Annotated in this window: 51 protein-coding genes (1 of these 51 running past the window's edge); 23 read left to right on the top strand and 28 right to left on the bottom strand. The window is 65.0% G+C overall.

What is annotated here, in order from left to right; translation table 11 throughout:
- Nucleotides 1–41 precede the first annotated feature (41 nt).
- Together CH266_RS16275 and CH266_RS16270 are read left to right on the top strand one after the other, a co-directional pair.
- Nucleotides 42–1,484, top strand: a complete 1,443-nt coding sequence (locus CH266_RS16275; protein WP_032369189.1) for an aldehyde dehydrogenase family protein — start codon at nt 42–44, stop codon at nt 1,482–1,484.
- 1 nt (nt 1,485) lies between these two features.
- On the top strand, nt 1,486–1,959 hold the full coding sequence (locus CH266_RS16270) for a nuclear transport factor 2 family protein (RefSeq protein WP_032381486.1): 474 nt from the start codon (nt 1,486–1,488) through the stop codon (nt 1,957–1,959).
- A gap of 21 nt (nt 1,960–1,980) precedes the next feature.
- Here CH266_RS16270 and CH266_RS16265 read toward each other — a convergent pair whose 3' ends face one another.
- Entirely contained in the window at nt 1,981–2,469 is a 489-nt protein-coding gene (locus CH266_RS16265; RefSeq protein WP_032381487.1) for a VOC family protein, read from the bottom strand.
- A gap of 227 nt (nt 2,470–2,696) precedes the next feature.
- On the opposite strand from CH266_RS16265, the gene CH266_RS16255 reads away from it, so the two are divergent.
- The 5 genes from CH266_RS16255 to CH266_RS16235 are packed head-to-tail and all read left to right on the top strand — an operon-like array spanning nt 2,697 to nt 8,358.
- Entirely contained in the window at nt 2,697–4,241 is a 1,545-nt protein-coding gene (locus CH266_RS16255) for a sugar ABC transporter ATP-binding protein (protein WP_094715714.1), read from the top strand.
- Between the two features lie 10 nt (nt 4,242–4,251).
- Nucleotides 4,252–5,280 (top strand): ABC transporter permease, encoded by a 1,029-nt coding sequence (locus tag CH266_RS16250; RefSeq protein WP_052053442.1) that lies wholly within the window; start codon nt 4,252–4,254, stop codon nt 5,278–5,280.
- Between the two features lie 19 nt (nt 5,281–5,299).
- A complete protein-coding gene (locus tag CH266_RS16245) occupies nt 5,300–6,424 on the top strand; it encodes a sugar ABC transporter substrate-binding protein (protein ID WP_032369185.1) in 1,125 nt (374 codons plus the stop codon).
- A gap of 6 nt (nt 6,425–6,430) precedes the next feature.
- Nucleotides 6,431–7,273 carry a sugar phosphate isomerase/epimerase family protein gene (locus CH266_RS16240; RefSeq protein WP_032381490.1) on the top strand — a complete coding sequence of 281 codons (843 nt, stop codon included), beginning with the start codon at nt 6,431–6,433 and terminating at the stop codon, nt 7,271–7,273.
- Complete coding sequence (locus tag CH266_RS16235; RefSeq protein WP_230591691.1) at nt 7,270–8,358, top strand: zinc-dependent alcohol dehydrogenase; 1,089 nt, start codon at nt 7,270–7,272, stop codon at nt 8,356–8,358. Before CH266_RS16240 ends, CH266_RS16235 begins: the two co-directional genes overlap by 4 nt.
- Here CH266_RS16235 and CH266_RS16230 read toward each other — a convergent pair.
- The 3 genes from CH266_RS16230 to CH266_RS16220 form a co-directional block, all read right to left on the bottom strand.
- Nucleotides 8,355–9,122 carry an SDR family NAD(P)-dependent oxidoreductase gene (locus CH266_RS16230; protein WP_094715792.1) on the bottom strand — a complete coding sequence of 256 codons (768 nt, stop codon included), beginning with the start codon at nt 9,120–9,122 and terminating at the stop codon, nt 8,355–8,357. The two genes, CH266_RS16235 and CH266_RS16230, sit on opposite strands and share 4 nt — an antisense overlap.
- Before the next feature lie 79 nt (nt 9,123–9,201).
- Entirely contained in the window at nt 9,202–10,146 is a 945-nt protein-coding gene (locus CH266_RS16225; RefSeq protein ID WP_032381491.1) for a TIGR03619 family F420-dependent LLM class oxidoreductase, read from the bottom strand.
- Nucleotides 10,143–11,882: a PEP-utilizing enzyme gene (locus CH266_RS16220; RefSeq protein WP_032381492.1), complete on the bottom strand. Its 1,740-nt coding sequence runs from the start codon at nt 11,880–11,882 to the stop codon at nt 10,143–10,145. The genes CH266_RS16225 and CH266_RS16220 overlap by 4 nt, the downstream gene beginning before the upstream one ends.
- Nucleotides 11,883–12,113: 231 nt before the next feature.
- Between CH266_RS16220 and CH266_RS16215 the strand changes: the two genes are divergently transcribed.
- Nucleotides 12,114–15,497, top strand: a complete 3,384-nt coding sequence (locus CH266_RS16215) for a pyruvate carboxylase (protein WP_094715713.1) — start codon at nt 12,114–12,116, stop codon at nt 15,495–15,497.
- Between the two features lie 17 nt (nt 15,498–15,514).
- Here the strand turns inward: CH266_RS16215 and CH266_RS16210 are convergent, their stop codons facing one another.
- Genes CH266_RS16210 through CH266_RS16195 form a run of 4 tightly spaced genes read right to left on the bottom strand, consistent with a single transcriptional unit; the run spans nt 15,515 to nt 20,201 of the window.
- On the bottom strand, nt 15,515–16,567 hold the full coding sequence (locus CH266_RS16210; RefSeq protein ID WP_032381494.1) for an acyl-CoA dehydrogenase family protein: 1,053 nt from the start codon (nt 16,565–16,567) through the stop codon (nt 15,515–15,517).
- A gap of 9 nt (nt 16,568–16,576) precedes the next feature.
- Entirely contained in the window at nt 16,577–17,767 is a 1,191-nt protein-coding gene (locus tag CH266_RS16205) for an acyl-CoA dehydrogenase family protein (protein WP_094715712.1), read from the bottom strand.
- Entirely contained in the window at nt 17,764–18,561 is a 798-nt protein-coding gene (locus CH266_RS16200; RefSeq protein ID WP_052054627.1) for an enoyl-CoA hydratase-related protein, read from the bottom strand. The genes CH266_RS16205 and CH266_RS16200 overlap by 4 nt, the downstream gene beginning before the upstream one ends.
- A gap of 8 nt (nt 18,562–18,569) precedes the next feature.
- Nucleotides 18,570–20,201 carry an AMP-binding protein gene (locus CH266_RS16195; protein ID WP_094715711.1) on the bottom strand — a complete coding sequence of 544 codons (1,632 nt, stop codon included), beginning with the start codon at nt 20,199–20,201 and terminating at the stop codon, nt 18,570–18,572.
- A gap of 115 nt (nt 20,202–20,316) precedes the next feature.
- Between CH266_RS16195 and CH266_RS16190 the strand changes: the two genes are divergently transcribed.
- Nucleotides 20,317–21,066 (top strand): FadR/GntR family transcriptional regulator, encoded by a 750-nt coding sequence (locus CH266_RS16190; protein ID WP_032369176.1) that lies wholly within the window; start codon nt 20,317–20,319, stop codon nt 21,064–21,066.
- Nucleotides 21,067–21,589: 523 nt separating this feature from the next.
- On the opposite strand, the gene CH266_RS16185 is transcribed toward CH266_RS16190, so the two are convergent.
- Nucleotides 21,590–22,000 carry a nuclear transport factor 2 family protein gene (locus tag CH266_RS16185; protein WP_080730141.1) on the bottom strand — a complete coding sequence of 137 codons (411 nt, stop codon included), beginning with the start codon at nt 21,998–22,000 and terminating at the stop codon, nt 21,590–21,592.
- Nucleotides 22,001–22,093: 93 nt separating this feature from the next.
- The gene (locus CH266_RS16180; protein WP_032407248.1) at nt 22,094–22,654 is read right to left on the bottom strand and encodes a PadR family transcriptional regulator; all 561 of its coding nucleotides are present in this window, start codon (nt 22,652–22,654) and stop codon (nt 22,094–22,096) included.
- A 93-nt stretch (nt 22,655–22,747) separates the two neighbouring features.
- Between CH266_RS16180 and CH266_RS16175 the strand changes: the two genes are divergently transcribed.
- Entirely contained in the window at nt 22,748–23,524 is a 777-nt protein-coding gene (locus CH266_RS16175) for an SGNH/GDSL hydrolase family protein (RefSeq protein ID WP_094715791.1), read from the top strand.
- A 34-nt stretch (nt 23,525–23,558) separates the two neighbouring features.
- On the opposite strand, the gene CH266_RS16170 is transcribed toward CH266_RS16175, so the two are convergent.
- The 3 genes from CH266_RS16170 to CH266_RS16160 are packed head-to-tail and all read right to left on the bottom strand — an operon-like array spanning nt 23,559 to nt 26,719.
- Nucleotides 23,559–24,875: an esterase/lipase family protein gene (locus CH266_RS16170; protein ID WP_141214542.1), complete on the bottom strand. Its 1,317-nt coding sequence runs from the start codon at nt 24,873–24,875 to the stop codon at nt 23,559–23,561.
- A 54-nt stretch (nt 24,876–24,929) separates the two neighbouring features.
- Nucleotides 24,930–25,916 (bottom strand): phytanoyl-CoA dioxygenase family protein, encoded by a 987-nt coding sequence (locus tag CH266_RS16165; RefSeq protein WP_052061261.1) that lies wholly within the window; start codon nt 25,914–25,916, stop codon nt 24,930–24,932.
- Nucleotides 25,907–26,719 (bottom strand): class I SAM-dependent methyltransferase, encoded by an 813-nt coding sequence (locus tag CH266_RS16160; RefSeq protein ID WP_057473594.1) that lies wholly within the window; start codon nt 26,717–26,719, stop codon nt 25,907–25,909. Before CH266_RS16160 ends, CH266_RS16165 begins: the two co-directional genes overlap by 10 nt.
- Before the next feature lie 63 nt (nt 26,720–26,782).
- On the opposite strand from CH266_RS16160, the gene CH266_RS16155 reads away from it, so the two are divergent.
- Complete coding sequence (locus tag CH266_RS16155) at nt 26,783–27,643, top strand: class I SAM-dependent methyltransferase (RefSeq protein WP_094715709.1); 861 nt, start codon at nt 26,783–26,785, stop codon at nt 27,641–27,643.
- 85 nt (nt 27,644–27,728) lie between these two features.
- Here the strand turns inward: CH266_RS16155 and CH266_RS16150 are convergent, their stop codons facing one another.
- The 5 genes from CH266_RS16150 to CH266_RS16130 are packed head-to-tail and all read right to left on the bottom strand — an operon-like array spanning nt 27,729 to nt 36,521.
- Nucleotides 27,729–28,658 carry an aldo/keto reductase gene (locus CH266_RS16150; protein WP_094715708.1) on the bottom strand — a complete coding sequence of 310 codons (930 nt, stop codon included), beginning with the start codon at nt 28,656–28,658 and terminating at the stop codon, nt 27,729–27,731.
- Between the two features lie 58 nt (nt 28,659–28,716).
- Nucleotides 28,717–31,602 carry an aminotransferase gene (locus tag CH266_RS16145; RefSeq protein ID WP_094715707.1) on the bottom strand — a complete coding sequence of 962 codons (2,886 nt, stop codon included), beginning with the start codon at nt 31,600–31,602 and terminating at the stop codon, nt 28,717–28,719.
- Nucleotides 31,595–33,256, bottom strand: coding sequence for an amidohydrolase (locus CH266_RS16140; protein WP_094715706.1), 1,662 nt, complete (start codon nt 33,254–33,256; stop codon nt 31,595–31,597). Before CH266_RS16140 ends, CH266_RS16145 begins: the two co-directional genes overlap by 8 nt.
- Nucleotides 33,253–34,494, bottom strand: coding sequence for an MFS transporter (locus CH266_RS16135; RefSeq protein WP_094715705.1), 1,242 nt, complete (start codon nt 34,492–34,494; stop codon nt 33,253–33,255). The genes CH266_RS16140 and CH266_RS16135 overlap by 4 nt, the downstream gene beginning before the upstream one ends.
- A 2-nt stretch (nt 34,495–34,496) precedes the next feature.
- Complete coding sequence (locus CH266_RS16130) at nt 34,497–36,521, bottom strand: amidase (protein WP_094715704.1); 2,025 nt, start codon at nt 36,519–36,521, stop codon at nt 34,497–34,499.
- Between the two features lie 105 nt (nt 36,522–36,626).
- Between CH266_RS16130 and CH266_RS16125 the strand changes: the two genes are divergently transcribed.
- Nucleotides 36,627–37,250, top strand: coding sequence for a TetR/AcrR family transcriptional regulator (locus CH266_RS16125; RefSeq protein ID WP_032367318.1), 624 nt, complete (start codon nt 36,627–36,629; stop codon nt 37,248–37,250).
- 24 nt (nt 37,251–37,274) lie between these two features.
- On the opposite strand, the gene CH266_RS16120 is transcribed toward CH266_RS16125, so the two are convergent.
- The 3 genes from CH266_RS16120 to wrbA form a co-directional block, all read right to left on the bottom strand.
- Nucleotides 37,275–38,813 (bottom strand): putative bifunctional diguanylate cyclase/phosphodiesterase, encoded by a 1,539-nt coding sequence (locus CH266_RS16120; RefSeq protein WP_255175944.1) that lies wholly within the window; start codon nt 38,811–38,813, stop codon nt 37,275–37,277.
- An 18-nt stretch (nt 38,814–38,831) separates the two neighbouring features.
- A complete protein-coding gene (locus CH266_RS25890) occupies nt 38,832–39,485 on the bottom strand; it encodes a PAS domain-containing protein (protein ID WP_255175937.1) in 654 nt (217 codons plus the stop codon).
- Nucleotides 39,486–39,712: 227 nt separating this feature from the next.
- Nucleotides 39,713–40,312, bottom strand: coding sequence for an NAD(P)H:quinone oxidoreductase (wrbA, locus tag CH266_RS16115; RefSeq protein ID WP_027495694.1), 600 nt, complete (start codon nt 40,310–40,312; stop codon nt 39,713–39,715).
- Nucleotides 40,313–40,449: 137 nt separating this feature from the next.
- Here wrbA and CH266_RS16110 point away from each other — a divergent pair, with 137 nt between their 5' ends.
- Nucleotides 40,450–41,628, top strand: a complete 1,179-nt coding sequence (locus CH266_RS16110; RefSeq protein ID WP_027495695.1) for an acyl-CoA dehydrogenase family protein — start codon at nt 40,450–40,452, stop codon at nt 41,626–41,628.
- Between the two features lie 29 nt (nt 41,629–41,657).
- Here the strand turns inward: CH266_RS16110 and CH266_RS16105 are convergent, their stop codons facing one another.
- Nucleotides 41,658–42,263 (bottom strand): NAD(P)H-dependent oxidoreductase, encoded by a 606-nt coding sequence (locus tag CH266_RS16105; protein ID WP_094715703.1) that lies wholly within the window; start codon nt 42,261–42,263, stop codon nt 41,658–41,660.
- A 79-nt stretch (nt 42,264–42,342) separates the two neighbouring features.
- On the opposite strand from CH266_RS16105, the gene CH266_RS16100 reads away from it, so the two are divergent.
- Nucleotides 42,343–42,918 (top strand): TetR/AcrR family transcriptional regulator, encoded by a 576-nt coding sequence (locus tag CH266_RS16100; RefSeq protein WP_094715702.1) that lies wholly within the window; start codon nt 42,343–42,345, stop codon nt 42,916–42,918.
- A 19-nt stretch (nt 42,919–42,937) separates the two neighbouring features.
- On the opposite strand, the gene CH266_RS16095 is transcribed toward CH266_RS16100, so the two are convergent.
- Nucleotides 42,938–44,362, bottom strand: coding sequence for an amidase (locus tag CH266_RS16095; RefSeq protein ID WP_094715701.1), 1,425 nt, complete (start codon nt 44,360–44,362; stop codon nt 42,938–42,940).
- Between the two features lie 251 nt (nt 44,363–44,613).
- Here CH266_RS16095 and CH266_RS16090 point away from each other — a divergent pair, with 251 nt between their 5' ends.
- The gene (locus CH266_RS16090; RefSeq protein ID WP_080729091.1) at nt 44,614–46,188 is read left to right on the top strand and encodes an AbgT family transporter; all 1,575 of its coding nucleotides are present in this window, start codon (nt 44,614–44,616) and stop codon (nt 46,186–46,188) included.
- 27 nt (nt 46,189–46,215) lie between these two features.
- Here CH266_RS16090 and CH266_RS16085 read toward each other — a convergent pair whose 3' ends face one another.
- Both CH266_RS16085 and CH266_RS16080 read right to left on the bottom strand, forming a co-directional pair.
- Nucleotides 46,216–47,205: an Lrp/AsnC family transcriptional regulator gene (locus tag CH266_RS16085; RefSeq protein WP_094715700.1), complete on the bottom strand. Its 990-nt coding sequence runs from the start codon at nt 47,203–47,205 to the stop codon at nt 46,216–46,218.
- Between the two features lie 108 nt (nt 47,206–47,313).
- Entirely contained in the window at nt 47,314–48,318 is a 1,005-nt protein-coding gene (locus CH266_RS16080) for a 1-aminocyclopropane-1-carboxylate deaminase (protein ID WP_094715699.1), read from the bottom strand.
- A 99-nt stretch (nt 48,319–48,417) separates the two neighbouring features.
- Between CH266_RS16080 and CH266_RS16075 the strand changes: the two genes are divergently transcribed.
- Both CH266_RS16075 and CH266_RS16070 read left to right on the top strand, forming a co-directional pair.
- On the top strand, nt 48,418–49,092 hold the full coding sequence (locus CH266_RS16075; protein WP_094715698.1) for a GntR family transcriptional regulator: 675 nt from the start codon (nt 48,418–48,420) through the stop codon (nt 49,090–49,092).
- A gap of 60 nt (nt 49,093–49,152) precedes the next feature.
- Nucleotides 49,153–49,578: a nitroreductase/quinone reductase family protein gene (locus tag CH266_RS16070; protein ID WP_094715697.1), complete on the top strand. Its 426-nt coding sequence runs from the start codon at nt 49,153–49,155 to the stop codon at nt 49,576–49,578.
- A 1-nt stretch (nt 49,579) separates the two neighbouring features.
- Here the strand turns inward: CH266_RS16070 and CH266_RS25415 are convergent, their stop codons facing one another.
- Nucleotides 49,580–49,729, bottom strand: a complete 150-nt coding sequence (locus tag CH266_RS25415; RefSeq protein WP_176457110.1) for a hypothetical protein — start codon at nt 49,727–49,729, stop codon at nt 49,580–49,582.
- 105 nt (nt 49,730–49,834) lie between these two features.
- Here CH266_RS25415 and CH266_RS16065 point away from each other — a divergent pair, with 105 nt between their 5' ends.
- A complete protein-coding gene (locus CH266_RS16065) occupies nt 49,835–50,554 on the top strand; it encodes a GAF and ANTAR domain-containing protein (RefSeq protein ID WP_032381510.1) in 720 nt (239 codons plus the stop codon).
- A 13-nt stretch (nt 50,555–50,567) separates the two neighbouring features.
- Here the strand turns inward: CH266_RS16065 and CH266_RS16060 are convergent, their stop codons facing one another.
- On the bottom strand, nt 50,568–51,803 hold the full coding sequence (locus CH266_RS16060; RefSeq protein ID WP_176457109.1) for a glycosyltransferase: 1,236 nt from the start codon (nt 51,801–51,803) through the stop codon (nt 50,568–50,570).
- A gap of 549 nt (nt 51,804–52,352) precedes the next feature.
- Here CH266_RS16060 and CH266_RS16055 point away from each other — a divergent pair.
- The 4 genes from CH266_RS16055 (at nt 52,353) to katG (ending at nt 56,856) form a co-directional block, all read left to right on the top strand.
- Complete coding sequence (locus CH266_RS16055; protein WP_052054631.1) at nt 52,353–52,832, top strand: STAS domain-containing protein; 480 nt, start codon at nt 52,353–52,355, stop codon at nt 52,830–52,832.
- 82 nt (nt 52,833–52,914) lie between these two features.
- Nucleotides 52,915–54,054 carry a carboxylate-amine ligase gene (locus tag CH266_RS16050; RefSeq protein ID WP_052054632.1) on the top strand — a complete coding sequence of 380 codons (1,140 nt, stop codon included), beginning with the start codon at nt 52,915–52,917 and terminating at the stop codon, nt 54,052–54,054.
- Nucleotides 54,055–54,160: 106 nt separating this feature from the next.
- Entirely contained in the window at nt 54,161–54,634 is a 474-nt protein-coding gene (locus CH266_RS16045) for a Fur family transcriptional regulator (protein ID WP_051365337.1), read from the top strand.
- Entirely contained in the window at nt 54,631–56,856 is a 2,226-nt protein-coding gene (gene katG, locus CH266_RS16040) for a catalase/peroxidase HPI (RefSeq protein WP_094715695.1), read from the top strand. Before CH266_RS16045 ends, katG begins: the two co-directional genes overlap by 4 nt.
- A gap of 11 nt (nt 56,857–56,867) precedes the next feature.
- On the opposite strand, the gene CH266_RS16035 is transcribed toward katG, so the two are convergent.
- Nucleotides 56,868–57,152, bottom strand: coding sequence for a DUF3263 domain-containing protein (locus CH266_RS16035; RefSeq protein ID WP_094715694.1), 285 nt, complete (start codon nt 57,150–57,152; stop codon nt 56,868–56,870).
- A gap of 287 nt (nt 57,153–57,439) precedes the next feature.
- Between CH266_RS16035 and CH266_RS16030 the strand changes: the two genes are divergently transcribed.
- On the top strand, nt 57,440–57,472 hold the beginning of the coding sequence (locus CH266_RS16030; protein WP_032407235.1) for a CinA family protein. The gene runs 477 nt beyond the window's last position; only the first 33 of its 510 coding nucleotides appear in the window; its start codon is at nt 57,440–57,442; its stop codon lies off the right edge, out of view.

The following is a 57,472-nucleotide window of genomic DNA, read 5'->3' as shown; positions in this document are numbered from 1 at the left end:
GGCCGCCACTCGGCCGTACAGCAGACGAAGTGAGGCTTCGAATGAACGACCGGCACGAGCTCTACATCGGCGGTAAATGGGTTCCGTCGTCAGGCGGTGGAACGATCGACGTGCTGGAAGCGGCAACGGGACAGCTGCTGGCTCGGGTACCGGCCGGCACCGAATCCGATGTCGACGACGCCGTCGCCGCAGCGCGTTCCGCCTTCGGCGAATGGTCCCAGTCGACGATCGCCGAACGCGTGAGAGTGCTGCGGCAGATCGCCGACGGGCTCGTCGAGCGTGAGACCGAGCTCGCCGAGATGATGGCGCGCGAAGTCGGTACGCCCATTGCGCGGTCGCGGACCGTGCAGGTCGGACTGGGCGTCACGATCTTCCGATCGATGGCCGACACCCTCGAGGGCATCTCGCTCGAGGAGCGCCGAGGTACGTCGCTGATCATCAAGGTGGGTATCGGCGTCGTCGGAGCGATCACCCCGTGGAACTACCCGCTCTATCAGCTGGCAGCCAAGGTGGCACCTGCGATCGCGGCTGGTTGCACCACCGTGGTCAAACCCAGCAGCGTCGCGCCGCTGGCGGCGTTCGTCGTCGCCGAGATCGCCCACTCGGCCGGGCTGCCGCCGGGCGTGCTGAACATCGTGACCGGTGCGGGCGGCCGGGTCGGGGAGCGATTGGCCGGCCATCCGGACGTCGACCTGGTGAGCCTCACCGGTTCGACTTCGGCCGGTGCCCGCGTCGGACAGGTAGCTGCAGCCGGAATCAAGAAAGTGACCCTGGAGCTCGGCGGCAAGTCCGCATTCATCGTCGCTCCCGACGCCGACCTGGACGCCGCGATCACCGCAGCAGTTCGGGGCTGCTACGTCAACAACGGTCAGACATGCACTGCCACCACACGATTGCTGGTTCCCGCCGAGCGCATCGACGAGGTGGAGAAGAAGCTGGTGGAACTCGTGGGGTCGCAGACGGTCGGCGACCCTCTCGACGAGTCGGTGGACATCGGACCGATGGCGTCGCAGGAACAGCAGCAGTCCGTGCTGAAACATCTGGCAGAGGTGCCGCAGGGCGCGGTCTTCCTGGTCGGTGGACCCGGCGACGTCCAGGGACTCGACGCGGATCTGCGATCGGGATTCTTCGTGCGCCCGACTGTGGTCTCCCGCGTGGACAACACGTCCGCGATCGCGCGCGAAGAGGTGTTCGGTCCCGTCCTCACCGTGATCACCTACGACGGCATCGACGACGCGGTCGAGATCGCGAACGACTCCGACTACGGACTCTCGGGAGCGGTGTTCGCCGGCGACGACGACGCCGCGATCGCCATCGCTCGCCGGTTGCGCACGGGCCAGGTCTCCGTCAACGGTGGCCGGTTCAACGCGGCCGCACCGTTCGGTGGCTTCAAGAAATCGGGAATCGGCCGTGAGCTCGGGCCGGACGGCCTCGACGAGTACTTCGAGACGGTTTCGCTGCAGCTGCCCGCGAAGGCGACGTGACATGAGTGCCGACGATCATCGGGAGATCACGAAGCTCATGGCCCGCTTCGCGCGCGGAATCGATCTGCGGGACTGGGCTATGTACCGGTCGGTGTTCACCGACGACATCGAGATCGACTACACGAGCTACCGCGCGGGCAACGGTGGTCCGTTCACGGCGGACGACTGGGTGCAGCGAGGGCGGATGCTCTTTCCGGGACTCGCAGCGTCGCAGCACTTTCTGTCCAATCTCGACATCACCGTCGACGGCGACAGCGGAACGGTCATCTCGTACGTGCGCGCGGAGCACGTGCTCCCCAACACGGGCGGGGACGCGATGTTCACCATCGGCGGCTACTACACCGATTCGCTTCGGCGGGTCGACGGTGAGTGGAAGATCTGCAAGAAGCAACTGACGGTGCTGTGGAACTCGGGGAACCCGCAGATTCTGGCCATGGCCCGAGAACGTGCGGCCGCCTTGCTCGCAGACGTCTGACCGGTTCGGCACCGACCGCCGTCACAGGTCACGAACCGGGTCGGTGCCGTCCCAGTTCGTGGCGGCGTCGGCGACGCGACGGTACAACGCCAGAATGCTCGGCCGCGGTTCGTAGATCTCGACGAGATGTCCCAGTTCGCCGCGGGCATCGTGGAACGCAAAGCTGTTTCCGTTCGGCGTGGTCGAAGAAAACAGTGCGGGCCAGCCGCTTTCGGTGAAGATGCGTTGCTGCTCGGCGAACGAGTTCACCATGATCGCGACGTGGTGAACGCAGTGTCGTGCCGTCGTGGTCTCCGCGAACTCCGGTGGAGTTGCCGCATGGGTCTGCACCAATTCGATCTGGGTGCGCCCCCACTGGCCGTAGGCCGAGGTGTGATCGAACGCTCCGGGGTTGTGCCGGACGAAGAACGGCCCTGCTCCGGTGCGGGACGAGAAGTCCGCGGCCGCCTCCCGTGCGTCATCGACCATGTAGGCGATCTGTACGACGCTGCCCAGCTGATACTCGCTCATGGGCTTCTCCTTCGGAGACCTCGGCCAACTTGGCATCGACTATAAATACTCCGCCGGCGCGGAAGGCCGGTTTCCGTGCCAACGCCACTCGAATGCGTTCTGTTTTGGCACGTCAGTGCACAAAACGAACTTCCTCGGAATGCTGGACTTATTCATGTACATAGTTGAGTATGACGTAGATAACAACAGCAGCATTCAAGTTACTCACCTCACGTAGGTAGGATTCCATGACAGATGCGCTGAGCATCAGCGGTCTCTCCAAGACCTTCGGCGGTCATCGGGCACTCGACGACGTCGAACTTCTCCTCGCACCCGGCGAGATCCGCGGACTGGTCGGACAGAACGGGTGCGGCAAGTCCACTCTCATCAAAGTGCTTGCCGGCTATCACGATCCAGACGACGGCGCATCGATTGCGGTCTGCGGTGACGAGCTGCATCTCGGCATTCCGGGCAGCGGCGAGGCGGCCGGTCTTCGCTTCGTTCACCAGGAACTCGGACTGGTCGAGAGCCTCGACGTGGTCGACAACCTCGCGCTCGGACACGGATACAAGACCACCGCCATCGGCACCATCGACTTCAAGGCGGAGCGTGCTCGGGCCAAGGCGGCTCTGGCCGAGCTGGGTGTCGACCTCGCCCTCGACAAGCTCGCCGGGGCGTTGACCATGAGCGAACGCACCATGCTGGCCATCGCCCGTGCGGTCCAGGATCGCTCGGGTGAGGCCCGTGTGCTGGTACTCGACGAACCCACCGCCAATCTCCCTGCTGCAGAGGCGGTCCGGTTGTTCGATCTGGTCCGTCGAATCCGCGACCGCGGGGTGGCCGTGCTGTTCGTCTCGCATCACCTGAACGAGATCTTCTCGCTCTGCGACAGTGTGACGGTCATGCGAGACGGCAAGATCGTGACCACGAGGGCCCTCGACGGTCTCGACGAATCCGGTCTCGTCGAACTGATGATCGGCCGCCGCGTCGAGGAGTTCCTCGCCGAGCCGGAGGAGACCACCGACTCCCTCGGTGTCCCCGTTCTGCAGATCGTCGACTTGTCCTGTGGCGCAATGGAAGAATTCAGTTTCTCGATTCGTTCCGGTGAAGTACTCGGCATCGCCGGCATCACCGGCTCCGGTCGAGAGCAGATAGTGCCCGCGCTCTTCGGTGCGGAGACCCGCGGCGGCACGATTACCGTGGACGGGAAGACCGTCGAACAAGGTCGCCCGGACCTGGCGATGTCGGCGGGTATCGGCTGTGTGCCGGCCGAACGCCTGTCCAACGCAGCGTTCGCAACAGCGTCGTTGCGAGAGAACGTGTCGGTTGCCGATCCGTGGGGTTTCGCCAAGGGCGGTCTGGTGCGCGTCAAGCGTGAGAAATCCGATGTGGCGCACTGGCTCGAACGTCTCGGAGTGCGGCCCACGGGTGATACCGAACGACATCTGAGCACCCTCAGCGGCGGCAACCAACAGAAGGTCGTGCTCGCGCGGTGGCTGCGTCGCAATCCCCGAGTGCTTCTCCTCGACGAGCCCACACAGGGCGTCGACATCGGCGCGAAGGCCGACATTCACGCTCTTGTGGACGCCGCCGCTCAGGCCGGCGCAGCGGTACTGGTGGTGTCCACGGACCACGGCGAGCTCACCCGACTCTGCGACCGGGTGATCGTGCTGTCCGTCGGCCGTGTTGTCGACGAATTCTCGCGGCCCCGGATCGACCCCGATCGGCTGACCGCCTCCACGTTGAAGAAACCTGCTCCCGCCGCGTCCCTCGCCGGCACTCGGACTCGGTGAAAGGATCACCATGACAACACAATCCCACGAAGAAGCGGCGGCCGCGCCCGCGAGCCCACCATCGGGCGGAAGCGACGGCGCGGGTGCCCGAACCAAGGGGCGCACGTTCTCACTCGGACTCGATCGCTTCAGCGGTCTGTACGTGTGGGTCGCCATCATCGTGCTGTTCGCGATCTGGATTCCCGACACCTTCATGACCCAGGGCAACTTTCGCATCGTCGCCGGTGATCAAGCGATCACCGCCATCTTGGCCATCGGCCTCATCGTGCCGTTGGCCGCGGGTGTGTTCGACCTGTCCATCGCCGGCGTCATGGGGTTCTCGGTCGCGATGGTGTCCTACCAACTCTCTCAGGGCATCAGTACGCCTGTCGCCATCGTCACCACCCTGCTGTGCGGCGCGCTGATCGGTGCCGTCAACGGCTTCGTCGTGGTCAAACTGCACGTCGACTCGTTCATCGCGACCCTCGGTATGTCGAGCATCCTGCTGGCCGGAACGTACTGGGTGACCGACGGAAAGCAGATCACCGAGGGCTTCACCGACGGCTTCCTCGACATGGGCAGCAAGCCCTTCCTCGGCCTGCCGCTGCCGTTCTTCTACATGATCGCCGTCGCTGCGGTGATGTACGTCCTGCTCGAGAAGACACCGTTGGGCCGCTACCTGTACGCCACCGGCGGCAATCGTCAGGCAGCACGACTCGCCGGATTGCGTGTCGAACGAATCATGTTCGGTGCCTTGATGACTTCGGCAACGATCGCTGCGCTCACCGGGGTGGTGCTGGCTGCCAAGCTGGGCACCGCCGCGCCCGATATCGGGCCGTCGTACCTGCTTCCCGCCTTCTCCGCCGTATTCCTCGGCTCCACCCAGATCCGCGCCGGCCGCGTCAACGTACTCGGCACGCTGATCGCCATCTACCTTCTCGCCACCGGCGTGAAGGGCCTGCAACTGGCCGGCGCACCCAGCTTCGTCAACGACCTCTTCAACGGACTCGCCCTCATCGTCGCCGTCGCGCTCGCCGCGCGGACCGCTCGCCGCAATTAGTTCTTCGAAAGGAACTCACGTGAAAACCACTACTTGGACGAAGGCGTTGGCCGGCATTGCCGCCGCGAGCCTGGTCCTGACCGGCTGCAGCAGCTCGGAGGACACGACCACCGGCGAGGCGGCAGACGTCGCCGGTGCGCAGGCGGTCGCCGACCAGTACGAGGCCGCACCTACCGATCTCGTGCTGACCACGCCGTTGAGCAAGGCACCGGAGGAGGGCAAGTACGTCATCAGTATCGAGACGCCCCAGCCCATCTCCAGCGCCAAGAACGACGCCATTCAACAGGCCGCCGACGTACTCGGGTGGCGATACCAGCGTGTTCTGATGGGTACCGACGCCGAAGCGGCACCGAAGGCCATGGATCAGGCCATTGCCCTGAAGCCGGACGCCATCCACATCTCCGGCACACCGTTGACGATGCTGTCGAAGCAGATCGCCTCGGCCGAGGCCGCCGGCATTCCGGTGGTTGCGGACAGCATTGCGGGAGAGCCGGTTCCGGGTGTCATCTCCACCGCTCTCGACGGCGATGCGCAGGTGCAGGAGTGGGGCAGGATGGTGGCCAGTCAGGTGGTAGCGGACAGCAACGGTGAGGCCAATGTCGCGATCTTCTCGATCACCGACTACTCGATCCTCAACGTCTTCACCGATGCCTTCACCGCGCAGCTGGAAAGTCAGTGCCCGGACTGCAAGGTTCAGCTCGTCAACCAGCAGGTCACCGATCTCGGAACCAAGACCCCGCAGAGCGTCGTCAGCACGCTCCAGCGTGACCCGACCATCAACTACGCGGTCTTCTCCTTCGGGGACCTCGTCCTCGGTGTCGATGCGGCACTGCGCGGAGCGAGCCTGCAGGATCAGGTCACGTTCGCCGGTCAGACGCCGACGCCGGACAACCTGCAGTCGCTGAAGGACGGCGACAACAGTGTGTGGGTAGGTTTCCCGGTCCAGATTCTCGGCTGGCGTGTGCTCGACACGTTGGCCCGCCAGTTCAACGGTGACGATGTCGCCGAAGCGGACGCGGCGTTCATGCCGACTCAGTTGCTGAACAAAGACAACATCGAGGCGGCGGTGCTCGACGAGGAGACCGGTTACTACGTGGGTGTCGCCGACTACCAGGATCAGTTCAAGACGCTCTGGAAGAAGTAGATTCGCATGATCCACGCGGCAGCCGAGCGCATCGTGTCGTTGTCGTCCCTGTCCGCGATCGAGGTACCGCCTCCACAGTTCGTCGAATTCGCCGCCGCGGGCGGGTTCGACGCGGTGGGTGTCCGAGCGGCGCAGACCGGGCGGGACAGGGGATTTCAGCTCCCTGCCGGGTCCGCGCTGCTCCGAGATACCAAGTCCGCTCTGGCGGACAACGGGATGCGCGTGCTCGACGTCGAAGTGGTGAAACTGCATCCAGGGAGCTCACGCGGTGATTGGTCGGCGGTGCTCGATGCCGGCGCGGAACTCGGCGCTGACCATCTTCTCGTCACAGTGCTCGACGACGATCGGGTTCGCGCCGAGAGCAACTTCGCGGAACTCGCAGAACTGTCCGGCGACTACGGACTTCGCACCTGCCTGGAACCGATGATCTTCTCGTCGGTGCGGGACGTGACGGCGGCCGCAGCATTCGTCGAGGGTGTGGCCGGCCGGGCGGGCGTGCTCGTCGATGCGTTGCACTGGGCGCGTGCGGGTTCCGAGGTCGCCGACATCAGCGCCGTCGCGGAGGATCTGCTGCCGTACTGCCAGCTGTGCGACGCGGTGTCGGCAGCCCCGTCGACGGATCCGAACGCGGCCATCACCGAGGCCCGAACCCACCGTCTGGCACCGGGCACGGGTGCCCTTCCGCTCGTCGAATTTCTGCGCGCACTCCCGGCGTCGGCTGCCGTGAGCGTGGAAGCACCCTCGGCCCGGAGCGTCACCGATCCGGGCGGGTGGATCGTCGAACTCGGCCGGGCGACGCGGACGGTGCTCGACAGGCTTGCGGACACGAATGAGAAACTGTACTCATGAGCAACAAAGTTGATGCCGACCGGAAAGCGAACGCTGACATGACATCTGCCGTCGAGAACAAGTTCGTCCACGTCGTCGCACCCAAGGAAGCGGAGACCGTGGTCGAGGATACGGTGACACCGGCCCCGGACGGGGTGGTCGTCGACATTCGCTACTGCGGCATCTGCGCGACCGACACGCACGGATACGCGTCGGCAGCGTTGCCGCCTGCGGTGTTCGGACATGAATGGACGGGGACGATCAGCGCGGTCGGTGCCGAGGTGACGACGGTGCGTGTCGGGCAGCGTGTGGTTGCGGGCGTCGGGCCGGCGTGCGGGGTGTGCGCTCAGTGTCGCGCCGGGCACGCGGCCAACTGCGATCTCGCGTTTGCGGAGGCCAACGGAATCACCGACGATGCACCGGCCCACGGTGGCTTTGCCACCAGGTTGAAAGTGTCCGCACGGCGAGCGATTCCGGTGCTGGACGCGCTGACCGACGAAGAGGCCGCGTTGATGGAGCCGGCTACCGTGACGTTCCATGCCGTCAAGCGCGCGGCCATCACGCTCGGGTCGATCGTCGTGGTCCAGGGCGCAGGACCGATCGGCTTGTTGACCGCGCAGCACGCGCGCACCGCCGGCGCCGGTCGAGTGCTGGTGAGCGAACCGTCGCCCGCGCGTCGTTCGGCGGCAACCGATCTGGGCTTCACCGACGTGGTGGAGCCCGGGGACCTCGCTACTCTGATCGATGACGTCACCGACGGTCTCGGTGCCGACGTGCTGTTCGAATGCACCGGCGTGGCCGCGCTGTTCCAGCCCTCGGCGGAGTTGGTCAGGCGAGGTGGAACGCTGGCGCTGCTCGGCTACCCCGGAACGGACTCGTCGGTGAGCTACGGGGATTGGCAGTCCCGAGAACTGACGGTCATCGGTTCGCTGGCGTACTCGCACGAAGACTTCAAGGGCGCGATGACGCTGATCGCCGAGGGCCGAATCGACGTGAAGTCGTTGCATACCGGGACGATCGGTCTGGGTGAGCTCGTGAACATGTTCGACGAGCTCGACAGCGGCACCAGCACCCATGCCAAGGTGCTGGTCGACCCGAAACTCTAGAGGCCTGCGGGGACCGGGACGGTTTGGCCGCTGCCGCAGGTTGCGCCGCCGTCGACGGGGATCGCCGCCCCGGTGACGAACGATGCGAGCGGAGAGGCGAGGAAGGTGATGACCTCGCCCACCTCGCGGGCGGTGCCCCAACGGTGCAGGGGCACCATACTTTTGAGCGACTCGTAGCGATCGGGCGTGTTCTCTTCGATGCGCTTGGTCATTCCGGTACTGATCGGACCGGGGCAGACCGCGTTGACACGAATGCCGTCGTTGGCGAGGTCGAGGGCGAACGACCGCGCCATGTTGACCGCACCCGCTTTCGCTGCGGCGTACGGCCACCGGTTCGGTTCCCCGCCCAGCGCGGTTGCGGACGCGGTGATGACGACCGAGCCACCTCCGGAGCGACGGAACGCCGGAATTGCTTCGCGCACACCGAGAGCGACAGCGCGGAGGTTCACGTCGACAGACCGGTCGAACACGTTCATGTCTAGTGTCTCGATCGAGCCCGATGCCGCAACTCCGGCGTTGAGTACCAGGATGTCGAGTCGTCCGAACGACGACTCGGCCTGTTCGACCGCGGCGCGGTTGTCGGCGGAGCGGGTGACGTCACCGACGAAGGCCACCGCATTGTCGTTGCCCGCCAACCAGTCCAGCGACTCCGGGGTGGTGTCGAAGGCAACCACCGACCCGCCACGTTCGAGGATGATTTCGACTGCGGCACGGCCGATTCCGGACGCTGCGCCGGTCACGACCGCCACCGAACCGGCGGTCACGACGGTTGCTCCAGCTGCACCGGACGGGGAGCCCCCTCGATGGTCGACGACGGGCAGGTGCTCTCGGACACTGCGGGTTTCATAGTGCACTCGCTTTCGGCGGGGTCAATTCTGCGGCGGTGTCGAGCAGGGTGGCCAGTCGTGCCGGCACCGCAGCCCAATCGGCGGGTGAACGCATGTCGTCCCAGAAGTTGACCTCGACGATCAACTGCTCCGCGCCGGCGGCGATCGCGGTCCGGATGTCCTTCTCGACACCCTCGATGCCCTGACCGGCCGAGCCGACGGCATCCGTCGGTCGCTGCAGATAGGACCGCAGGAACAGCCGGACGGGATCCAGACCGGCCGGCCGCATTCCGGCCATGGTGTCGAGTTGGTCCAGCAGTGCGTCGGGACTGCCGCTGCTCGGGTTCCAGATGTCGAACAGTGCTGCGGTGCGTGCCAATCCGGTTGCCGACCGGAGACCGGACAACAGTGGTGGATGTGGTTGCTGCACGGGTTTGGGTCGAACGACGGAGCGGGGGATGGTGAAGAATTCGCCGTCGAACTGCACGGGATCAGGACCCCAGCACGCCTGAACGGCGTGCACGAGTTCACTCATCCGTCGACCACGGGTACGCGGATCGACATCCATCTGGGCGTGTTCCTCGTCGGACCAGCCGGCACCGAGGCCCGCGACGAGACGCCCGCCGGAAAGGACGTCCAGAGTGGACAGTCGCTGTGCAAGTTCGATGGGACGGTGGTAGCCGGCGACCAGGATGCTGCTGCCGATCGTGACCGTCCGAGTGCAGGCCGCCACGTACGCCATGAGTTCTGTGGCACCGAGCACCGAGCGGTAGGCCGGGTGGACGCTGGTGGTGTGGCGACCACCGTAGATCGATTCGTTCTCTTCCGGATAGAACAGGTGTTCCTGAACCCACAGGCTCGCGAACCCGAGTTCCTCGGCCGAGATGGCGAACTCGCGCACCGCACCGACATCGACGTGTTCGCCGAGCTGGGGGAGGCTCAATCCGATACGGAGACTCACAGGACGGTCACCGTTCCGGTGTTGCCGTCGACCTCGATCATCGCGCCGTCGGGAATCCTGGACGTGGCGTCCTGCACCGACACGGCACAGGGGATGCCGAGCTCGCGGCAGACGATCGACGAGTGGGTGATGGTGGCACCGACGTTGACCACCACACCGCCGGCGAAGACGAACAGTGGCGTCCAGGCCGGATCGGTCTGCGGCGCAACGATGATGTCGCCTTCGGCGAGATCGCCGACCTCGTACGGATCGTGCAGGATTCGGGCACGGCCACGGCTCACGCCCGGTGCGCCACCCACACCGGACAGCGCGTCGCCCGGCGCCGCGATCTGTGCCTTGTGCTCGGTCCGCCTGGGCCACTGCGACAACGGGATTTTCTCGAACAGGAAGAACGGTGGTTCGAGGTCGAACAGTGCCAGGTATTGCTCACGCCGGTCCGCAATGGTGTCCACGAACGACTCGGGGTCCGCCACGAACGCGTCGAGCTCGTCGTCGAGCAACATGGTGACGTCGTGGTGATCGCCCATGACTCCTCGATCCACCATGCGATGGCCCAACTCGTACAGAGCTGTCCGCATTTCGCCCATGACCTTCACGCATGCGGTCTTGGTTCGTTCACGCCACGGCATGAACTTGGTGATGGACTTGGCTGCGTCGAGAAAGCTCTGCCGAGTGGCGTCGTCGGGCATCTTGGCTGCGAGTTCGGCGGTGAGCGCGATGCGCTTGGCCTGGTTACGCTCTCGGATGAGCTCCGGGTCGTTCTCGGTGGGGCTCATCCGCATGCCGTTGACGGCAAGCAGCGCCAGGACCGGCTTGGATTCCCAACTGTCCGAGCGGATGTCCCATTCGTTCGGTGCGCGCGATCCGTACTTGTAAAGGAAGTCGTCGAAGTCCGTTCGGAACTGTTTCGCGTCGGGGGTGCCGCTCGCGTCTATGGCCTCGAGCAACGTGGCGAGGCCGTCGTCGAACAGAGCGGTCAGTTCTGCAGACCCGGCGACGAGGCGGCCCATGCTCCACAGCGCGTAGGAGGGCTCCGCGGAGTCGACTCCGCCGAGGCCGCTGAGAAGATCGCCGAGCTTGTCTGCCTCGCCGATGGATTCGAGCAGCGCGCCCGCCACGGCCGGCCCCATCGTCGACAGGGTGGTGGTGACGGGGTGATAGGCGTAGCAGAAGATCAAGTCCGGAACGAAGGAGCGGGCGTGATCGACGAGCGCCTGGTCACTCATGGCCGTGACGTCGGGACGATTCGCGCGCGCGAGATCGGCACGGTGCTTGGCTTCTTCGGCCTCGGGGAACGTATCGGTGGTCAGCGACCACGCGGTCTTCTCCGCCAGGCCCGCGGTCAGTTCGGCGTTCTGGTGGCCGGGCTTCTCGACGTACTCGGGGATGTCCGGATGGTCGCCGACCCACAGGCTGTTCCAGACCGGGACGGTCAGTCCGGGAAGTCGGGCACCGTTGAGTTCTGTCATCGAGAAGTTCGTGTAGTGGTACCCGCCGAAGTTGCCGATGATCTCCGGCATCTCCTCGTCGATCTCGGACGCGAGGTGAGTCCCGAGGTGCTCGACGTAGCCCTCACGCCAACCGATGTTCAAACCCTTGTTCCACACGAGGGTCACGTTGAGCGGACTCGACGGGTCGGGCAGAACCTCACCGGCGTTCGCCCGTGTGTAGACCGGGTACCGCTCGCTGAACTCCCAATCGGTGATCCAGCTGTCGGGATTCTGGTCGCTGCTCATCGGGTCCTCCTCATCCGTGGTCGTGGACTGTATTTCAAGTCACACTATAGAAACAACGGGTCAATAGAAACATGCACAGAGATATTGCGCAGCAGTTTGAGAAGCTGATTCCCGAGGTGGATCCGCTGTACTAACTTTACTTGCAATCTAGTAACGAGCCCGGTTTTGTGGGAGACTCAGCTCACACCCCGCCTGTCGCCCTTTAGTCGGCCCCTACCCAGGAGGAACATCGTGTTCGCAAAAGTCCTCGTCGCAAACCGCGGAGAAATCGCCGTCCGCGCATTCCGTGCGGCGGTCGAACTCGGTGCCTCGACCGTCGCCGTCTATCCCTACGAGGACCGCAACTCTGCGCACCGCGCCAAGGCGTTCGAGTCGTATCAGATCGGCGAGCCGGGTCACCCGGTCCGCGCCTACCTCTCGGTCGACGAGATCATCTCGGCGGCAAGCAAAGCCGGTGCCGATGCGGTCTACCCGGGGTACGGCTTCCTGTCGGAGAACGCCACCTTGGCAGCAGCCTGCAAGGCGGCAGGTATCACGTTCGTCGGCCCGTCCGCCGAGATCCTCGAGCTCACCGGAGACAAGTCGCGAGCTGTTGCCGCAGCCGCCGCGGCAGGGCTTCCGGTCCTCGCATCATCGGCTCCGTCGGAGGATCCCGACGTGTTGCTCGCGGCGTCCGTCACGATGTCGTTTCCGATCTTCGTCAAGGCGATCGCCGGCGGTGGCGGTCGCGGAATGCGTCGGGTGGCCGCGCCGGAAGATCTACGCGACGCCATCGAAGCCGCATCCCGTGAGGCGAGGACCGCGTTCGGCGACGGCACCGTGTTTCTCGAACAGGCGGTGGTCGACCCCCGGCACATCGAGGTACAGATTCTCGGCGACGCGACGGGTGAGGTCATCCATCTGTTCGAGCGTGACTGTTCTCTGCAGAGGCGGCATCAGAAGGTAGTCGAGGTCGCCCCGGCACCCGGGCTCGATCCCGAACTGCGAGAACGTATCTGCGCAGACGCGGTCAGGTTCGCCCGCCACATCGGATACACGTGCGCGGGCACCGTCGAATTCCTGCTCGACCCGCGCGGGAACTACGTGTTCATAGAGATGAATCCGAGAATTCAGGTCGAACATACGGTGACCGAGGAGATCACCGACGTGGATCTGGTGGGCTCGCAACTGCGCATCGCGTCCGGGGAAAGCCTGGCCGATCTGGGATTGAGCCAAGAGTCCATCGTGATCCGCGGTTTCGCCATGCAGTGCCGCATCACCACCGAGGATCCGACCGACGGTTTCCGTCCTGATACCGGGCGCGTCACCGCCTACCGCACCCCAGGAGGATCGGGTGTGCGCCTCGACGGCAATGTCGGCGTGGGGTCGGAGATCGGGTCACATTTCGATTCGATGCTCGTCAAGTTGACCTGCCGCGGGCGTGATTTCGCGACCGCTTCCGCGAGATCACGACGGGCGATCGCCGAATTCCGGGTACGCGGCGTTGCGACGAACATTCCGTTCCTGCAGGCGGTGCTGGACAACCATGACTTCCTCTCGTGGAAGGTCACCACGACCTTCATCGAGGAGCATCCGGAACTGTTGACGCAGAACATCTCTGCCGACCGTGGCTCACGCATTCTGCAGTACCTGGCCGACATCACCGTCAACCGCCCGCACGGCGAGCGACCGTCGCAGATCTATCCGATCGACAAGCTTCCGTCTGTCGACACCCGGTTCCCGCCTCCGGCCGGTTCCAGGGACCGGCTGATCACTCTCGGACCGACCGGTTTCGCAGCCGAGCTGCGATCCGCTACCGCACTTGCCGTTACCGACACCACTTTCCGCGACGCACACCAGTCCCTGCTGGCGACCAGGGTGCGCACCCGCGATCTCGTCGCGGTGGCACCCCACGTTGCGCGCCTCACCCCGCAGTTGCTCTCGGTGGAGGCCTGGGGCGGCGCGACGTACGATGTTGCGCTCCGGTTTCTGCACGAGGACCCGTGGGAACGACTCGCCGCCCTACGCTCGGAGATGCCCAACATCTGTCTGCAGATGCTGCTCCGCGGGCGGAACACGGTCGGATACACGGCATACCCCGACCGCGTCACGCACGCCTTCGTCCAGGAAGCCGCCGACACCGGAATCGACATCTTCCGAATCTTCGACGCTCTGAACAACGTCGATCAGATGAAACCGGCCATCGATGCAGTCCGGGACACCGGGACCGCTGTCGCGGAGGTGGCGATGTCCTACACCGGAGATCTGGCCGATCCGAACGAAACCCTGTACGACCTCGACTACTATCTGCGCCTGGCCGAACGGATCGTCGACGCGGGTGCCCATGTCCTGGCGATCAAGGACATGGCCGGCCTGCTACGCCCGCCTGCCGCAGCGACTCTGGTCTCCGCGCTGCGGTCGCGCTTCGACCTACCCGTGCACCTGCACACCCACGACACCCCCGGCGGCCAACTCGCGACGTACTATGCGGCGTGGCAAGCCGGCGTCGATGCCGTCGACGGGGCGAGTGCGGCCTTGGCGGGCACGACGAGTCAGCCCGCGTTGTCGGCGATCGTCGCGGCAACAGACAACACCGACCGCGCCACAGGACTCCATCTCGCATCGGTCTGCGACCTCGAACCGTATTGGGCAGCAGTGCGTTCGATGTACGCGCCGTTCGAGTCCGGCCTCCCGTCGCCGACCGGGCGCGTCTACACCCACGAGATCCCAGGCGGTCAGCTCTCCAATCTGCGCCAACAGGCGTCCGCGCTGGGGCTCGCGCACCGTTTCGAGGACATCGAGGCTGCCTACGCCGGGGCGGATCGGGTGCTGGGCCGACTCGTCAAGGTCACGCCGTCGTCGAAGGTGGTGGGCGACCTCGCGCTGGCACTGGTCGGCGCCGACGCGACGGCCGCCGAATTCGCCGAGGACCCGGCGAGTTACGACATTCCGGGGTCGGTGATCGACTTCCTCCGCGGGGATCTCGGCGAACCCGCGGGCGGTTGGCCGGAACCGCTGCGAAGCCGGGCGCTGACCGGCCGGGCCGAGCCGCACCCCATAACTCCGTTGACCGAGGCGGACGAGCTCACGCTGTCCGTGCCCGGTCGTGCGCGACGAACCGCGCTGAACCGTTTGCTCTTTCCGGCCCCTGCGCGGGAGTTCGAGAAGCATCGCGAGGACTACGGCGACACCTCACAGCTGTCGACGAACCAGTATTTCTACGGTTTGCGGCAGGGGGAGGAACACCGTGTTCGGCTCGAGCAGGGCGTCGAACTGCTGATCGGGCTCGAGGCGATATCCGACCCGGACACCGAGGGAATCCGCAACGTTTTGTGCATCCTGAACGGACAGCTGCGTCCGGTGCCGATCCGTGACCGGAGCATCGAAACCACCACCCGGTCTGCCGAGAAGGCCGATCGCACCGACCCCGATCACATACCCGCACCGTTCAGCGGTGTCGTGACACTGTCGGTCAAGGAGGGCGACGTGGTCGCGAAGGGTGAATCTGTCGGCTCGATCGAGGCCATGAAGATGGAAGCGACGATCACCGCGATCAAGGCCGGTACGGTCACCCGCGTTCCGATCGGCCGTGCCTCCCAGGTCGACGGTGGAGATCTTCTGTTGGTGATGGCGTAACAGCCCGCCGCCCTGACTCAGATCAGGGCGGCGGCGATCGTCTCGGCGTGCACGCTGGTGGTGCCGAACAGCAACTCACTGGTCTTTGCCCTCCGAAAGTAGTGGTGCAGAGGGTGTTCCCAGGTGAAGCCGATTCCCCCGTGGATCTGAATCGACTCTTCGGCGGCGAACGTGGCCGCACGGCACGCAAGCACTCGGGCAGTCGCGGCGGCGGCAACGAACTCGCCGGTGCTGCGCGCGTCGGCCCCGGCTGCATCGAGCACCGCCGCCTCGGCCAGTTCGGTCGCGATGAGCATGTCCGTGAGACGATGCTTGATCGCCTGGAACGACCCGATCGCCCGTCCGAATTGCCGACGGGTTTTTGCATACTCCACTGACATGTCCAGGCATGCGCGAGCTGATCCCACCTGTTCGGCCGCAAGAGCTGTGATAGCGGCGGCTTGTGCCCGGTCGAGGCCGGCACCGATGTTCTCGCCCGTCGCCCGGTGAGCGACCGCTCCGGAAAACTCGACTCGTGCCAGCCCTCTGGTGAAGTCCAATGCCTCACGTGGTGTTCGGACCACACCCTCAGCGGTAGCGTCGATCACCGCCAGCTCGGTGCCGTCCGGACTCTTGGCCACCACGATCAGTAGATCGGCTTCGGCTGCGTCCACCACAGCTTCCAGAACGCCGTCGAGGGTGAGGGTGCCGTCGCTGCCCGCCGTAGCCTCGATGGAGGACGCGGCGAAGGGAAACGGGGCCACCAGTGCGGCCGTCTTGGACCCATCGGCAATCGCCGGAAGATACTGCGAGCATGCATGGTCGGACCCGGCATGGAGGAGACCGAAGCCGGCCAGGACGACCGACGACAGGTAGGGGGCGTTGCCGAGCGAACGACCGAGCTCGGTCATCACCACTGCTGTGTCCTTCAGAGTGAAGCCGGCACCGCCGAACCGTTCCGGGAACGGGATTTCGGTGAGGCCCATTTCCACCAATGCCGGCCGAACGTCCTCACCGACTGTCGTTCTGGCCAAGGACGAACGAAGGCCGGCCTGCAGATCCCGTTGCTCGACGGTCAATTCGAGTGTCATGACAGGCTCCTATCGTGGTTCGCGAGGCAAGCCGAGCCCGCGCTCGCCGATGATGTTGCGCTGGATCTCGTCCGAACCGCCGGCGATTCGATACCCGGGAGCACCGAGAAGATGTTCGGTCCATGCGAAGGTGTCGGGTGCACCGGTGTCCGCCAGAATCCGGGGCCCGAGGAATGTCGCTGCCGCGTCCCCGATGCGTTTGAGATTCTGAGTCCACACCAGTTTGCCGATCGAACCCTCCACTCCGGGAACAGCTCCGGCCATTTCGCGCTCGGCGTATCGGGCGACCATGAGTGCCGACGCTCGTTCGTAGACAGCAACTTCGGCCAGTTGTTGCCGGACGAGCGGATCGTCCGAGATACCGAGGCTCTTGGCGAGCCGGAGAAGATCGACGCCGTTTCCTCCGGCGCTGACGATCCCGGCGCTCGAACTCCGCTCGAAGCCGAGTGTCGTCAGTGCGACTGTCCAGCCGTCGCCCTCGTCACCGAGCCTCGACGAGTCGGGCAACTCGACGTCGGCGAGAAACACCTCGTTGAACGTCGACCCGCCGGACATCTGCCGAATGGGTCTGATGTCGACCCCGGGTGCGTCCATGGGCATCATGAACGCCGTCATGCCGCGGTGTTTCGGGACGGTTGTGTCGGTGCGGGCGATGAGCAGACCCCACTGGGAGAACTGCGCCCCCGAACTCCAGACTTTCTGGCCGTTCACCCGCCAGCCGCCGCCGGACTTGACTGCCTTGGTCGACAAACCGGCGAGGTCGGAACCCGCTCCGGGTTCCGAGAACAGTTGGCAGCAGAGCTCGTCGGCCCGCAGGAAGGGCTCGACGAATGTCTTCTTCTGTTCGGGGGAACCCATAGCGTGGATGGTCGGTGCCACCAATTCGACTGTCACCAGTATGGTCTCGTGTCGCTCCGGTGCGTCGTACTGCCGTTCGAGCCCGACGTACGCGCGTTCGTGGCTGGCGGTGAGACCCGGGCCACCCCATTCGGGTCCCCAGGTGATCGCACCGAATCCGGCATCGACACGGCGGCCCTGCCACTGTGCCGCAGCCTCGATCAGCTCGCGTTCCTCGTCGTGACTGCGGTTGTGGAAGATTGCGTAGTTGGGGTCGGAGATCGCGGTGTTCGTCCGGGGTTCGAGGTTCTCTGCGAGCCACGCCTCGGACTTCTCTGCGAATGCCTGTACGTCGATCGTCATGACTTCGTTCCTCCCGACATCTCGGCGATCCGCGCCTCGACCGCGATCTTGGAATCCGGGTGTTCGGACAGGCGAAGGGTGTACGACTGCTCGAGTTCGTACCCGCGTTTGATGTCGATGTCCTCGCAGCCGTTCAAGGATTGTTTTGCCAAGGTCAGCGCATAGCGGCTCTTGGCTGCGATCGACCGTGCGCGGGACATCGCGGTGGCCATGAACGTCTCGTGCGCAACGACTTCGATCGGAGCACCCCAGTTCTTCAACGTTGCCGCGTCCACTGCCTCGGCGGTGAAGAACATCCGACGCATAGCTTGTTGCGGCAGCATCCGAGCGGTGAAGCGTCCACCGCCGAGGACACCCACCCCCATTTCGGGGAGACCGAAAGTGGCGCGGTCGGAGGCGACCACCAGATCGCACATGGCTGTGAGACCGAATCCACTACCGAGGCAGGGGCCGTTGATCGCGCCGATCACGGGCAGGGCGCAGTCCAGCACTCCGAAGATCGCGCGCTTGGCCTCGCGCATGTCCACCACGCCGCTCGTCGCATCCATGACGCGGAAACTACCGAGATCGTTTCCGGCGCAGAAGATGCGGCCGCGCCCGGTCAGTACCACCACGCGGACATCCTGGTTGTCCGACAGTGCCTCGAAGACGGTGGCGATCTCCCGATACATCTGCGTGTCGATCGCGTTGACCTTGCCCCGGGCCAGCTCGACCACTGCGATACCGGGCTCGGGCTCGGTGACCACAACGTGGTCGACTCCCGCAGGCTGTAATGACTCGGTCTGTGAAGACATGGGAGCCTCTATCTCTCGTGTGACGCGGCGAAGGTCATCGCCGCCATCTGCGCCGGCACTGCGGCGCGATCGCGGGTCCAGTTGCGCAGTGCGAATTTCTGCACCTTGCCACTGGCGGTCTTGGGTAGCGAGTCCACCACGAAGATGCTTTCGGGAATCTTCTGTACGGCTATGTCGCGGTCGACGAGGAATCGGTGGACTTCATCGAGGGTGAGGTCTCGGCGATCGCGAGTGACGACGAACGCGCAACCCCGTTCTCCCGTAAGGGAATCGGGTCCTGCGACGACGGCGACCTCGATCACGGACGGGTGCGCACCGAGTTGGTTCTCGACATCGTGGGCGCTGATCTTCTCCCCGGAACGGTTGATGATGTCCTTGATCCTCCCCACCACGTGAATGGCACCGTCGCTGTCGAAGCGGCCGAGGTCACCGGTCCTGAAGAAGCCGTCGTCGGTGAAGGCGTCATCGTTGAGGTTGGGGTCGAGATAGCCGAGAAACATATCCGGTCCGCGCCAGAGTATCTCGCCGACGCCGCCCGCTCCGTTCGACACGATGACCTCGGTGGGTGCGATGGGGCGTCCGTCGGATTTCTGGCGCACGGCCGAGGAATCCCACCGATCGGCAGTGGTGACCGACGGACCTTCGGTGGCCCCGTACATGCGAACGACGGTGCCTAGGCGAGTCGTGGCCGCCGCGGTGAGTGTGTCGGGTACGTCGGCTCCGCCGCACACGATGTACCTGATCGACGGTGTCCGAACCTGCGCCGACTCGGCTTCGTCGAGCAGTCCGCGGAGGAACGGCGTCGAAAAGATCATGAAGCTGCACTGTTCGTCGACGATGTGGCCGAGCGCGACAGCAGGATCCCACGTTTGTTGTAGGACAACGGATGTACCGAGAAGAAACGGCAGAACGAGGGCGCAATTGACGCCGGTGACGTGGGTGACCGGCGACGGGTTGAAGATCACGTCGGTCTCGTTGAGTCCGAACCAGTCGATCATCGACGAGTTCTCGTAGACCAGGGTGTTGTGGCTGTGCAGGGCACCCTTGGGGTCGGCGGTAGTACCGGATGTGTAGAGCAACAGGCAGACCTCGTCGGCGGAAGGTGCTGTGCGCGAACGCAATTCCGAGATCATCTCGTCCGTGACTCGGTCGAGCAGATCGTCCCACCCCGCCAAGGACACGACGAATTCGAGGCCCGGCAGATCGTCGGCCAGATCGCGATACATGGCGTCCACGTCGACTCCGCGCAACTCGGCGGGGACGAATGCGACCTTCGCTCGTGACTGTCCGAGAATGAAACGGAGCTCTCGGGACCGATAGATGGGCACGATGGGGTTGGCGACCGCACCCAGCTTCATGACGGCCTGAAAGACGACTACTGCCTCGACGCAATTCGGGAGCTGAAACGACACGACGTCGTCGGACGTGACGCCGCGGGCGTGCAGGGCGGCGGCCAATCGCGTCGCATCTCGATCGATCTCGGCAAACGTGACGCGGCGCGCGCCGTCGACCACGGCCACGGCGTCCGGGTACATGCGAGCGGCACGCGTCAGGTAGTACCCGATCGGCCGGTCGTTCCACTGCCCGCCGGTCCGGTACGAGTGCGCGAGGTCGGCGCTCGGCGGCCTGGTCGGCAACATCGCTACTCCCTACCTCGAGGTTCGATACTTTTCTGACAACAACTACAGTAACTAACCACACAAACTATGTATAGGTTTAAGCTAGATCACACACGCTCGACGCTATGGTTGTCCCATGGTGACCACAGACGGTGAGATCGTCCCGCGCGCGCGGGCACCCAAGATGTCCGCCAAGATAGCGAACCTCATCGCCGACCAGATCCTGACCGGCGGCATCATCGAGGGGCAGCGGCTGCCGACCGAGAAGGACATGGTCGCAGAGCACGGCGTCGCACGGACCACCGTCCGCGAGGCGCTTCGGCTCCTGGAGAGCCGTGACCTGGTCACCATCAAATCGGGCATCGGTGGTGGGCCGGTGGCGAAACGCCCTAAGCTGGAATCGCTGGGCAACACGATGAAGCTGTTCCTACAGATCGACGGAGCCAACATCAGCGACGTCATCGACGTTCGGCTGATGCTCGAACCGATCGTGGCGCGCGAAGCCGCGGCGAACATCACCGACGAACAGGTCGGGGTCATGCAGACCGCGTTGGACCGAATGCGCGAGGACCCAGGCGACTACGGCAACTTTCAGGACAACAACGCGGCCTTTCAGCGCAGCGTGTACGACGCCGCAGGAAACCCGGTCCTGAACATCGTGATGGAGACTCTCTGGCTGCTGGTGCGGGACGCCGAGCCGAACGAGCACCCCATTGCCACACGGCTCGCCGCAATCGAGATGCAGCAGGACGTCCTCGACGCGATGCGGGCCCGCGACGAGGATGCGGCAGCCGACACCATGAGCGCGTTCGTCCAGGAAACCGCGAAATACTACCGTCGCCGGCTGTCCAAGATCATTTCCAGGCCGGTTCGGTGGCAGATGTGATCAAAGGAGTCAGTACCGGAGAACGAACCTTCGGAATCTGCACTCATTGTTTCGAGACCGTCGTGACGGCTATTCAGTGCGGCGATGGCGCACGCTCCCCGCGATGCGACCGCTGATACGGATCTTCGCCGTGCGCTCGTCCCAGATGTGCAGACGTATCAGGTTTGGGGGCAAAGTGCTGCAGGTGTCCAAAACTTCGGAGCTGATCGAGCGGACGGCCCGCATCTACGCCCTTCGTCGGAATCCACACCCTTCGTAGGAGGTGTCGATTCCGATTGGGGGCGTGGATTCAGGTCATCGATGCGCGACCGCGGGCCCACCACATCGCCACGAGGCGGAATACGACGAGCCGAGTCGTCGTTGACTCCATCGACGGTGTTCGATCCCAATGCCCCGGGTACCAACCATCAGCCGCTACGAGCGGCCACCTGCCGAGAGGCGCACTGGCGAACACCGCCACCCAATACTGATCAGAGCCGCGCACCCAGAGGTGCGCGGCTCTGTTCGTTCCACAAGCCCGGTATCACTGCTTGTCTTGCTTCTTCTCGGAAGCCATCGAGCCCATTTCGGCGGCGAATTCTGTCGCCATGGCCTTGGAGAGTGCCTGCGCAGCCGACAGCGGACGCACCATCACGGTGAAATTGTCGATCAGGCCGTCGGAGTTCAGGTGGAGGATGTCGCAGCCGTGGACGGTCACGTCGTCGATACGGGTCTCGAAGAACAGGACGTGATCACGGCCGCCGATGTCTTCGACGGTTTTCACGTAGCGAAGGTCCTCGAAGACGCGGGTGACGGCGCGCAGTATCGCCGCGGTCAGCTCCTTGCCGTGGTACGGCTTGAATGCGACGGGGGAGCTGAAGACGACGTCCTCGGCCAGGGTGGCGGCCATGGCGTCGTGATCGTTGGCCTCGACGGCCTGTCGGAACTGTTGCACGCGTCATCTCCTGGTGGGGCCAGGGCCTGAGACACCCTCGGCTGGTGACCGAACCATACACAATTTTGCGAATATGAAAGGTGTTCGGCGGGATCATCCGCGTTCAGCGCGGGTGTCGAGAACTTCGAGGACACGGGCACCCCAGCGAAGCGATTCCTCCTCGAACATCCGTCCCCGCATCAGGGTGAGGTACGGGCCGATGCGATCGGCGGTGGCCAGGAACTCGGTCTCGGTACGTCCGTCGAGCAGGCGGTGCGCCATCCGGTCGTACCGAGCCAGCTTGTCTCGTGAGAGCTGCATTCGTTCTCGGATCGCATCGGTCATCGGCTCGAGGTCCCCGGCTTCGAGAGCGTGGATAGCCACCAGGTGCTCGTCGCGAATGGCCGGAAGCTTCGGTTGCCGATGGCTCACCTGGCGCAGCGCTGCGCGTCCCTTGTCGGTGAGGCTGAACAGGCGTTTGTTGGGTCGACCGTCCTGTTCGACCAATCGCGCCGAGATCACCTCGTCTCGATCCATTCGGTCGAGTTCGCGGTAGAGCTGTTGGGGAGTGGCAGTCCAGAAGTTGGCGACGGTTGCGTCGAACGCTTTGGACAGGTCGTAACCCGACATCTCCCCGTCGACCAGTGCGGCGAGCACGGCATCACGTAGCGACATGATCCAGCACAGTACCCGTCGCACGGCGGCCGGACGTCCGGGTGTTAGACAACTTGTTGTATATTGACGTCGAGTGAAAGAACGGTGGACGTGGTGGATCAGTCGAAACAATTGCGATACGTAGCCCTGGGCGACAGCCAGACGGAAGGGCTGAACGACGGCAACGACGACACGGGATTTCGTGGTTGGGCCGATCGGCTCGCCGAGCACATGGCCGAGAGCGCAGACGGGGTCGTCTATGCCAACCTCGCGGTACGTGGTCGTAAGGCCGCGCAGGTCAAGGCCGAGCAGTTGCCGGCCGCTTTGGCGTTGAAGCCGACGGTCGCGTCCGTCGCTGCCGGTGTCAACGACATCTTGCGTCGGCAGTTCGATGCGCGGACCGTGGCAGGTGAAGTGGGCGCAATGTTCGCCGCGCTCCGGGCGACCGACTGCACAGTGATCACCATGACGTTTCCCCGCCTCGCTCACCCGGTCCCCGGAAGGACCGTCATCGCCAGGCGTATGACCGAGCTCAACGCCGAGATTCGCAGAGTCGCAGCCGAATCCGATGTCGTGGTGATCGACCTCGAGAAGCACGACGTGGCCTCTGATCCACGGCTGTGGAGTTGGGACCGACTGCATCTGAACGAGACGGGCCATGCGCGGCTCGCTGCGGCCGCCGCCTACGCCCTCGGTCTACCGGGCGCCACCGACGCATGGAATTCTCCGTTGGCACCGCTTGCCAGACCGCGCCTGCACTCCCGAGTTCGCGCCGACCTCACCTGGGCCGGAATGTTCCTCGCGCCGTGGTTGACTCGTCGGATTCGTAAACGCTCCTCGGGGGACAGTCGTACGGCCAAGCGGCCGGAGCTGACCTCGGTACTCGGGTAGAGCCGGGCGAACCGAAGCGAGCAGACCTGGTGAATCAGAATCCCGGGCCGAGATTTGCAGTGTTATCGACCAAGCTGCGCCGCATCCAGCTGTACACCCTCTCGTCGTTGAGCAGGGTGAAATGGTGCGCACTGTAGATCGCCAGACCGTCGTCCGGGCGAAGTCCGATGTTGCGGAACTTGTTTCGACCCCCGGCACTGTCGGTACGGACCAGGCCGTCACCCACGAAGACTCCGACCGGGTTGCGCGGACTTCCGGTGAGGACCGCGGACGCGTGATGATGACGCACCCGTTCCGGAACCGAGATGTCCATGGCGGCACCGACATCGAAGCTGTCGGTGTACCGAGCATGACCGTCCTCGTCGGTGATCGCTCCGTGGATCAGATCACGGATACCGGCACTTCGACGCGCCAGTAGGTTCGCGAATGGCCGGGTCTCGGGTACGAGTGCCATTGCGGCCGCGGCGACGTGGACGCCGTGAGCAAGTGGCGCGCCCAGATGTGGTGTCCCCAGAGTGAATACGTCCGTCAGCAGATCAACCCATCGGCGACCGCTTTCGGCGGCGTGATGAGCGGCGCTGCGTGAGACCAGCCCGCCCATGGAATGTCCGACCAACGTGATCCGGTGTACCCGGACGGGCCATGCCGGTACGAGCTGCTCCAACAAGTCCGACAGGTCGACGCCATTCGACGCAATTCGCCGTCCGGTGTTGTAGCGCAAAAAGATCGAGGTCGTCCCGGCTTCGGCGTCCAGCCGCTCTCCGTATGTGGGCCGCCCACCGAGCCGCCATGCGTATTCCGTTTCGACCAGCCCATGGACGAACACCACGAGGTGCGCTCCCGCAGTGGGAAACCCGGCGGCCAAGGCTCGGTACTCCGGGGGTACAGGGCGTCCGTCGACTCGAATCGACATCGGATGGGCCAGTACCCGGGCTGTTCTCTCCATGTCGTCGCCGATGAGACCGTTCAGAACGGCGATGGTTTGCGCGCCACGGCTGGTGTGCGACGGTGACGGCCGCGAGTCGTCCTCGGCCACGTCGTCGCCGTCGGTCAGGGAGCCGTCAGCCAGGGAGCCGTCGGTCAAGGAGCCGACGATCTTGGCTGCGCCGGTGCAGGCGGCCACGATGCTCGCGTACGTGCCGGCGGCGATCGCGTCGTGCATCAGTTGTGTCGGCAGGGCGGCGGGACCGATACCGAGCTTCACGGCAGCAAACGTGCGTCGTGCAATTGCCGAGTGGACCGCGCGAACGCCACCCGCAGCCGACGCCAACTCGCGAAGTGTGAGCTCGCCGAGCTCACCCCACTCCTGTGTGCGCCGAGATTTCTTCCCCGGCCCAGGTTTCGTCCCCACCGGATTCAGTGTACGCACGTCCACTGAAACTGCTGGCCCCGCAGAATCGGCGTCTCAGTCCCGGCGGCCGACCACCGGGTTGAGCTCGGAGTTCGCGAGGCCACCGGGCTCGATGCCGGGGAGGAATTCGCGCCAGGTGCCGCTGATCAGGGTCGGCGACTCGACGACGCGGGTGCCGTCGGCGAAGTAGGTGGTGGCCAGTGCGCGACGCGGCTGTGTCGTCCGGTTCGGGCCTGCGGTGTGGAAGCACAGCGCGGAGTGGAACGATACGTCTCCCACGGCGAACGGCTCGGACTCCACCGCAACGTTGCGCGTGCGGAAGCGCTGGGTGACGGCCTCGTCGTAGGAGGTGCCGACCTTGTCGAATTTGAGGTCTGCGACTTCGCCGAGAACGTCGCGTCCGCGCGCGAACGACAGTGGACCCATCGGGCCCGGAATGGCCGACATCGGCATCCAGGCGGTGACGGCGTCGGTGGTCTGCAACGGGAAGTGCTCGGCGTCGTGGTGCCACGGTGTGCGTCCGCAGCCGGGCTCCTTGGACAGCGCATTGTCGTGGTACAGCCGAACGCCGGGCACGTCGAGCAGTGCCGCGGCCAGGCCGCCGATCCGGGGTGACAGTGCTACGGCACGCATCAGGTCGTCGTGGAGCCACATCTGCTCGAGCGCGGTGAACCGGCCCGCAACGTCATCGCCGTGCTCGGCTCGCAGTAACTCCTCGAGCCGCTCGGCGAGGCGTCGTACGACGGCAGGCGAGAACACCGCGGGCAGCCGCACGAAGGCGTGTCGCGCGAATGCGTCGACGGCCGCCGGGTCGAGATCGTAGGGCTCGGCGAGTTCGTGCTCGACTTGTTCGTCCGTGGCGGCCTCGACATCCGGCAGTCCAGGGCCATCGACGAGTTCTGCGGGTGCGGCGTCGTTGGCGGCCAGCGTGACGTACCAGTCCCACCAGTCCTGATCGTTGCCCGCCCAGTCCTGGTCGATACCGCCCTCGCGATTGCGTTCGGGCAGAAGCTCGTTGGTGGCAGGGTTGTTCAGAGCCACAGCAGGGCCGCCTCGTGCGAGAAGGTGTAGGAACCGGACGCGTCGCGGCACGAAGCGAGGTAGTCGCCTAGCACGGGGGCCGCCTCCATCTCGTCGAGTGACACGGAGTCGTCGAAGGCGCACCGCTGCAGAAAGCCTTCGGCGACAGCGCGATCGGACGTTCCGGTGGTGTACGAGACGCGCTGATCGCGCACGTCCGCGCCCGCTCGGATCAGCGCGTCGCGCACCTGCTCGGCCGTCGTGTACGGCGTTGCTTCGCGTACGCCGGCGCGGAAGGCATCGTAGAACGCGATGTAGTGGGAGGCTTCCGTAGCCTGCGCGACCAGACCGAGACCACCGGGAGCCAGTGCGGCCACGAATCTTTCGGCTGCGGCATCCAACTCCGCGGGCGGAAGGGCGTAGAGCGCGTGAGTGGCCCACACGACGTCGTAACCGGCGTGATCGGCGGGCAGATCCTGCAGCGTCATCACCAGATCGTGCCGGGCGACGAAAGGCGCGGCCAGAGCTCCGCGTGCCTCGGCCACCGAGAATTCGGATGGGTCGAGCAGGTCGTAGGCGACCTCGGGTACCGCGGACAGGTCGGTGTACCGGCGGAGCGCAGTGGGGAATTTACCGCTGCCGCAAGCCACGTCGAGTAGCGACCAGCCCTCGTGAGCCCGGCCGGCGAGCAGCGTCGGCCAATCGGCTGCCAACGCCAGCTGGTGGTAGTCCTCGGTGGCCAGAGCGTAGAACGCCTCCATACCCGTGCGGCCCGCCTCGCTCCAGTGCTCGAGACTGCGTTCGGCTGTGTCTCCGCTGCTCACGAGATTCCTCCTAGGAAGCCAACTACGACGCACCGGACGGGGCGTCATGGTTGACTCGGTCCAATGTCCAACATAGCTCCGAATTCGCCGACCGACACTGCCGTCGTGCTCATCGACGGATTGCGGGCGATGCGGCGCGGGGCCGAGGCGCTGGCGGGCCTGCCGCCCGAGTCCTACGCCGAGCACCATGCCGCCTTCGAGATGCTCTCCGATCAGCGCGGTCTGATCGCCCGGCACTTCGCAGATCGGCTGGCCGGGATGGGGAACGGACCGCTATCGGTGCTGTCGGTGGGCTGCGGGGACGGTTCGCTCGATGCCAGGCTTGCAGCGGGCCTGGTGCTGCGGGCACCCGGCCGCACGGTGCGGTACGTCGGCATCGACCCTTGGATCGGCAGTACCGAGCTCTTCGCCGCCAAGATGGCGGCGCTCGAGGCCACCGAACTCGACGCCAGCGCGTACGTCGCATCGTTCGACGACGCACCCGTCGACGAGACTTTCGACGTCGTGATGTTCGTGCACTCGATGTACTACGTCGCAGACTTACGAGCAACGCTGCATGCCGCGCTCGCCCTGCTGCGACCCGGCGGCGAACTGTGGGTGGCGATTGCGCCGACGGCGGCGCTCAACGCACTCGTCGAAGTACTCGCTCCTCCGCTGGAGGGCCATCGGCAATGGTTCAGCGCAGATATCGAGAAAGCGTTCGTCGACGCCGAGATCGTCCTCGACGACACAGTGACTCTCGACGCGCTGGTCGATCTTTCCGCCGCGAGCGACGACGTGCTGGACTTCGCGGTGCAAGCCCGGTTGACGCCCGAGCTGCACGAGCCGGTGCGGGCCTACCTCGCGGCGGTATCGGTTCCGAATGCGGTTGGGGGGCTTCGAGTTCCGCATCCGGTCGACGTGTTCAGCGCGACCCGTCACTGAATGCCTCGACCCGTCACTGAATGCCTCGACGTCACTGAATGCCTCGACGCCACTGAACGCGCCGATTCGGGAAGGTGGACGGAGGTCAGGTCCAGGCCATGCGTGAGCGGTTGTCCCAGTAACTCTGAGGGGACTCGGCGATGTCCAGGTTGGCAATGTTCAGGTCGCCTGGCGCGATCACGGCGCGGTCGATGGAGAGCGCAGCGATGTTCTCTTCGAGTTGCGCCGCCGTGGCGGCACCGGAGAGCACCACATCGGCCCACGGTTGCGCGAGGGCGACGGCCAGTGCGAGCGCGTCGCGGCCGACTCCGGCCGAGTCGGCGCGCGCGGCGAGTTCGGAGTTCTCGGCGACGAGTCGACCGTTCGCCATCGCCTCTTTGACGACGACGAACCAGCCGGCCTCGTGCGCTTCCGCCAGGGCGGGGGCGACGGACGGTTCGAGGGGGTTCCACGTCGACTGCACCGAGCCGAACACCCCGATCTCGAGCGCGGCACGCACGACATCGGCCTGGTGCGGCCCGCTGGTGCTGATGCCGATGCGGGTGCCACCGGCTGCCAGCGCGCGTAGATCGTCGAGCAAGGCTGCGTCGCGAAGGGCAGGGCTGTCCGGGGTGACGCTGTGAATCAGGTAGTGGTCGGGCTTTCCGCCGAGGTCGCGCACGGTCTGCGGCCACTGTTCGGCCAGACGTGCGACCGAGTGTTCCTTGACCTCGTGTACCTCCGCGCCCCGCTGAAAGTCGGCGACATAGGCGTAGCCCCACTTCGAGCCGATCACGAGTTCCTCGCGCCGGTTCGGACGGGCAGACAACCAACTGCCGAGGAACTGCTCGGCCAGACCGTAGGAGCGGGCGACGTCGAAGTGCCGAATGCCACTGTCCCAGGCGGCGTCCAGTACTGCGTGGCAATGCTGCTCGAGCGCAGCCGGATCGAACCGTCCGTCCACCGCACGTGAATGTCCGACCGTCAGATACTCCGGGCGTCCGAGTGCGGCAAGTCCGAGACCGAGTTGCGTCATGCCCTGAATACTCTCATCACTGCCGCCCGCGGAGCCCCGCCGAGGAGCCGATTCGCCCTTACCAGCCGGTGGTCAGGACTCTGTCCAACGAGTCGACGAAGTAGTCGACCGATTCCTTCGAGACGCACAGTGGTGGTTTGATTTTGAGCACGTTCTGGTGGTCGCCGGTGGGTTGCATGACGACTCCCAGTTCGAGGAGTCGATTGCAGATGGCCTCGGTTTCCTCGGTGGCGGGCTCGAGTGTGGTGTGGTCGCGGATGAATTCGAGTCCGAGATACAACCCTGAGCCGTGCACCGTGCCCACGATGGGGTGCTCGGTCGCGAGGGCCTGCAGTCGAGACTTCAGGTGGCCACCGACCACACGCGCGTTCTCCTGCAACCCCTCTTGTTGGATGACGTCGAGCACGGCGAGACCGATCACCGACGACACCGGGGATCCGCCTGTGGAGGAGAAGAAGTAGCCACCGGTGCGATAGCGGTCGGCGATCTTTCGGGTGGTGACAACGACGCCGACGGGTTGGCCGGTACCGATGGATTTCGCGACTGCGATGACGTCGGGAATCGCCTGCTGCTGCTGAAAGCCCCAGAACCATTCGCCGAGTCGGCCGTAACCGACCTGCACTTCGTCGGAGATCGCGATGCCACCGTGCTTGCGGACGGCGGCGTAGACCTGCTGGAGGTAGCCGTCGGGAAGTGCGACACCTCCGGCGTTGCCGTAGTAGGACTCGCAGATGAACCCGGCGGGGAGTGTTCCCGCCGCGGCCAGGTCGTCGATGAACTGTACGGCTTCGGGGGCGTACCTCGATGCGTCGTCACCGCGGTGCTTTCCTCGGTAGGAGTTCGCGGCATCGACGGTATGTACCCAGTCCGGCCGGGTGGCAGGGGCATTGGGGTTGTCGGCTATCGAGGTCGAGACGGCGTCGCTGGCGAAGGTCCACCCGTGGTAGGCCTCCTTCATGGCCACGATATCGGTACGTCCGGTCGCGGCCATCGCGATCCGGATGGCGAGATCGGTTGCCTCCGAACCGGAGTTGACGAAGAACACGGTGTCGAGTTCGTCGGGGAGGGTCGCGGTGATCCGTTCTGCGAATCCCGTGATCGCACGATAGTTGAAGCGCGAGTTGGTGTTCAGCAGTTGCATCTGCCGATGGGCGGCCGCCACCACCTTCGGGTGGGCATGGCCGACGGAGGCGACGTTGTTGACCATGTCGAGATAGACCCGGCCGTCGACATCGGCCAGGTACTCACGCCACCCCCGCTCGATGCGGGGCGGCTCCGCGTAGTAGTGCTCCTGGACCTCGGCGAGCAGCCGTTCGCGGCGCTCGAGGGTGTCGTCCTCGGGGGCGACGACGGTAGGGGGCAGCCCGAGTGCCGGCGCCGGGTCACCGGCGAGTACCGACCAGCCGTGGGAGTACGAGGGCTCGACGCGCAGTGGTATCGGCCCCGAGTTCGATCGGGTGAGCTGGACGTCGATCGGTGTACGCGCCGGCAGCACAAGGGTATTCGGTGAGTTCGGTACGCCCACGAAGTGGACGGCGTCGTCACCGGACGTGACGGTGATGCCGTCGTCGGTGTGCGTGGTGTAGCAGTCTGCAGGTACGTCGAGCGTGGTGTCCTGGGCGAGCCAGATGGTCAGCGCAGTGGAGATCGTGGCCGGCTCTGTGGGAGTGCGGCTGGGTCCACCGGTGAGCCGAGCAGACCACGCAGGTACCACTGCGGCGGGAGCGCCTGCATCGAGTGCGGCAAGCGCGGCGGCCGTCAGGGTGTGTCGGTCGAGCCAGCGCCCTTCGTCGTTGACGGTCGACGTGGTGCCCGCGTCGATGGTCACGGCGTCGGACATACCGGCGACCAACGGTTCGCCCTGCCAGGTCGGTCGCGGCCGGGCGTCCAAACCCAGTGCCCGACGGATGGTTTCGGTCATCACGGCGCAGGGCACCGATGCTGCTTGGGTGAGGATGCGGAATTCGCGATCCAGCGCGGAGTCGGCGTACGAGTTCCCGGCGTCGAGGCGTACCTGCTGACGGCCGCTGAGTACGAGGACCACTCCGCGCAGGGTGACCAATGGCCACAGTGCCTCGATCTCGTTCTCGCTCAGCGGACGTGCGGCATGGAAGGCGCGGATGGCGGGCAGTGCGTCGACCGGCGCGAAGCCGTCGTGGTGCAGCAGCGAGGACAAGGTCACCGCAATTTCGTTGACCGCCCACGATCGACTGACATCGCCGAAGTCGATGACGGCGTCGGGGAGCGACCCGGGTGCCGTCGGCGCGAGAACGTTGTCGTCGGTGATGTCGAAGTGGCCGAGTTGAAGGGGCAGGTCGGCCGACACCGAATGCAACTGACGCATGGCCGATGCGGTGACATCGGTGATGAATTCGCTGACATCATGGTCCGGCTCGTCGGGCAACAGCGTCGCGATGACGCGATCGGCATGGCGCAGATCCCATTGCAGCAACCGGCCCGACGCCGGGTGGTCGACATCGGAGAGTGCAACGCTCACCTTGCCTGCGAGTTCGCCCATCCGCGCGGTCGTGGCGGGGGAGAGATAGTTCGAACCCATCAGCGTTGTGCCCGAGATGAATTCGATGACCCGGCCGTGGATGCGCCCCTGCGACGAGTTCCACCATGCGGACATAGGTCCGCGCGGGCCGACGACCACCTTCGGGGTACGCAGCGTCGGCTCTCGCTCGGCAACGATGCTTGCGGCGAGGTCCTGCAACTCGATCTCGGACTCGCTGAACACCGGGTTGCTCAGCTTGAGGACGCCGACCGGGGCGCCGCTGCCGATGTCGCGAACCACGAAGTTCTGGTCCTGCTGGCTGCCGAGTTCGGTGAGGGTGCATGCCAATCCGAAGTTTTCGTCCATCAGCCTACGGACCTCGTCGGACTCGAGGGTCGGCGTCGGTAGCTCGGGCTGGGCGAAGAAGTCGAACACGGTGTCAGACATGGGTTTCCTCGGTCTCTTTCTCGAACACGGTCTTGCCGCCGACGATGGTGCGTACGACCGACACAGCCAACAGAGTGCCTCCGTCGAGTACGTCACCGTCCAGCACGACGAGGTCGGCGTACATGCCGGGTTGCACTCGACCGACCCGCGAATCGGCATCGAAGGACGCGGCGGAGTCGAATGTCGCGTGGCGTAGGGCGGCGTCGAGCGGCACCGCGAACTGCGGCTCGTTCGGTGGTAGCGAGTGGTCGGTGGCCGAGCGTCTCGTCGTGGCGATGTACAAATTCGCCAGCGCCTCGTGGGGCGCGGTCGGGGCATCGGTGCCGAATGCCAGGCGGGCCCCCGCAGCGGTGAACGACGTCCACGGGTAGCCGCGTTCGACGCGGTCGTCGCCCAACTGGGCGCGCCAGTTCGGTTGGATCGCAGGGTCGGAGTGCACCGGCTGTACCGATGCCGTGATGCCCAGCCGAGCCATTCGGTCGGGTGTCCGAGCGCTGACGATTTCGAGGTGCTCGAGCCGCGGTCGTCGATCCCACGGCGGATTGACGTCGATCATCTCCTCGAGAACATCGAGGGCCATGTCGCTGGCCAGATCGCCGATGGCATGGATGGCCAGACGCAGTTGTGCAGCATCCGCGGCGACGACGACGGGTAGAAGGGCCTCGGCGCTCCACAACAGGTCTCCGTTGGTGCCGTTGGCGTACGGGTAGTTCAACGCTGCGGTACACGCGTCGATCACACCGTCGAGTACGAGCTTGATACCGACGAGCTCGAGCCACGGTGTCGGGTCGTTCCGCAGCTCGAGAACACGGTTCACCTGGTCCAGATTGCGCTGCGCGTCACCGGTATCGACGACGAGCCAATGCGCCGAGACACGGACCGGTAGCCGGCCTCCCGAGCGCTGCGCGACACCGCACAGCGCGCGCCAGCCGTCTTCGTCCATCCCCATGTCGACGACCGAGGTGACACCGGCGCCCGCGAACGCGTCGAGCGCACGCCCTATGTGTCGCTCTCGATCCTGGTTCGAGGTGACCGAAGACAGGTAGGCCCAACCCAATTCGTGCGCGGCGCGTTCGTACAGCATCCCGGCGGGTGAGCCGTCGGGATGACGCGAGATCCGGCCACCGGCCGGATCCGTTGTCGTCGCGTCGATTCCCATCGCTTCGAGTGCGGCGGTGTTGACCCAGATCGAGTGCATGTCGTTGGAGTCGAGGAACACCGGAATGTCCGAGACAACCGCGTCGAGCATGGCTGCGGTGGGTTCACCGTCGATGGCATCGAAGAGCCAGCCGCGGCCGCGCAGCATGGTCGCCTCGGAGCCGAGGGATTCTCGTGCGTCGACCAGCCGGCGTCGAATCTCCGCGAGATCGCCTGCGTCGGTGAGGGCTACGCTGCTGAGCCCGGCACCGAGCCACAGCAGGTGTACGTGCGAGTCGACGAATCCGGGGAGGACGAATCGGCCTTCGAGGTCCACCGTGACGTCGGCGGACGCCGCGTGCGTGGTGCCGGGCAGGTGCACCTCGGCGATGTGGTCGCCGTCGATCACCACACGATCGGCCTCGGCCAAGCTACCGTCCGCGACGGCCTCCAGAGTGCCGGAGGAACTGAGGATCCTGCCGTTCACCAGTGCGGTCCGGGTGGTCGGGGTTGTCATCGAGATGTCTCCTGCGGTAGCGAATCCGATTGCCGTGCTTGGTTTTCTGCCTGTTCGACGCGGGTGGACAAGCGTGCGACGAGAACGACCGGTACGACCAACAACCAACTGGTCACGCCTACGACCCAGCCGAATGTGCTGTAGCCGAACGACTCCACGAGCCAACCACCGAACGCTGGAGCGAAACTGGTACCCACGAGATACACGCCGAGCGAGGGACCCGAGAATCTGCCGTTGGCATCCAGTGCGGCCGCGGTGGCGATGAAGAACAGGAAGGCCGCCAGGTACACCGAGTTCCACGCGACGAGGAGCACGCCGTACACCGTGGGATCGGTGGCGAGGGACGTACCGAGTTTCAGGGCACCACCGACGATCAGTAGGACCGCCATCGGAAGTGCGCGGCCCACCCGGTCGCCGAGCAGGATGAGCACGAGGGCGGCGAAGAATCCCCCTGCGCTGGACGCGCTGAGAACCACACCGAGTGCTGCGTCGCTCAGCTGCGCATTGTCTGCGCCCATGGTGCCTGCGATCGCCCAGAGTGAATCCTCGCTGATCGCCCACACCGCGTACATCACCAGCAGGGACACTCCGGCAACTGTGATGCGCCGCGTGCCGACCGAGGCCGGCGGCTCCACAGCCCGTCGCACCGGGTCGGGTGAGTCGAGTACGGGTGCGGCGGGCAACCAACTGGACGTCACCAGCAGGACGATCGCGAGACCGGCGACGAATCCGTAGACACTGCCCAGGCCGACGCCGACCAGCGGGATCACCGCGAGGACAAGGGTCACGACGGCTCGGTTGACGAGTCCGTTGGCGGCCGACATCCGGTTGGGATTGCGCAGTGCCGCCAGAGCTGCACCGCTCGCGGCCAGTGCGCCGCCGGCTCCCGCACCTCCGATGATGACGCCGACGACGGTGACGGTGGCACCGAGCGGGAACGCAGCGACACCGAATCCGAGTGCGGTCACCACGAGACCGACTCGGGCTACCGCGATCCGCCGCGACCCCTCGGCCAGTCGGGTGACGGCGATACAGGCCAGCGCGGTGGCGAGCAGCGAGCCCGTCATGATCGTCCCCGCCTCGGCGACGCTGACGCCGAGGGAGTCCTGGAGTGCGATCACCATGAACGGCAACAGGTTTGCGGTCAGCAGGCCGAGTACGGACATGCCGAATGTCGACGTCGCTCGTCGAGTGTTCAGTGGAAGCCGGGTGGCGTCGGGCGTCAGTGGAATGGTCATGGTCAGAGAGGCGATCCGTCGGTGGTCGCCATGGCACCGGCGACACCACCGTCTGCGCAGCGGGCGACGGCGACGACGAGGGGACCGTACGGTGCCCGCCACTCACTGTGCAGGGTGTCGTACGAACCCGGCGGAATCGACACTGTCCCGGTGACGGCGCTGCCCGTCGTGTGGAGCGGCACCCGCACTCCGTCGACGAAAGCCTGTACGTCGTCGATGGAACCGCCGTCGATCCGGACGGCGAAGGTGAGTTCCTCGCCCGCGGATCCCGGCCGAATCTGCACGTCGGTCACTGCGATGGAGGCATCCGAGTCACCGGCACCGACGATGCCGTCGAACACGTGCTCGTCGGTCAGTGCCGGGGTGCGTGCGGGAGCCACTCGTCGGGCCCCGAGGGCGTCGACGGAACGGGCGAGACGCAGCAGGGTCGAATCGGAGTAGGCAGCACCGGCCAGAGTCAAGCCGACCGGCATCGACGTGTCGCTCATCGACCCCATGGGAACGGTGACGGTGGGTATGCCGAGGTGGCGGGGCACGAGATTGCCGTTGGCCACCCAGACTCCGTTGCGCCAGGCGATGTCGGCGGACGCGACGTCGACATCGGCGTCGGCGGGGCCGACATCGGCAACGGCCGGAAAGACGACTGCGTCGAAGCGGTTGTCCTGCAACCACTTCTCGAAGTCGACGCGGCGGACCTCTTCCAATCCGCGCATGCCGGCCTCCACGGACGGAATGCGATCGAACGGCGTCACCCCTGCTTTCGCCATGGGAACGTAGTCCGCCAGATCGTAGGCCGTGTCGAACGGCAGAATGCCGTAGCGATCGGGTAGCGCGCCCGTGGGATGCGGGAAGATGCGCGCCCCGTCGGTCTCGGCCAGGCCGCGCAGGCCTGGCTGACCGTTCGCGGTGAGGAAGCTGTCGAACGCCCACACGGAGAGTTCTTCCAGCTCGCGTTCGAGGAACTCGGCGGGAACGAGACCGCGGTCGACCATGGTCTGCGAGTTCGGGTGCAGGCCTTCGTAGTTCTCCACGACGGGGAAGTCGGTGTCGATCACTTCTGCGCCTGCAGCGACCAGATCGTCACGCATGGTCTGCCACAGGGTTATCACCGAATCGCGGGTGTGGATCGGATATGCGCTGTCGGGATCGCCGTTGACGTACAGGCGAGGTACGGCGAGGCGGAGCCCCTGCAACGGCAGTGGCGGCAGATCGGTGAAGGACGCGGGCCGAACATCCGAGGCCGGCGGGATCGACACCCATTCCTGCATGCGCCACAGGTCGCCCTCGGTGACCGCGTCGTCGGCCACGACCACGTCCAGTAGGTGCAGTAGGTCGTCGACCGTACGGGCATGCGGCACAACGACATCCATCGTGGGCACCAACGGCCAGTTGCCCCGCACCGAGATCACCCCGCGAGAGGGCGTGTAGGCGACGAGCGCATTGTTCGACGCGGGTGCGCGGCCCGAGGACCAGGTTTCCTCGGCGAGCCCGAAGGCGGCGAAACTCGCAGCTGTCGCCGTACCCGAGCCGTTGGAGGATCCCGAGCCGAACGCCGAGGTGAGAAACTGTGCGGAGTAGGGACTTTCGGCGCGTCCGTAGAGTCCGCGCTGCATTCCACCCGCTGCCATCGGCGGCATGTTGGTCAGGCCCAGGCAGATCGCGCCTGCCGCTCGCAGCTGGGCCACGGCGAAGGCGTCGTCGGTCGCGACGAGGGTCTCGAATGCGGGCGAGCCGGCCGTCACCGGAAGACCGCGCACCTTGTAGCTGGACTTGGCGGTGTAGGGGATTCCGTCCATCGGGCCGAGAGTCTGCCCAGCGCTCCGGCGCCGGTCGGCTGCGCGGGCTTCCTCGAACGCGTCCGGGTTCAGTACCGGGACGGCGTTGAGGCTGATGCCGGTGCGGTCGTAGTGCCCGATTCGATTGAGGTAACGCGCTACCAGTTCGACGCTCGTCACAGTGCCCTCGGCGAGCGCGGCGGAAACGCCGGCGACATCGGCCTCGACCACGGTGAAGGAAGAAGAAGTCATGACAGAACTAAAACACACACTGTCGGTTTTGGGAACGGGTGAATCGAAAAAAATCCCGACATGCAAGGCTGTCCGTACTCGACGACCGCCCGAGAGGAGGCGACCATGGCACGACCACCTCGCGCCATTCTCAGCCGTGACCTGATCGCCCGCACCGCATTGGCCCTGGTCGATCGGCACGGAGCCGACGGTGCGAGCATGCGGGGCGTGGCGCTGAAATTGGGCGTGAACCCTACTTCCCTCTACAACCACGTCGCCGACCGCGCGGCGATGATCGAAGACGTCCGAGCGCTGGTCTCGGCCCGAATCGACTCGGCACCGCTACGCGAATTGCCGTGGGAGGAGGGCCTCGTCGAATGGGCGAGGTCCTATCGATTGGCGTTCGCGGAGCATCACCGCGCCGTTCCCCTCCTCATGACCACACGCGCATCGACCCCGGTGCTGTTGGCGGAGTACGAGGATTTCTCTGTTGCCGCAGAGGCGGTGGGCTGGGCGAGCAGGGATGTGTTACCTCTGCTGACCGCGTTCGAATCGTTCATCCTCGGCAGTGTCCTCGACATGTCCGGCCCGAGTGTCGTATTCGATCCTGCCGGCCAGGAGGAGGCTTTCCCGCGGTTGGCCGCGGCCTACGAGACCGTCCAACACGAGGATGCCGACGATCCCATTGCCACCCGCGCCTTCGAGATGGGTCTGGCGATGCTCGTCGCATCGGCGCGCCCCCGGCGGTGAGATCGAGACCCGTGTTCGACGCGCTCAGCGTTGTCGCGCTGCGCTCTCACGGGACAGCAGCAGTGCCGTGTGCTCGGCGTCGGCGGGCCGACCCAGCAGAAATCCTTGCACCAGATTGCATCCCGCTGCGGTGAGAGCGTCGAGCTGCGCCTGCGTTTCGACGCCTTCGCCCACGACTGTCACGCCGTAGGCTTTCGCCAGTGACACGATGGCGGTCAACACTTCTCGTCCTCGCTCGGTGTCGAGAGCGTCGATGTACGTTCGGTCGATCTTGAAGCTGCCGATCACCGGGAAGCGTTCGAGGTAGGCCAGGCTGCTGTAGCCCTTCCCGACATCGTCGAGTGACAACGCAACTCCCATCTCGTGGAGTCTCGCCAAATTGGACGCAACGGTGCCGGTGTCGGCGAGCCATTCCGTCTCGGTGAGTTCGAGAACGACGCCGTCAGCGTGCGCACCGGTGGTGAGCAGGGCGGCAGCCACTCGATCGGGAAAGGCCGGGTCGCGCAGTTGCAGCGCGCTGATGTTGACGCGCATGCCGACGCAGCCCAGCCCGCGCCAGTCGACGAGTTGTCGACAGGCGGTGGTGAGGGCCCAATCGTCGAGAAGCGTTGCCACACCGGTGCGTTCGGCCACGGCAACGAATTCGGACGGTTCGATGGGACCGAGATTCGGGTGCTGCCAACGCGCCAGAGCTTCGACGGAAACGATGTGTCCGGTCTCGACGTCGATCACGGGTTGGTAGTCCAGTGTCAGGTCGCCGGAGGCCAGAGCGCGGCGCAGGTCCACCGACATGGAGCGCACCCGGTCGGCGTCGTAGAGGTCGCTGGAGTCGAAGACGGCGTGCCCGGCCCTGGTGTCCTTGGCGCGGTACATCGCCAGGTCGGCCGATCGAAGGAGCTCGCGTCGGGTCGAGCCCGCAGTGGACACCGCAACTCCGATGCTGGCGCTCACCGGAATCGGGTCGTCGCCCTCGTCTTCCGCGGTAGGGGCCGTGAGAGCGGAACGGATGCACTCGGCGACGCGTTCGGCATGTGCGACGTCGTCGATGTGATTGCAGATCATCAGGAATTCGTCGCCGCCGAGCCTGGCCACGGTATCGCCAGGTCTCGCGGTCGCGGCCAGGCGGCGTGAGAAGTGCACGAATGCGCGGTCTCCGACGTCGTGGCCGAGGCTGTCGTTGATGATCTTGAAATCGTCGACGTCGAGCAACAGCAGGGCCACTCGGCCGCCGGTGTCCGCGACCTGTGCGAGCGCAGTGTCGATCGCGTCGTACGCCACCGCGCGATTCGGCAGTTCGGTCAAGGGATCGTGCGCGCTGCGCCAGCGCAGCTCGCGGTCGAGTTCCACTCGTTCGAGTGCAGCGGAGAGCACTCCGGCGACTGCGGAGACGAACGCGATGTCTCCGTCGCCGAAAACGTGTGGTTCTCGGCCGAACAGGATCAGTACGCCCCACAGCCCGGCACCGATGGTGATCGGAACGGCGGCACCGCTGCGAAAGCCCAGGGCAGCCATGGCCGAGGTGTCGAATCGTGTTTCGGATTCGACGTCGGAACACACGGTGATCGCCCTTCGCGCCAGGGCTTAACCGGTCAACGACCCGTCGCCGGTGGCAAGCACGAAATCGTGTGGGAGCGTGCGGGTGATCGCGTCGACGGACAGAAGCGGGTCGGTCGAGTCCTCCGAACGTCGGGCCAGGGCCGCAGACTCGACGCCCACCAACTTGGCCGCCGTGCTCGTGGCCGCAGCCAGCACAGTATCGAAGTCCGCCGTGACGGCAAGTGCGCTCAATTCGGCCAGTGCCCGTTGCTCGACTGCGATTCTCTCCGCCGATACAGCCGCGGCCAGCAGGTCCAGATCACGCTGGTGTCCACGGGTGCGGTCGCGGACGATGGTGGCGATCAGGTCGGGTTCTCGCCCGTAACGTCGGACGACGAACGTGGACAGGGCAACGGGAATGCCCGCGCCGGAGACGAAGTGGCGTAATTCGGTACGGCCCTGCCAGTGACCGGTCGTCTGCAACGCATGTTCGACGTCACCGGAGACTTCGAGCCCGCGGGCCGTGAAGAAATCTGCTGTGAACAGGCCTGTCGACGGCAGTTCCTCCAGGCCGACCAGGCGGAGGCCGACCGGATTGACGTCGATCACGCTGCCGGAGAACTCGGACAGGGCCACCATGTCGGGCGATTCGTCGAACAGGGCGCGGAGAACGAGCGGATCGAAGCCGGGATCCTTCATCGATGTCCGTTTCGCACTGGTCGCAGCGACGAGTCGGTGGGCGACGCCACCGACCGCTCGCAGAAGTCAGCGGAGTTGCTGTTCCCTGCACACAGCATGGCGGTGCGCGCCCGAGATGACAAACACGCCGTTTGCCATCATGCATGTACTACGTCCGGGTCCGCACTGGCGATGTGCGGACCCGGACGCGAATCGGGCGGTCTTCTCGAGGTGACGAGAGCCGGCCTTTACTTCGCCAGAGCCTCGGCGATGGTGACGACGCGCGTGGCCATGTGGGTCAGCGCTGCCGTGGTCGCGTCGTCCAGTTCGTTCTTGTTCTCGGGTCCGGTGACGTGGCTGACGCCGTAGGGGTTGCCGTCGGCGAACTTCAGTCCGTCGGTGTATCCGGGCGGAACCAGGACGCCGCCGAAGTGCATCAGCGAGGTGTAGAGACCGATGAGGGTGGTCTCCTGGCCGCCGTGCGCGGTCTGGCTCGAGGTGAAGGCGGCGTATGCCTTGTTTGCAAGTTCACCCTTGGCCCAGTAGCCGCCGAGCGAGTCCATGAAGTTCTGGAACGGTGCTGCGGTGCTACCGAAACGCGTCGGTGATCCGAGGATGACGCCATCGGCCCAGACGATGTCGTCGCCGCTGGCAGCGGGAAGATCCTTGGTTGCCTCGTAGTTGGCGGACCAGGCGGGGTTCTCGGCGAAGGTGCTGGGGTCGCGCGTCTCCGCGATGTGCCGCACGCGTACTTCGGCTCCAGCCGCCGTCGCTGCGTCGGCGAGCTTGTTCGCCATCGTGGATCCGTGGCCGGTTGCGGAGTAGTAGATGATTGCGATCTTCGTCATCGATGAGACCTTTCGTCGGGTGGACATCCGAAGTAGTTGCGATGTCAACTGTATTCGATGGTACCCACTATGATTGTTGTGTCAACTACTCGCGGTTGTTGGTTGTCCGATCCGTGGGCAGCGTCGATAGTGGTGCCATGACCGTGCGCAATGCCGAGGTACCCGACGACGTCTTCGCGGACGTGAAGAAGCAAGTCTCCCAGTTCGTCCGATCGCGGGTGGTTCCGCGTGAACTCGAGATCATGAACGCCGATTCGATTCCCGACGATCTCCGGAGACAGTCCGCCGAGATGGGGTTGTTCGGATACGCGATTCCGCAAGAGTTCGGTGGTCTCGGCCTGAACTTGATTCAGGATGTCGAGATTGCCATGGAGCTCGGCTACACCACACTGTCGTTGCGGTCGATGTTCGGCACCAACAACGGAATCGCGGGCCAGGTGCTCGTCGGGTTCGGCACCGACGAGCAGAAGGCAACGTGGTTGCCCGGCATGGCGGCCGGCGACGTCGTCGCGTCGTTCGCGTTGACCGAGGACGGTGCCGGCTCGAACCCGGCAGGGCTGAGAACGACGGCAGTAGTGGACGGTACTGGCTGGATCATCAGCGGAAGCAAGCGCTACATCACCAATGCGCCCATCGCGGACCTGTTCGTCGTGTTCGCGCGAGTGGACCCGAAGCCGAACAGCGGCAACGGGATCGCGGTGTTTCTGGTCCCCGCCGACGCTGCGGGTGTCGAGGTCGGTGACAAGGACGCGAAGATGGGTCAGCAGGGAGCAGGAACCGCGGATGTGACGTTCACCGACGTCGAGGTCGACGCCGACGCTCTGGTGGGCGGCAACGGTGACATCGGATACCGGGCGGCGATGACGTCGTTGGCGCGTGGCCGCGTCCACATCGCAGCGCTCGCCGTCGGTCAAGCGCAGCGTGCCCTGGACGAATCCGTCTCCTACGCTGCGTCTTCCACGCAGGGTGGCGAGCCCATCGGCAATCATCAACTCGTCCAGGCGATGATCGCCGACCAGCAGACGGGAGTCATGGCAGGCCGGGCCATGGTGCGTGAGGCTGCCCGAGCCTGGGTGGAAAACACCGATCGACGGATCGCGCCGTCGGCGGTGAAGCTGTTCTGCACCGAGATGGTCGGCACAGTTGCCGACCTCGCGGTCCAGATCCACGGCGGCGCAGGATATATGCGCGGCGTTCCCGTCGAGCGAATCTATCGAGATGTCCGTCTTCTCCGCCTGTACGAGGGCACGAGCGAAATTCAGCGGCTGATCGTCGGCGGCGGTTTGATCCGTGCCGAGCAGAAGCGGAATCGCTGACCACCCTCGTCCCGCGTGGCGGTGGCAGGTCAGGTGAGCGCGCGCTGCGCGGCGACCCGGTCTGCGACCGTGCTACCGATAGCGGAGATCTCGGTAGCGAGTTCCGCGCGACTCCTGGTGTCCGACCCGTATACGAAGTTCGTGGATCCCACTGTGGCACCGCAGTATTCGATGATGCCGCGCTCGATCTGCGTTCGAATGGCCTGATGGACGCCATGGCGCTCGAAGCTGTCTGCATCGTCTCCCGCGACGACGACCAGATGGATTGTGAGTCGGTCCAGCTTCTTCACGAATGCTCTGTCCCCGTATTCGTAGGCCCAGCCCTCGACGAACACGCGGTCGATCCAGCCTTTCAGTAGTGCGGGCATCGACCACCAGTACATCGGGAAGACGAGAACCAGGTGTTCGGCGCGGTCGATCCGCGTCTGCTCCTCGGCGACATCGGACGGTGTACTCCCGTTTCCGCGATACAGGCTCAGATCCGCAGCCGAAAATCGTGGATCGAAGCTCTCCGCGGCGAGATCTGCGGTCTCCACGGTGGTGCCGGTGGATCGGATGGCCTCGACTACGGAGTGAGCGACCTGGTGGGTCAGAGAATGCGGGTCGGGATGGGAGACTACGACGAGCGTGTTCATGGCTGTTCCTTCGGCTGGGGAAGATCGGCTATGTACGAACAGTAGGTTACTATTAGTACATAAGCAAGGAGGTGGCGGAATGGCACGGACGAGGCTGTCGCGCTCCGATCGAAACGCACAGTTGATCGAGGTGTCCTGGGCTCTCGTACGCGCCGAAGGAGCCGACGCGTTGACTCTCGGACGGCTCGCAGAGCATGCCGGTGTCGCGAAACCGGTGGTGTACAGCCACTTCGCTTCCCGCGCCGAACTTCTTGCCGCTCTGTTCACCGAATTCGATGGCAGGCAGGCGGCGATGCTGGAGGAATCTCTCGACTCGGCACCCATGACGGTCCGCGGTCGGGCGCAGGCCATCGCCGACTCCTACGTGGGGTGCACATTGGCCCAGGGGAGGGAATTGACGGGTGTGCTTGCGGCACTCGAAGGTTCGCCCGAACTCGAACAGGTCAAGCGCACCGCCGAGCGCGCCTACTTCGAGCGGTGTCGGGAGATTCTGCGTCCGTTCACCGATGCCGACGGCATGTCCACGCCATCTCTGACCGCCGTCTTCGGTGCCGCAGACGCGTTGTCCCACGGTGCCGTATCCGGGTCACTCACACCGGCCGAAGCGATCGGGGAGTTGACCGATCTGATCGTCGCCGCGGTCGACAGGTCCTGAATTCGGCCCGCCGGATCTGTCAGACGGTGGCGGCCGCCGATGCGGGGGCACGACGGTGGAATGCCGTCTCGGCCTCGAAGGCATGCGCTACCCGGAGCAGCAGGTGATCGGCGCGGTCTGCGGTGACGATCTGCAATCCCACCGGAAGGCCGGAGGAGCTGAAGCCGCCGGGCATCGACAGTGACGGCAGGCCTGTCGCCGAGATCAGCGAAGCGGCCCGCATCCAGTCGAGGTAATTGTTCATCGGCGTGCCGTCGACGACGGCGGGGTACTCCTCGTCCGCGGGGAACGGAAGTACCTGAACGGCAGGCGCGATCAATACGTCGTATCGCGAGAAGAACTGCCGCACTGCAGTATCGAGGTTCTTGCGAGCGGTGTTGGCGGAGATCATGTCTCGTGTCGTGAGCGCCATTCCCTTGTCGACGTTCCACTGCACGGCGCTCTTCATGCGGTGCCGGTGTTCGTCCAACAGGTGCCCGTAGGCGGTGGCGAAGTCGAACGCACGCGTCGTCTGGAACACCTCGTCCGCGTCGGACAGGTCCGGGCAATCGACGTCCACACTGGCACCGAGTTGCTCGAACACGTGCAGTTGGCGGCTCAGGACGTCGGTCACCTCACGGTCGACGGGTACGCCGAGACCGAAATCCGTTGTCCACGCGACTTTCAGCCCACGCAGCGAGCCGGCCTCCTCCGAGCGGTACGAGTCGTCCAGCGGGAGACCACGAGGGCTGGACGCATCCGGACCGGCGAGCGCGCGCATCAGAAGACGCACGTCCTCGATGTCGTGCGCGAGCACGCCCTGCCGAGCGATCCAGGCCCACGGGTTCTTGGCGGGCAGCATCGGAATGCGGCCCAACGACGGCCGGTATCCGACGAGGTTGCAGAACGATCCCGGAGTGCGCAGCGACCCGCCCATGTCCGACCCGTCGCCCGCCGGTTGTATCCCGGCGGCGATGGCGGCGGCGGCACCGCCACTGCTGCCGCCGGCACTGCGAGTCGGATCGTACGGATTGGTGGTGGTACCGAACAGCGGATTGAAAGTGTGTGAACCTGCAGCGAATTCGGGAACGTTGGATTTGCCGGTGGTGTTGACACCTGCGCGCTTGAGGCGGGCGATGATGCCCGAGTCCTCGGTGGGGACGTTGTCGGCCAGAATCGGCGAGCCGAAAGTCGTGCGCAGACCGGCGGTCAGGTGATTGTCCTTGTGCGTCATCGGGACGCCGTGCAGAACGGGCAGTGCCTCGCCGGACACCGTTGCGCGGTCTGCTGCACTCGCACGTTCGGTCGCCCCATCGATGTCGAAGGTCACGATCGCGTTGACGACAGGGTTGACGTCGTCGATGCGAGCCAGATGCGACTCGAGCGCCTCGCGGGCCGAGATCTCGCGATCGCGGATGTGTGCCGCGAGCGCGCGCAGGGACAGTGACTGAATGTCGCCGGTCATGAAACTCCTCGCTTCGATCCGGATCGTCCGGAGTTGTTGTCGGAAGCCTGTTTCAAGACTGCACCACCGCGCGGAGCCCACCGGGCTATCGTCGTCCATTGAGCGTTTTCGCCGTTGGATTGGCGGTTTCGCTCAGACGGCCGAAAATTTCACACATGCAACATATCGGCAACGTGAACCGACTTGAGTGAGCAGGACATCCGAGCCCGGGGCTCGGTCGCAATCCGACGGTATGCGAAAGAGAGTCAATCATGTCCAGTCAGATCGACGGTCCACCGGCAACTGCGGATGCGCCCGAAACACGAATGCCCTGGGGACTGAAGACACTGTTCCGTCTCGTGTCCAGCATCGAACGCGTCGGCAACAAACTGCCGCACCCCTTCCTGCTGTTCTGGCTTCTGGCCGCAGTGCTGGCAGTGGTCAGTGCGATCCTCGCCGCACTGGGCACCGGGGTGGTGCTACCCAGCACCGGTGAGGTGTCGATGGTTCGCAGCCTGCTCAGCAGTGACGGCGTAGCCATGATCTTCGGGACGGCACTGGACAACTTCGCGGGGTTCGCGCCGCTCCCCATCATCGTGACCGTCATCCTCGGCGTGTCCGTCGCCGAGCATTCCGGTGTGCTCACCACGCTGCTGCGCGCCACCATCGTGAAGCTGCCCGCCAAGTGGGTGACGTTCTCGGTTGCCTTCGCCGGGACCATGTCTCACGTCATGTTCGACGCGGCATTCATCGTCGTCCTTCCGCTGGCGGCAATGGCGTTCAAAGCAGCGGGCCGAAGTCCGGTACTGGGCATGATGGTGGCGTTCGTGGCCATCGCCGGTGGCTACAACGCGTCACCGTTGATCACACCCAGCGATGCCATCATGTCGTCGTTGACGACCTCCGCCGCTCAGATCGTCGACGCCGACTACAGCGTGACCCCCGTGGACAACTACTTCTTCAGTCTCGCGTCGTCACTGGTGATTTCGATCTTCATCACCCTGGTGGTGGAGTTGGTGATGGCCAAGCACATGAATCTCGATGCCGACGAGGGCGTCGAGGACGGAGCGGAGAAGCTGGCACTCGATCTCGAGCCGATCGAGAAGAAGGGAATGCGCCGCGCCGGAGCAGCTTTGGCGGTGTACGTGGCCGTCGTCGTCGCGGCACTGCTTCCTCCCTCGTCGCCGCTGCGTGGTGAGGACGGCGGGTTCGTACAGTCGATCGTGCTGCAGAACATCGCGTTCTTCATCGCGATCGCCTTCGTCCTGGTCGGATGGGTGTACGGACGCACCACCGGCAGTCTTCGGCAGCTCCGTGAGATTCCGGAGTCGATGGCCGTCGGCATCAAGACCCTTGCTCCGATCCTGGTGCTGTTCTTCGCGATTTCGCAGTTCCTCGCCTACTTCAAGTGGACCGGCATCGGCAACGTCGTTGCAGTCGAGGGTGCGGAACTGTTGAAAGCCGGGGGATTACACCCCCTCGTGGTGTTCGCCATGATGCTGGTGCTGATCTCGGTGATGAACCTGCTCGTCACCAGTGGTTCGGCCATGTGGTCGATGTTGGCCCCGGTTCTCGTGCCGATGCTCATGTACATCGACGTCAACCCCGAAACCACCCAGGCCGTCTACCGAATCGCCGATTCCTGCACCAACGCGATGACCCCGATGTCGGCCTACTTCGTGCTCACCCTCGGACTCATCCAGCGCTACAAGAAGAACGCGGGCATCGGTACCCTCGCCTCGTTCACCATCCCCGTCGCGCTGGGCATGCTGATCGTGTGGGCGGCGTTGTTCGCAGTCTGGTACATGCTCGGCATCCCGCTCGGCCCCGGCGCACCGATCCGATGACCGCAGTGACTGCCGCGTCGTACCGGATCAATACAGGTACGACGCGGAGTCCGCGGCCAGCAGACGGTTGCCGCTGCGCTTGGTGGCCCGCAGAATCGACACCACCGAGATCGCGTCGGCCAGGGTGGCCCAGTCCGACGCAGTTGTCATGCGATGCAACGCCATTCGGTCCGGGCACGCGAGGTTGACGAGCAGACTGTCCGAGCCCGCGAGGGCCACCGCGTATCGAACCTCCGAATGTGCGAGCAATAGCTCGACCAGTGCTTCGTGGTGTCGAGGCGGAACCTTGACCCAGGCAAGGGCTTCCGCCGAATACCCCAGCAGCGCCGGCTCGACGACCACTCGCAGTCGGGATTTGTTGGTCTGTTCCAGAGTGTCCATGTGGCGTCGGACAGTGTTCTCGGTAGCGCCGACGACGCGCGCGATGTCCGAGGTGGGCGTCCGGGCATCCTCGGCCAGGACGCGCAGAATGCTGCGGTGCAGGGTCGAGATCTCCTGTCCCACACGGCCGTCCGGTTGGTAGCCCTCGTGTACGGGAGGCGTCAGGGCCGCGATCTGGTGCGAATTGAGAATCGCCGGCCGCCACTCGCGGACCGAGCGATAGACCCGCGTGATGGGATCGACCCTGATGCGCCTGATCCCGGTGATGCCGGGTAAGTCGTCGAGCATCAGATCCGCCAGATGGGCATCGTCGACCAGGACTTCGGCGACGCATTCCTCGTGCCCCGACGTGGCGTACACGAACATCGTGTCGTCGCGGCGCGCCAACCCGACTGCCACCGCACGTGCCATACCGACGTGACATCGAGCTCGCAGAACGACCGCGCCCGTCGCGCCGATGACGCCGACCACGCGTACGTCCCCGGAATCGAGTAGTTCCTTGCCGCGTCGGGTGACGGTGCGCTCGGGTTCACCGAGCGCCTCGGCGATGCTGACCCAGGACGCCCGGGGATTGACCTGCAGCGCCGCCGTGATTCGGCAACTCAGCGAGTCCAACTCGTCGGAGCGCTGCCTCATGCGTACACCTTCGCTCGTCGTGCCGAATCGGGTCGGCCGGTGCAGAAACAGGTCCGGTGCCCGAGGATCACCTGTCGATCCTCGGGCACCGGTACCGCGAAGTCCAGCTCAGAAGATTCCGCTGTACGCGTTGAGGGCGGGCTGACCACCCAGGTGCGCGTAGAGAACGGTGGAGTCCTTGCCGATATCGCCCTGCTGAATCAGATCGATCAGTCCGGCCATGGACTTGCCCTCGTACACCGGGTCGATGATCACGCCTTCGAGACGGCCGGTGAGCTTGATTGCCTCGATCGTGGAGTCGACGGGTATTCCGTAGTAGTCGCCGGCCCAGCCTTCGAGGACGGTGATCTCGTCGTCGCGAAGATCGCGACCCAGTTCGATGAGTTCTGCTGTGTTACGGGCGATTCGGGCCACCTGGTCGCGGGTCTGAGCGATCTTGGCGGACGCATCGATGCCGATCACTCGACGTGGCCGTTCTTGCCCGGCGAACCCGGCGATCATGCCGGCATGCGTCGACCCGGTCACGCTGCACACGACGATCGTGTCGAAGAAGACGCCGAGCTCCTCTTCCTGCTTCTGTACTTCGTACGCCCAGTTGGCGAAGCCCAGTCCGCCGAGCTTGTGGTCGGAGCCGCCTGCGGGAATGGCGTAGGGTTTGCCGCCCGCTCGCTCGACGTCCTCGATGGCCTTTTGCCAGCTGTCCTTGAATTCGATTCCGAAGCCCGACGGATCGAGGCGGACATCTGCACCCATGATGCGGGAGAGCAGGATATTGCCCACCTTGTCGTTGACCGAATCTGGCCAATCGACCCACTTCTCCTGCACCAGAACGGCTTTGAGTCCGAGCTTTGCCGCGACCGCAGCCACCTGCCGCGTGTGGTTGGACTGCACGCCACCGATCGAGACCAATGTGTCGGCACCCTGCGCGAGCGCGTCGGGAACGATGTATTCGAGCTTGCGGGTCTTGTTGCCGCCGTAAGCCAATCCTGCGTTGACGTCTTCTCGCTTGGCCCAGATCTTGGCCCCGCCGAGGTGCGCGCTCAGTCGTTCCATCGGGTGAATCGGGCTCGGGCCGAAGGTGAGGGGATAACGCTCGAAGTCCGCGATCGCCACGTGGTTCTCCTTTGATCGGTGTGTCATGCAGGATGCAATATATCGCATACTGTACGTGGGACACCTCGCCAGCGAAAGCGGTGGGCTACGATATTTTGCATGCCGGTCCCCGTCGAGCTCGGAAAACACAAGCGCTCCCTGCTGCGCGACAACGCCTACGTCTCGATTCGCGACGCCATCGTCGACGGCACCTTCGCGCCCGGCGAGCGGCTGCGGGATGCCGAACTCGAGCAGTGGCTCGGGGTGTCGCGTACACCTATTCGCGACGCCATGGCCAGGCTGGAACTGGCGGGCCTCGTACACACCCAGCCCGGGCGTTCGACCATCGTGTCGACCATCGAACGCAAGGCGGTGCTGGACGCGCAGGCGGTCGCGGCATCGATGCATGCACTCGCGGTCCGGACGGCTGTACCGCTGATGAACAAGCGCGACATCGCCGCGATGCGTCGCGCCAACAAGGATTTCGCCGCCGCATTCACCCGAGGCGATGTGGACCTCGCGCTGGCCGGCGACGACGCGTTCCACGCAGTCGCCGTCGAAGCGAGTCAGAATCAGGTCGTGGTCACGGTTCTCGAGCAGGTGACGCCGACCCTGCGCCGACTCGAACGACTACGATTCGCCTCGCTGGTGGGCCGCGATTCGATAGCCCAACACGAACGAATCATCACGCTGTGCAGTGAGGGTGACGCGGACGGTGCGGCCGCTGCCGTGCAGGAGAATTGGGAGTCGTTGTCTTTGCTCGTCGATCACGAGGACGGAATACCAGGAAGCTGACACCGTCGAACGCCGGCGAAAAGCGGAGTGGCCGCGCCGCATCGGCGGCATAATCGGCCCATGGCCGACTTCAACGAGATCATCATCGACGAGTTCCGAAGCAACAATGGCCACGTGTCCACGGCCGGCTTCGGTGATTCGCTCGTCGTTCTGCACACGATCGGTGCCAAGAGCGGTGCGGTGCGGCTCAACCCGCTCATGGCGATTCCGGAGGGAGAGAGCTGGTTGGTGGTCGGCTCGGCTGCCGGGTCACCGAAAGATCCAGCGTGGGTGCACAATCTGCGCGCCCATCCGGCCATCGACATCGAGGCACCCGGGGACGGAGGCATTCGCACCGTTGCCGTCGACGCCGACGAGATTCCGGAATCCGAGTGGGACCGGCATTGGCAGAAATTCCTCGATGCCTCGGACGGATTCGCGAAATACACAGAAACGGCCGAGGGCAGGCGGTTTCCGATCTTCCGCCTGACCCCGACCGCCCAGTGAATCAGTTCTGCGTGTCGTCCTCGGGCGGGTGTGGGACGTTCTCTCCGTCGACGTGAGCACCGACTGCAGCCTCGTCGGGAGATTCTTCGCGCGGACCGTCGTTGCTGCCTTCGGATGGGATCTCTGCACCTGCATCGGTCGGCATGGTCATGAGCACTCCTGATCGTCGGTCGGTTGGTTGCTGCGCTCTGCATGCCCCGCTTCCGGTGGACTCAACCGTCGAGCGGTCGATTCCTGTTGACTAGCATCGTCAGGTATGGGACCCGATCGATCGATGACAGCTCGCGACCTCACACAGGCGATTGCCGAAGCGACGAGGTCATTTTTCGCACCGTCCAGTCTCGACGAGACTCTGCGCGGCGTGACGGAGAGCGCCCGATCTCTGATACCCGCGGTCGATTGCGCCGACATTCTCGTGGTGGCGGGGCCGAAGAAGTACCAGTCGCACGCCGCGACCAGTGAGCTGCCGGTTCGCCTGGACGCAATGCAGGAACGCCTCGACGAGGGGCCGTGCATCGACGCCGCACGAAGCGAGCTGTTCGTGCGGTGCAACGACTTCCGCTCCGATTCCCGCTGGCCACGTTTCGGTCCGGAGGCGGTGGGAGCAGGGGTTCTCAGCAGCCTGTCCTTCCGCCTCTACACCAACGAGGACACCATCGGGGCGCTCAACCTGTTCGCACTGACCAGTGATGCGTTCAGCGACGAGGACGAGGAACTGGGTCGCGTGCTCGCAACCCACGCTGCGGTGGCGTTGTATGCAGCGAACAAGACCGAGCAGTTCAAGTCCGGCTTGGCTTCACGGGACATCATCGGCCAAGCCAAGGGCATGTTGATGGAGCGGTACGGTATCGACGCGGTACAGGCGTTCGACTTGATTTCACGGCTGTCGCAAACCCAGAACGTCCCGGTGGCCGCTTTGGCCGCAGAACTCGTCGACCTCGGTTCCGAATCGAACAAAGGACGCTCGTCCAAATAGGCTCACCGGCTGTTCACACGGTGTGTCGACGAGAGGGTGCAGTCGGCGGCACCGGATGGTCGTGAGTCGACCCGGCTTGCGGGGTCGATCCGGCGTTCACTGACGACCCGGTCTGTACGGTTGCCTCGTAGACGCGTGCGGTGTCCTCGGCGATGCGGTCCCACGAGAAGCGAGATTGCGCACGGTCGGAGCCGGACACTCCCAGCTCGAAACGCCTGGACTCGTTGCGTAGCAGCAGGGCCAGCTCTCGTGCCAAGCGACGACGGTCGCCCGGCCTGATCGAGCGGCCGGTGACCCCGTCGATCACCAACTCTCCGGCGTAGCCCACTCCGTATGCGACGACGGGAAGTCCGCACGCCATGGCTTCGAGGGTGGCGATCCCTGCCGATTCGGTCGGGGACAGGCAGACGAACAAGTCGGCCGACCTCAACAGCGACGACATGTGGCGATGGCGGACCGGGCCGGTGAACACCGTGCGCCCGGCCATGCCGTGTGCTGCGGCGACCGTGCGTAGCTGCGCCACGCCGCTGGATTCGCGTGGCTCGCCGCCGACAACGACCAATTCGGTGTCGTCGAGTTTTCCGAGCAGTTCGATGATCGTCGATACCTCGGCATCCGACCCGACGGTCGCCACCCGACACGCGGCACCGCTGCGTGGTGCGGTCGGTCCGGATGGATCGAAGTCACTCAGATCCACCCCGGTCGGGACGATGGACACCTTGGCTCTGGCGACGCCCATCCGCGTCAACATGTCGGCCTCGTCGGGACATGACGCGATGATGCGGCTCGCCGATCGAGCGATCTTCTTCTCCATAGCCGCCCGGGGAACCACCGAATCGGTGCCGGCCGTCGGGGGCCCGGATCGGTCGGTCGCGGCGAGACCGTGGAACGACATCACCGTGGGGACGCCCGTCGCGCCGGCGGCCAGTATGGTTGCCAGCCCCGACACCCATGAATGTGCATGTGCTACATCGGGTTTCGTTCGGAGCAAGTGATCGCGGAGCGCGGAGGCGAACGCGCTCGTGTGAGGAATCGATTCCTCTTCGGTCATCGGGACAGCAGGCCCCGCAGACAGGTTGACCACCCGGTAACCGTCGGGGGTGAGCAGCTCGTCCTCGTGATCCGGGTTCTGCTTCCTGGTGTATACGTCGACTCGGGTGCCGGCGCGGGCCAGCGACGAGGCCAGCCGATCGAGCTGGGCAGCCGATTGTTCTGCCTCGATGCCGGCCGCATCAATTATCGGACTCACGTGTTCGGAGACAAGCGCAACGTGCATATCGATTCGATCCCTGATGGGTTCGCACGGCCCCTTTCGGGCGCATAGCCCGGCACCGGTGAAGGGTGTGGGATATGCCGACCCGATTTTGGAGTCAGCGTACTCGAGACGCGGCCAGAGCGGTCATCGCAACTGGGCGTCGAACAACACCCTATTACGTAAAGCCGCAATGCGAAACCTCACACGAGGGCGTCGCCCTTGCTGGAGCGTTCACAACGGGCCGAACCGACGTCCCTTGCGGCCGAAGCGGGGAGCGTGTTCGCTACGGCTACCGTGCACTGGATTGCGGTCGGTTCAACCGTCGACTGCCGACAATCGAAGCAGCGTAGCGGGTTTCGCCGGACGCAATTGTGTATACACTGTCTGCACGCGGTTGAGGAGAAGCCCCGTAGTCAGGAAGTAGCGACTGCGAGATGTGCCCGACCGCGCTCTTCGACACCCGATAGTCCGAGACTCGTTTTCTCGAGAACTGGTGTCAGAGGCAGCCGACAGTCTCCGGTCGCGAGCCGGTGGAGGTGGGCAATGGTGTTTCTACGGTCGGTGCACAGTGATCCGGAATCGATTCGATTGTCGTTCTGCGGGCCGGACAATCCCGAGGACGGCGCATTCGCGCTGTCCGTGGACGAACTCGTCGGCGGACCGGTCGTCATCCGCATCGTCGGGTCGATCGACAGATCGGCAATTCCGGTCATAGGCGAATGCGTGTCGGAGGCCATCGTGTGCGGGCGGTCGCTGGTCGTGGATCTGCTCGATGTCGAATTCGTCGACCCCGCAGTGGTTCCCGTCCTCTCGGCAGCCGCCTTGCGGCTCGCTGCGCACCGGTGTCGCGCGATCGTCGCCTGTACACCCGAGCTGCAGCGACAACTCGATCCGAGTGGTGTCCACCTCGGTACGGAGTGCGTCCGCAGCGTCGCGGACGCCGTTCGAAGTGCGGTGAAACCGGCGAGATCCGAAGAGGTTTCGAATTTCTGCACAGGCGAGACGCCTGCGCGGTCGGCGTGACCGGCAGTTCCGCACCGCGCACGATCGTCGCCGCGGTGTATCTCGCGGTGGTCGTCGGCGATCACCCGGGCGACAGCGCCCGATGAGTGCAGGGGCAGTTCCCACGGTCGGAGTGGAGGAGGAGTTCTTTCTCGCCGACATCGACATGCTGCGTCCGGTGGCGGTCGGCCCCGGTGTCGTCGCGCATGCCCGAGCTGCGGGAATCGATGCCGTCTCGGAGCTGACCGAGGTGCAGGTGGAGGCCAATTCGCCTCCGCTGCAGTGTCTTCGCGAGTTGCGGGAGAACGTGATCTCCACCCGCGCCACGCTGTCGGCGGTGGCCTTGGCGCAGGGTGCCCACTTACTGGCGGCAGGTGTCTCGCCGGTTGCGCCTGCTGATCGTGGCCGCCTGCCCATCTCGGACGGCTCCCGCTATCGGCGTCTTGCCGAGACCTACGGGGCACTGGCAGAGAGCGTTGCCACGTGTGGGGGTCACATTCACGTCGAGGTGCCGGACAAGGAGACGGCGATCGGGGTATGCAATGTCGTGCGGCCCTGGCTCCCCACGCTTCTGGCGTTGACGTCCAACAGCGCGATACACGACGGCGTCGACACTCGGCACTCGAGTTGGCGTTCGACGGTGTGGGGCAGGTGGCCGACGGCTGGTCCGCCCCCTCACCTGAGTTCGACGGCGGAGTACGACGACCTGGTCGGCTCGATGATCGAGACCGGGATGATTCTCGACGAAGCATCGCTCTACTGGGATGTACGGCCCAGCTCCCACCAGCCGACGGTCGAGGTGCGGGTCGGCGACGTACCTGCCGTCGCCGAGGAGGTGGTGTTGTCCGCTGCACTGATCCGCGGTCTCGTCGTCACGGCCCTTCGGTCCATCGACCGCGGCGAGCCGGCACTCGTCGTGGCCGAGAATCATCTCGCAGCGGCATACCACCGTGCCCGCATGGATGGATTGACCGGCGTCGGAGTGGATCCGAGCACCGGGAAACCGGTGTCGGCATCGAGTCTGCTCCGATCGCTCGTCCGCTACGTGGAACCGGCGCTGACCAGCACAGGCGACCTCCGCTGCGTGCAGACTTCTCTCGAACGGTTGACGCACCTCGGGAACGGCGCGCAACGCCAACGCCGGATCTTCTCGCGCAATGCAGACGCAGCCGCCGTCGCTGCTCACGCAGCCCGTTTCACTACTGCCGAGTGGAACTCGCCGGTGGCACAGGACGCGGTTTGATCGCGGTGGTCGGCCTCGTCTGCAGGCGGCCGTGCCCGCGCCGCGACAATCGACCGATTCCAGGAAACGATCGACGATGCGACCGAAGGTGGTTATCGTGAAAGCCATGGCAAGTACTTCCGCCAGCATGCTTCGTGACGCCGGACTGAGGGTGACGCGTCCCCGAGAGTTGGTTCTCGATATCGTTGATGCACAACCGCATTCCGATACCGACACCATCTTGCGACTGGCGCGCGCCAGCCTGCCCACGGTCTCGAAGCAGGCCGTGTACGACGTGCTCGATGCGTTGACTGCATCGGGTTTGGTTCGTCGTATCCGCCTCGCGGGTCACTCGGCACGTTACGAAACCAGGGTGGCAGACAATCATCACCACATCGTCTGCCGTTCCTGTGGTTTCATCGTCGACGCCGACTGCGCCACCGGTGAGCCACCGTGTGCACGACCCGCCCGAGATCACGGTTTCGTTCTCGACGAGGCCGAGGTGACCTACTGGGGAACGTGCCCCAGTTGTGCATCCGACCGATCGATCGCAGCCCGCGATCGTCCATCCACAATGCCCATCGGAAAGGACAATTCGTGACCTCCGACGCACGCCCACCACACTCCGCCACCGAGACCGCCAGCACCAGCGAGAGCGAGAATCCGGTCATCGAGTCGCCGAAGCCCAAGGCGCACGCACCGCTGACGAACAAGGACTGGTGGCCGGAGCAGATGGACCTGTCCATCCTGCATGCGCATACCTCCAAATCGAACCCGTTCGGCGAAAAGCTCGACTACAAAGCGGAATTCGAGAAGCTCGATGTGGACGAACTCAAAGCCGACGTCATCTCGGTGATGACCACTTCGAAAGATTGGTGGCCGGCCGACTACGGCCACTACGGCGGACTCTTCATTCGTATGAGCTGGCACGCCGCCGGCACCTACCGCACGTTCGACGGACGAGGCGGTGGGGGTCAGGGCGCGCAACGCTTTGCGCCACTGAACAGTTGGCCGGACAACGCCAACCTGGACAAGGCGCGTCGGTTGCTGTGGCCGGTCAAGCAGAAGTACGGCAACAAGATTTCGTGGGCTGATCTGCTGGTGTTCGCCGGTAACGCGGCGCTCGAGTCCATGGGGTTCGAGACGTTCGGATTCGGCTTCGGTCGGGAGGACATCTGGGAACCGGAAGAGGTCTTCTGGGGTCCCGAGGATCAGTGGCTGGGCACCGATAAGCGATACTCCGGCGAACGGGAGCTCTCCAAGCCCCTCGGTGCCACCACCATGGGCTTGATCTACGTCAATCCCGAAGGCCCCGAGGGAGAGCCGGATCCGGTGGCCGCGGCCCACGACATCCGGGAAACCTTCGCGCGGATGGCGATGAACGACGAGGAGACGGCGGCACTCATCGTCGGTGGACACAGCTTCGGTAAGACACACGGAGCCGGACCGGCCGACAAGATCGGGCCGGAACCCGAGGGTGCCCCCATCGAACAGCAGGGCCTCGGCTGGAAGAACGGTTACGGCAAGGGCAAGGCCGAGGACCAGATCACCAGCGGGCTCGAGGTGGTCTGGACGGAGACTCCGACGCAGTGGGGTAACGGCTACCTGAAGAATCTCTACGGATACGAGTGGGAGCTCACGAAGAGCCCCGCCGGCGCGTGGCAGTTCACTGCCAAGGACGGTGCCGGTGCGGGCACGATTCCCGATCCGTTCGGCGGTCCGGGCCGTGCCCCCACGATGCTCGTCACCGACATCTCCATGCGGGCAGATCCGGCGTACGAGAAGATCACTCGGAGGTGGTTGGATCACCCCGAGGAGCTCTCGCTCGCGTTCGCCAAGGCGTGGTACAAGTTGCTGCACCGCGATATGGGACCGGTGTCCCGGTACCTCGGGCCGTGGGTTCCCGAACCTCAGCTGTGGCAGGACCCGGTTCCATCGCCGCACGGTGACCTGATCGACGAGGCGGACGCATCTGCGTTGAAGTCGGCGATCCTAGACTCGGGCTTGACGATCGCTCAGCTCATCGGTGTCGCGTGGTCGTCGGTCAGCAGCTTCCGAGTCACCGATTACCGCGGCGGTGCCAACGGCGCTCGGGTTCGGCTCGAGCCACAGAAGAGTTGGGAGGCAAACGAACCCGAGGCCCTCCGCGAGGTGCTCGCAATCTTGGACGGTATACGCGAAAAGTTCGAGGGCTCAGCGGCCGGTGACAAGAAGGTCTCGCTCGCCGACGTCATCGTGCTGGCCGGCAATGCGGCCGTCGAGAAGGCCGCACGCGACGCCGGTTACGAGGTGACCGTCCCGTTCCGGCCGGGTCGCACCGACGCGACGCAGGAGCAGACCGACGTCGAATCGTTCTCGGTACTCGAGCCACGAGCCGACGGGTTCCGCAACTACGTGGCTGCAGGGGAGAGCACTCCCGAGCAGGTGTTGTTCCTCGATCGCGCCTACATGCTGAATCTGACTGCGCCCGAGATGACGGTTCTTCTCGGCGGTCTTCGAGCCTTGGGGGCCAACCACGGTGGTTCGAGCCATGGAGTGTTCACCGATCGCCCCGGAGTTCTGAGCAACGATTTCTTCGTCAATCTGCTCGACTCCGACACCGAATGGGCGACGAGTGAGGACGGCACCTACGTCGGCACGGATCGTGGCTCCGGCAGCCAGAAGTGGACAGCGACATCGATCGACCTGGTGTTCGGGTCCCATTCACAACTGCGAGCGCTGTCGGAGGTGTACGCCCAGGCCGACAACGGTGGCAAGTTCGTCGACGACTTCGTGGCCGCGTGGGCGAAGCTGGCAGACAACGATCGATTCGACATCCGGTAGCGCGGAGCCGATCACCGGGTGAGCCAGATGCGCCTTCTGGCAATGGCTTTGATTCGCGTCACCATGACAGGGCTGAGGCCGAACTCGCCGAACACGCTGCCGGGGTCGCGGTCGAGGATCTCCAACACGGTGCGGTAGTAGTCCTGAGCCGACATCGCGAAGGCGGACCGGATTTCGTCGTCCGGTCCGCCTCCGTGGTTGACCCATCTCAGGGCGAAGTCGATCATGGCGCGGTCTGTGTCGGAGTAGAACGCTACCGGTCGCTCTGCCCCCGCAGAGATACGTCGATTCGGCATAACACACCTCCTGGAACTGACTGTCGATCCGAAATTAGCACTGCTCGCGAACACGTGCCAAGGGTCCGGTATCTGCGATAAGGACCCGAATATCGCTCGTAAGCCCCGTGTTTGGACTGCCGTCGTGCGTGGAAGTCGATACACAGCTCGGCGTACGCGCCCGGGCCGTGCGGTCGAGCCAGGGGCCGGAGGTTCAACCCCTGCAGCCTCCGGCCCCGCGCCCACAGAACCAGTCGCTGAAACAATCCGGCGAACACCTTCGACGAATCAGGTACGGAGAGTGTGTGATGGACACCGATGCAGAACAGCGTCTACCGACC

Source organism: Rhodococcus sp. 06-1474-1B, from assembly GCF_002258885.1.
Classification (GTDB): domain Bacteria; phylum Actinomycetota; class Actinomycetes; order Mycobacteriales; family Mycobacteriaceae; genus Rhodococcoides; species Rhodococcoides fascians.
Note: the sequence above shows the minus strand (reverse complement) of the source record. Positions and strands in the feature narration are given on the sequence as shown.

What these genes read in the sequence shown, in the direction of transcription:
- CH266_RS16050 (WP_052054632.1), top strand. Translation starts at nt 52,915, where the DNA reads ATGAGTGCAGGGGCAGTTCCCACGGTCGGAGTGGAGGAGGAGTTCTTT.
- CH266_RS16075 (WP_094715698.1), top strand. Translation starts at nt 48,418, where the DNA reads ATGCCGGTCCCCGTCGAGCTCGGAAAACACAAGCGCTCCCTGCTGCGC.
- CH266_RS16150 (WP_094715708.1), bottom strand. Translation starts at nt 28,658, where the DNA reads ATGACGCAACTCGGTCTCGGACTTGCCGCACTCGGACGCCCGGAGTAT.
- CH266_RS16140 (WP_094715706.1), bottom strand. Translation starts at nt 33,256, where the DNA reads ATGACAACCCCGACCACCCGGACCGCACTGGTGAACGGCAGGATCCTC.
- wrbA (WP_027495694.1), bottom strand. Translation starts at nt 40,312, where the DNA reads ATGACGAAGATCGCAATCATCTACTACTCCGCAACCGGCCACGGATCC.
- CH266_RS16240 (WP_032381490.1), top strand. Translation starts at nt 6,431, where the DNA reads ATGATCCACGCGGCAGCCGAGCGCATCGTGTCGTTGTCGTCCCTGTCC.
- CH266_RS25890 (WP_255175937.1), bottom strand. Translation starts at nt 39,485, where the DNA reads ATGAAGGATCCCGGCTTCGATCCGCTCGTTCTCCGCGCCCTGTTCGAC.
- CH266_RS16125 (WP_032367318.1), top strand. Translation starts at nt 36,627, where the DNA reads ATGGCACGACCACCTCGCGCCATTCTCAGCCGTGACCTGATCGCCCGC.
- CH266_RS16270 (WP_032381486.1), top strand. Translation starts at nt 1,486, where the DNA reads ATGAGTGCCGACGATCATCGGGAGATCACGAAGCTCATGGCCCGCTTC.
- CH266_RS16045 (WP_051365337.1), top strand. Translation starts at nt 54,161, where the DNA reads ATGGCAAGTACTTCCGCCAGCATGCTTCGTGACGCCGGACTGAGGGTG.
- CH266_RS16220 (WP_032381492.1), bottom strand. Translation starts at nt 11,882, where the DNA reads ATGAGCAGCGACCAGAATCCCGACAGCTGGATCACCGATTGGGAGTTC.
- CH266_RS16275 (WP_032369189.1), top strand. Translation starts at nt 42, where the DNA reads ATGAACGACCGGCACGAGCTCTACATCGGCGGTAAATGGGTTCCGTCG.
- CH266_RS16250 (WP_052053442.1), top strand. Translation starts at nt 4,252, where the DNA reads ATGACAACACAATCCCACGAAGAAGCGGCGGCCGCGCCCGCGAGCCCA.
- CH266_RS16070 (WP_094715697.1), top strand. Translation starts at nt 49,153, where the DNA reads ATGGCCGACTTCAACGAGATCATCATCGACGAGTTCCGAAGCAACAAT.
- CH266_RS16110 (WP_027495695.1), top strand. Translation starts at nt 40,450, where the DNA reads ATGACCGTGCGCAATGCCGAGGTACCCGACGACGTCTTCGCGGACGTG.
- CH266_RS16265 (WP_032381487.1), bottom strand. Translation starts at nt 2,469, where the DNA reads ATGAGCGAGTATCAGCTGGGCAGCGTCGTACAGATCGCCTACATGGTC.
- CH266_RS16090 (WP_080729091.1), top strand. Translation starts at nt 44,614, where the DNA reads ATGTCCAGTCAGATCGACGGTCCACCGGCAACTGCGGATGCGCCCGAA.
- CH266_RS16135 (WP_094715705.1), bottom strand. Translation starts at nt 34,494, where the DNA reads ATGACCATTCCACTGACGCCCGACGCCACCCGGCTTCCACTGAACACT.
- CH266_RS16155 (WP_094715709.1), top strand. Translation starts at nt 26,783, where the DNA reads ATGTCCAACATAGCTCCGAATTCGCCGACCGACACTGCCGTCGTGCTC.
- CH266_RS16065 (WP_032381510.1), top strand. Translation starts at nt 49,835, where the DNA reads ATGGGACCCGATCGATCGATGACAGCTCGCGACCTCACACAGGCGATT.
- CH266_RS16100 (WP_094715702.1), top strand. Translation starts at nt 42,343, where the DNA reads ATGGCACGGACGAGGCTGTCGCGCTCCGATCGAAACGCACAGTTGATC.
- CH266_RS16235 (WP_230591691.1), top strand. Translation starts at nt 7,270, where the DNA reads ATGAGCAACAAAGTTGATGCCGACCGGAAAGCGAACGCTGACATGACA.
- CH266_RS16105 (WP_094715703.1), bottom strand. Translation starts at nt 42,263, where the DNA reads ATGAACACGCTCGTCGTAGTCTCCCATCCCGACCCGCATTCTCTGACC.
- CH266_RS16190 (WP_032369176.1), top strand. Translation starts at nt 20,317, where the DNA reads ATGGTGACCACAGACGGTGAGATCGTCCCGCGCGCGCGGGCACCCAAG.
- CH266_RS25415 (WP_176457110.1), bottom strand. Translation starts at nt 49,729, where the DNA reads ATGACCATGCCGACCGATGCAGGTGCAGAGATCCCATCCGAAGGCAGC.
- CH266_RS16130 (WP_094715704.1), bottom strand. Translation starts at nt 36,521, where the DNA reads ATGACTTCTTCTTCCTTCACCGTGGTCGAGGCCGATGTCGCCGGCGTT.
- CH266_RS16210 (WP_032381494.1), bottom strand. Translation starts at nt 16,567, where the DNA reads ATGACACTCGAATTGACCGTCGAGCAACGGGATCTGCAGGCCGGCCTT.
- CH266_RS16255 (WP_094715714.1), top strand. Translation starts at nt 2,697, where the DNA reads ATGACAGATGCGCTGAGCATCAGCGGTCTCTCCAAGACCTTCGGCGGT.
- CH266_RS16085 (WP_094715700.1), bottom strand. Translation starts at nt 47,205, where the DNA reads ATGAGGCAGCGCTCCGACGAGTTGGACTCGCTGAGTTGCCGAATCACG.
- CH266_RS16145 (WP_094715707.1), bottom strand. Translation starts at nt 31,602, where the DNA reads ATGTCTGACACCGTGTTCGACTTCTTCGCCCAGCCCGAGCTACCGACG.
- CH266_RS16180 (WP_032407248.1), bottom strand. Translation starts at nt 22,654, where the DNA reads ATGTCGCTACGTGATGCCGTGCTCGCCGCACTGGTCGACGGGGAGATG.
- CH266_RS16055 (WP_052054631.1), top strand. Translation starts at nt 52,353, where the DNA reads ATGGTGTTTCTACGGTCGGTGCACAGTGATCCGGAATCGATTCGATTG.
- CH266_RS16205 (WP_094715712.1), bottom strand. Translation starts at nt 17,767, where the DNA reads ATGACGATCGACGTACAGGCATTCGCAGAGAAGTCCGAGGCGTGGCTC.
- CH266_RS16095 (WP_094715701.1), bottom strand. Translation starts at nt 44,362, where the DNA reads ATGACCGGCGACATTCAGTCACTGTCCCTGCGCGCGCTCGCGGCACAC.
- CH266_RS16200 (WP_052054627.1), bottom strand. Translation starts at nt 18,561, where the DNA reads ATGTCTTCACAGACCGAGTCATTACAGCCTGCGGGAGTCGACCACGTT.
- CH266_RS16195 (WP_094715711.1), bottom strand. Translation starts at nt 20,201, where the DNA reads ATGTTGCCGACCAGGCCGCCGAGCGCCGACCTCGCGCACTCGTACCGG.
- CH266_RS16035 (WP_094715694.1), bottom strand. Translation starts at nt 57,152, where the DNA reads ATGCCGAATCGACGTATCTCTGCGGGGGCAGAGCGACCGGTAGCGTTC.